This is a genomic window from Bacillus sp. Bwzl_19 (genome assembly GCF_054900515.1).
Genome location: NZ_CM142729.1, coordinates 1,166,864 through 1,223,518, shown reverse-complemented (window position 1 = coordinate 1,223,518; position 56,655 = coordinate 1,166,864). Strand labels below are relative to the sequence as shown.

Annotated in this window: 66 protein-coding genes, 1 tRNA gene and 1 riboswitch (2 of these 68 only partly in view); of the genes, 15 read left to right on the top strand and 52 right to left on the bottom strand. The window is 38.9% G+C overall.

The genetic code is table 11. The annotated features are described in order from the left end of the window. Positions 1-877 carry the 5' portion of an AimR family lysis-lysogeny pheromone receptor gene (locus ACW5MY_RS06450; protein ID WP_462061753.1) on the bottom strand. 299 nt of this gene lie to the left of the window's left edge, so 877 of the gene's 1,176 nt are visible here — the first part of the coding sequence; the start codon lies at positions 875-877; the stop codon falls past the left edge of the window. Positions 878-998: 121 nt separating this feature from the next. Between ACW5MY_RS06450 and ACW5MY_RS06445 the strand changes: the two genes are divergently transcribed. Then, entirely contained in the window at positions 999-1,214 is a 216-nt protein-coding gene (locus ACW5MY_RS06445) for a helix-turn-helix domain-containing protein (RefSeq protein ID WP_017695571.1), read from the top strand. Positions 1,215-1,531: 317 nt separating this feature from the next. Here the strand turns inward: ACW5MY_RS06445 and ACW5MY_RS06440 are convergent, their stop codons facing one another. Further along, entirely contained in the window at positions 1,532-1,870 is a 339-nt protein-coding gene (locus ACW5MY_RS06440) for a hypothetical protein (RefSeq protein ID WP_462061751.1), read from the bottom strand. 597 nt (positions 1,871-2,467) lie between these two features. Here ACW5MY_RS06440 and ACW5MY_RS06435 point away from each other — a divergent pair. Next, positions 2,468-2,695, top strand: coding sequence for a helix-turn-helix domain-containing protein (locus ACW5MY_RS06435; protein ID WP_161621195.1), 228 nt, complete (start codon positions 2,468-2,470; stop codon positions 2,693-2,695). Between the two features lie 502 nt (positions 2,696-3,197). On the opposite strand, the gene ACW5MY_RS06430 is transcribed toward ACW5MY_RS06435, so the two are convergent. The 4 genes from ACW5MY_RS06430 to ACW5MY_RS06415 all read right to left on the bottom strand — a co-directional run bounded on the left by ACW5MY_RS06430 (position 3,198) and on the right by ACW5MY_RS06415 (position 8,531). Then, positions 3,198-3,932 carry a helix-turn-helix domain-containing protein gene (locus ACW5MY_RS06430; protein WP_462061749.1) on the bottom strand — a complete coding sequence of 245 codons (735 nt, stop codon included), beginning with the start codon at positions 3,930-3,932 and terminating at the stop codon, positions 3,198-3,200. 159 nt (positions 3,933-4,091) lie between these two features. After that, positions 4,092-5,141, bottom strand: coding sequence for a tyrosine-type recombinase/integrase (locus tag ACW5MY_RS06425; protein WP_326969671.1), 1,050 nt, complete (start codon positions 5,139-5,141; stop codon positions 4,092-4,094). Between the two features lie 2,668 nt (positions 5,142-7,809). After that, positions 7,810-8,205: a hypothetical protein gene (locus ACW5MY_RS06420; RefSeq protein WP_088030496.1), complete on the bottom strand. Its 396-nt coding sequence runs from the start codon at positions 8,203-8,205 to the stop codon at positions 7,810-7,812. A 14-nt stretch (positions 8,206-8,219) separates the two neighbouring features. Further along, on the bottom strand, positions 8,220-8,531 hold the full coding sequence (locus tag ACW5MY_RS06415; RefSeq protein WP_017417547.1) for a hypothetical protein: 312 nt from the start codon (positions 8,529-8,531) through the stop codon (positions 8,220-8,222). A gap of 184 nt (positions 8,532-8,715) precedes the next feature. Between ACW5MY_RS06415 and ACW5MY_RS06410 the strand changes: the two genes are divergently transcribed. After that, on the top strand, positions 8,716-8,940 hold the full coding sequence (locus ACW5MY_RS06410) for a helix-turn-helix domain-containing protein (protein ID WP_017417546.1): 225 nt from the start codon (positions 8,716-8,718) through the stop codon (positions 8,938-8,940). A 125-nt stretch (positions 8,941-9,065) separates the two neighbouring features. Further along, a complete protein-coding gene (locus ACW5MY_RS06405; RefSeq protein WP_014417471.1) occupies positions 9,066-9,368 on the top strand; it encodes a hypothetical protein in 303 nt (100 codons plus the stop codon). A gap of 55 nt (positions 9,369-9,423) precedes the next feature. Here ACW5MY_RS06405 and ACW5MY_RS06400 read toward each other — a convergent pair whose 3' ends face one another. After that, on the bottom strand, positions 9,424-9,729 hold the full coding sequence (locus ACW5MY_RS06400; RefSeq protein ID WP_017417545.1) for a hypothetical protein: 306 nt from the start codon (positions 9,727-9,729) through the stop codon (positions 9,424-9,426). Positions 9,730-9,742: 13 nt separating this feature from the next. Further along, complete coding sequence (locus tag ACW5MY_RS06395) at positions 9,743-11,158, bottom strand: hypothetical protein (RefSeq protein ID WP_013353313.1); 1,416 nt, start codon at positions 11,156-11,158, stop codon at positions 9,743-9,745. Positions 11,159-11,208: 50 nt separating this feature from the next. Here ACW5MY_RS06395 and ACW5MY_RS06390 point away from each other — a divergent pair, with 50 nt between their 5' ends. Then, positions 11,209-11,574, top strand: coding sequence for a DUF1433 domain-containing protein (locus tag ACW5MY_RS06390; protein ID WP_110085160.1), 366 nt, complete (start codon positions 11,209-11,211; stop codon positions 11,572-11,574). 94 nt (positions 11,575-11,668) lie between these two features. Here ACW5MY_RS06390 and ACW5MY_RS06385 read toward each other — a convergent pair whose 3' ends face one another. From ACW5MY_RS06385 to ACW5MY_RS06335, 11 genes are all read right to left on the bottom strand, one after another. Continuing rightward, positions 11,669-12,400, bottom strand: a complete 732-nt coding sequence (locus tag ACW5MY_RS06385; RefSeq protein WP_462061748.1) for a hypothetical protein — start codon at positions 12,398-12,400, stop codon at positions 11,669-11,671. Positions 12,401-12,715: 315 nt separating this feature from the next. Then, complete coding sequence (locus tag ACW5MY_RS06380; RefSeq protein ID WP_025649603.1) at positions 12,716-13,168, bottom strand: putative toxin-antitoxin system toxin component, PIN family; 453 nt, start codon at positions 13,166-13,168, stop codon at positions 12,716-12,718. Continuing rightward, positions 13,158-13,304, bottom strand: coding sequence for a hypothetical protein (locus tag ACW5MY_RS06375; protein ID WP_154019386.1), 147 nt, complete (start codon positions 13,302-13,304; stop codon positions 13,158-13,160). Before ACW5MY_RS06375 ends, ACW5MY_RS06380 begins: the two co-directional genes overlap by 11 nt. A gap of 463 nt (positions 13,305-13,767) precedes the next feature. Next, the gene (locus ACW5MY_RS06370) at positions 13,768-20,646 is read right to left on the bottom strand and encodes a phage tail tape measure protein (protein ID WP_462061747.1); all 6,879 of its coding nucleotides are present in this window, start codon (positions 20,644-20,646) and stop codon (positions 13,768-13,770) included. Positions 20,647-20,723: 77 nt separating this feature from the next. Next, complete coding sequence (locus ACW5MY_RS06365) at positions 20,724-21,062, bottom strand: hypothetical protein (protein WP_462061746.1); 339 nt, start codon at positions 21,060-21,062, stop codon at positions 20,724-20,726. 6 nt (positions 21,063-21,068) lie between these two features. Then, positions 21,069-21,383 (bottom strand): phage head-tail connector protein, encoded by a 315-nt coding sequence (locus ACW5MY_RS06360; RefSeq protein ID WP_053574396.1) that lies wholly within the window; start codon positions 21,381-21,383, stop codon positions 21,069-21,071. A gap of 1 nt (position 21,384) precedes the next feature. After that, positions 21,385-21,525: a hypothetical protein gene (locus ACW5MY_RS06355; protein ID WP_162885921.1), complete on the bottom strand. Its 141-nt coding sequence runs from the start codon at positions 21,523-21,525 to the stop codon at positions 21,385-21,387. 65 nt (positions 21,526-21,590) lie between these two features. Then, complete coding sequence (locus tag ACW5MY_RS06350; RefSeq protein ID WP_462061745.1) at positions 21,591-22,481, bottom strand: phage major capsid protein; 891 nt, start codon at positions 22,479-22,481, stop codon at positions 21,591-21,593. A gap of 45 nt (positions 22,482-22,526) precedes the next feature. Continuing rightward, on the bottom strand, positions 22,527-23,111 hold the full coding sequence (locus ACW5MY_RS06345; protein WP_071347051.1) for a DUF4355 domain-containing protein: 585 nt from the start codon (positions 23,109-23,111) through the stop codon (positions 22,527-22,529). Positions 23,112-23,189: 78 nt separating this feature from the next. Continuing rightward, positions 23,190-24,560 carry a phage portal protein gene (locus ACW5MY_RS06340; RefSeq protein WP_081354709.1) on the bottom strand — a complete coding sequence of 457 codons (1,371 nt, stop codon included), beginning with the start codon at positions 24,558-24,560 and terminating at the stop codon, positions 23,190-23,192. 13 nt (positions 24,561-24,573) lie between these two features. Continuing rightward, positions 24,574-26,178 carry a hypothetical protein gene (locus ACW5MY_RS06335; protein ID WP_462061744.1) on the bottom strand — a complete coding sequence of 535 codons (1,605 nt, stop codon included), beginning with the start codon at positions 26,176-26,178 and terminating at the stop codon, positions 24,574-24,576. Positions 26,179-26,700: 522 nt separating this feature from the next. Here ACW5MY_RS06335 and ACW5MY_RS06330 point away from each other — a divergent pair. Then, the gene (locus tag ACW5MY_RS06330; RefSeq protein WP_462061742.1) at positions 26,701-27,339 is read left to right on the top strand and encodes a recombinase family protein; all 639 of its coding nucleotides are present in this window, start codon (positions 26,701-26,703) and stop codon (positions 27,337-27,339) included. A gap of 18 nt (positions 27,340-27,357) precedes the next feature. Here ACW5MY_RS06330 and ACW5MY_RS06325 read toward each other — a convergent pair whose 3' ends face one another. From ACW5MY_RS06325 to ACW5MY_RS06210, 24 genes are all read right to left on the bottom strand, one after another. Then, positions 27,358-27,849: a phBC6A51 family helix-turn-helix protein gene (locus ACW5MY_RS06325; protein ID WP_462061740.1), complete on the bottom strand. Its 492-nt coding sequence runs from the start codon at positions 27,847-27,849 to the stop codon at positions 27,358-27,360. Further along, complete coding sequence (locus ACW5MY_RS06320) at positions 27,791-28,225, bottom strand: hypothetical protein (RefSeq protein WP_462061739.1); 435 nt, start codon at positions 28,223-28,225, stop codon at positions 27,791-27,793. Before ACW5MY_RS06320 ends, ACW5MY_RS06325 begins: the two co-directional genes overlap by 59 nt. Positions 28,226-28,310: 85 nt before the next feature. Further along, a complete protein-coding gene (locus ACW5MY_RS06315; protein WP_462061738.1) occupies positions 28,311-28,523 on the bottom strand; it encodes a helix-turn-helix transcriptional regulator in 213 nt (70 codons plus the stop codon). Positions 28,524-28,759: 236 nt separating this feature from the next. Continuing rightward, positions 28,760-28,909 carry a hypothetical protein gene (locus ACW5MY_RS06310; RefSeq protein WP_017417543.1) on the bottom strand — a complete coding sequence of 50 codons (150 nt, stop codon included), beginning with the start codon at positions 28,907-28,909 and terminating at the stop codon, positions 28,760-28,762. Positions 28,910-29,107: 198 nt separating this feature from the next. Then, positions 29,108-29,581, bottom strand: coding sequence for a hypothetical protein (locus ACW5MY_RS06305; RefSeq protein ID WP_276123514.1), 474 nt, complete (start codon positions 29,579-29,581; stop codon positions 29,108-29,110). After that, positions 29,578-29,748 carry an XkdX family protein gene (locus ACW5MY_RS06300; RefSeq protein WP_053574406.1) on the bottom strand — a complete coding sequence of 57 codons (171 nt, stop codon included), beginning with the start codon at positions 29,746-29,748 and terminating at the stop codon, positions 29,578-29,580. The genes ACW5MY_RS06305 and ACW5MY_RS06300 overlap by 4 nt, the downstream gene beginning before the upstream one ends. Next, complete coding sequence (locus tag ACW5MY_RS06295) at positions 29,749-30,132, bottom strand: hypothetical protein (RefSeq protein ID WP_462061737.1); 384 nt, start codon at positions 30,130-30,132, stop codon at positions 29,749-29,751. Then, complete coding sequence (locus tag ACW5MY_RS06290) at positions 30,129-31,091, bottom strand: hypothetical protein (protein WP_462061735.1); 963 nt, start codon at positions 31,089-31,091, stop codon at positions 30,129-30,131. Before ACW5MY_RS06290 ends, ACW5MY_RS06295 begins: the two co-directional genes overlap by 4 nt. A gap of 31 nt (positions 31,092-31,122) precedes the next feature. After that, a complete protein-coding gene (locus tag ACW5MY_RS06285) occupies positions 31,123-31,350 on the bottom strand; it encodes a hypothetical protein (RefSeq protein WP_071347060.1) in 228 nt (75 codons plus the stop codon). Further along, positions 31,350-31,931 carry a hypothetical protein gene (locus ACW5MY_RS06280; protein WP_462061902.1) on the bottom strand — a complete coding sequence of 194 codons (582 nt, stop codon included), beginning with the start codon at positions 31,929-31,931 and terminating at the stop codon, positions 31,350-31,352. Before ACW5MY_RS06280 ends, ACW5MY_RS06285 begins: the two co-directional genes overlap by 1 nt. A 14-nt stretch (positions 31,932-31,945) precedes the next feature. Further along, positions 31,946-32,731 (bottom strand): hypothetical protein, encoded by a 786-nt coding sequence (locus ACW5MY_RS06275; RefSeq protein WP_286280998.1) that lies wholly within the window; start codon positions 32,729-32,731, stop codon positions 31,946-31,948. Positions 32,732-32,759: 28 nt separating this feature from the next. Further along, the gene (locus tag ACW5MY_RS06270; protein WP_462061733.1) at positions 32,760-33,473 is read right to left on the bottom strand and encodes a hypothetical protein; all 714 of its coding nucleotides are present in this window, start codon (positions 33,471-33,473) and stop codon (positions 32,760-32,762) included. After that, positions 33,473-33,949, bottom strand: a complete 477-nt coding sequence (locus ACW5MY_RS06265) for a hypothetical protein (RefSeq protein ID WP_017417539.1) — start codon at positions 33,947-33,949, stop codon at positions 33,473-33,475. Before ACW5MY_RS06265 ends, ACW5MY_RS06270 begins: the two co-directional genes overlap by 1 nt. A gap of 27 nt (positions 33,950-33,976) precedes the next feature. Continuing rightward, complete coding sequence (locus tag ACW5MY_RS06260; RefSeq protein WP_014417454.1) at positions 33,977-34,123, bottom strand: hypothetical protein; 147 nt, start codon at positions 34,121-34,123, stop codon at positions 33,977-33,979. Positions 34,124-34,536: 413 nt separating this feature from the next. Continuing rightward, complete coding sequence (locus ACW5MY_RS06255) at positions 34,537-34,755, bottom strand: helix-turn-helix domain-containing protein (protein WP_014417453.1); 219 nt, start codon at positions 34,753-34,755, stop codon at positions 34,537-34,539. Positions 34,756-35,082: 327 nt separating this feature from the next. Further along, positions 35,083-37,986 (bottom strand): hypothetical protein, encoded by a 2,904-nt coding sequence (locus ACW5MY_RS06250; protein WP_025649596.1) that lies wholly within the window; start codon positions 37,984-37,986, stop codon positions 35,083-35,085. A gap of 316 nt (positions 37,987-38,302) precedes the next feature. Beyond that, positions 38,303-39,358 carry a hypothetical protein gene (locus ACW5MY_RS06245; RefSeq protein ID WP_017417536.1) on the bottom strand — a complete coding sequence of 352 codons (1,056 nt, stop codon included), beginning with the start codon at positions 39,356-39,358 and terminating at the stop codon, positions 38,303-38,305. 9 nt (positions 39,359-39,367) lie between these two features. Then, positions 39,368-39,880 (bottom strand): hypothetical protein, encoded by a 513-nt coding sequence (locus ACW5MY_RS06240; RefSeq protein ID WP_017417535.1) that lies wholly within the window; start codon positions 39,878-39,880, stop codon positions 39,368-39,370. Beyond that, positions 39,877-40,410, bottom strand: coding sequence for a hypothetical protein (locus ACW5MY_RS06235; RefSeq protein ID WP_223255053.1), 534 nt, complete (start codon positions 40,408-40,410; stop codon positions 39,877-39,879). The genes ACW5MY_RS06240 and ACW5MY_RS06235 overlap by 4 nt, the downstream gene beginning before the upstream one ends. A gap of 8 nt (positions 40,411-40,418) precedes the next feature. Further along, entirely contained in the window at positions 40,419-40,601 is a 183-nt protein-coding gene (locus tag ACW5MY_RS06230) for a hypothetical protein (RefSeq protein WP_017417533.1), read from the bottom strand. A 1-nt stretch (position 40,602) separates the two neighbouring features. Continuing rightward, complete coding sequence (locus ACW5MY_RS06225; RefSeq protein ID WP_017417532.1) at positions 40,603-41,520, bottom strand: hypothetical protein; 918 nt, start codon at positions 41,518-41,520, stop codon at positions 40,603-40,605. Between the two features lie 100 nt (positions 41,521-41,620). Continuing rightward, positions 41,621-41,755 (bottom strand): lysogeny pheromone AimP family peptide, encoded by a 135-nt coding sequence (locus tag ACW5MY_RS06220; RefSeq protein ID WP_017417531.1) that lies wholly within the window; start codon positions 41,753-41,755, stop codon positions 41,621-41,623. 36 nt (positions 41,756-41,791) lie between these two features. Further along, positions 41,792-42,754: an AimR family lysis-lysogeny pheromone receptor gene (locus ACW5MY_RS06215; protein ID WP_017417530.1), complete on the bottom strand. Its 963-nt coding sequence runs from the start codon at positions 42,752-42,754 to the stop codon at positions 41,792-41,794. Between the two features lie 189 nt (positions 42,755-42,943). Further along, a complete protein-coding gene (locus ACW5MY_RS06210; protein WP_017417529.1) occupies positions 42,944-43,168 on the bottom strand; it encodes a helix-turn-helix domain-containing protein in 225 nt (74 codons plus the stop codon). A gap of 202 nt (positions 43,169-43,370) precedes the next feature. Here ACW5MY_RS06210 and ACW5MY_RS06205 point away from each other — a divergent pair, with 202 nt between their 5' ends. Next, positions 43,371-44,033, top strand: a complete 663-nt coding sequence (locus ACW5MY_RS06205; RefSeq protein ID WP_017417528.1) for a helix-turn-helix domain-containing protein — start codon at positions 43,371-43,373, stop codon at positions 44,031-44,033. Between the two features lie 21 nt (positions 44,034-44,054). Continuing rightward, positions 44,055-45,185 carry a site-specific integrase gene (locus ACW5MY_RS06200; RefSeq protein WP_017417527.1) on the top strand — a complete coding sequence of 377 codons (1,131 nt, stop codon included), beginning with the start codon at positions 44,055-44,057 and terminating at the stop codon, positions 45,183-45,185. A gap of 68 nt (positions 45,186-45,253) precedes the next feature. Here ACW5MY_RS06200 and ACW5MY_RS06195 read toward each other — a convergent pair. From ACW5MY_RS06195 to ACW5MY_RS06185, 3 genes are all read right to left on the bottom strand, one after another. Further along, a tRNA-Val gene (locus tag ACW5MY_RS06195) sits at positions 45,254-45,326 on the bottom strand. A 138-nt stretch (positions 45,327-45,464) separates the two neighbouring features. Then, entirely contained in the window at positions 45,465-46,640 is a 1,176-nt protein-coding gene (gene metC / locus ACW5MY_RS06190; protein ID WP_013351871.1) for a cystathionine beta-lyase, read from the bottom strand. Then, on the bottom strand, positions 46,633-47,754 hold the full coding sequence (locus ACW5MY_RS06185; RefSeq protein ID WP_014470603.1) for a methionine biosynthesis PLP-dependent protein: 1,122 nt from the start codon (positions 47,752-47,754) through the stop codon (positions 46,633-46,635). Before ACW5MY_RS06185 ends, metC begins: the two co-directional genes overlap by 8 nt. Positions 47,755-47,823: 69 nt before the next feature. Continuing rightward, positions 47,824-47,949: riboswitch (SAM riboswitch) on the bottom strand. Between the two features lie 174 nt (positions 47,950-48,123). Here ACW5MY_RS06185 and ACW5MY_RS06180 point away from each other — a divergent pair. The 6 genes from ACW5MY_RS06180 (at position 48,124) to ACW5MY_RS06155 (ending at position 51,667) form a co-directional block, all read left to right on the top strand. Further along, positions 48,124-48,846 carry an esterase family protein gene (locus tag ACW5MY_RS06180; RefSeq protein WP_013351869.1) on the top strand — a complete coding sequence of 241 codons (723 nt, stop codon included), beginning with the start codon at positions 48,124-48,126 and terminating at the stop codon, positions 48,844-48,846. Between the two features lie 25 nt (positions 48,847-48,871). Then, a complete protein-coding gene (locus ACW5MY_RS06175) occupies positions 48,872-49,387 on the top strand; it encodes a YjcG family protein (RefSeq protein ID WP_013351868.1) in 516 nt (171 codons plus the stop codon). Between the two features lie 4 nt (positions 49,388-49,391). Next, positions 49,392-49,823: a GNAT family N-acetyltransferase gene (locus ACW5MY_RS06170; protein WP_013351867.1), complete on the top strand. Its 432-nt coding sequence runs from the start codon at positions 49,392-49,394 to the stop codon at positions 49,821-49,823. A gap of 157 nt (positions 49,824-49,980) precedes the next feature. After that, the gene (locus ACW5MY_RS06165) at positions 49,981-50,214 is read left to right on the top strand and encodes an AbrB/MazE/SpoVT family DNA-binding domain-containing protein (protein WP_013351866.1); all 234 of its coding nucleotides are present in this window, start codon (positions 49,981-49,983) and stop codon (positions 50,212-50,214) included. Beyond that, positions 50,215-50,952 (top strand): ABC transporter ATP-binding protein, encoded by a 738-nt coding sequence (locus tag ACW5MY_RS06160; protein ID WP_013351865.1) that lies wholly within the window; start codon positions 50,215-50,217, stop codon positions 50,950-50,952. It abuts the gene before it with no gap. Further along, positions 50,945-51,667, top strand: a complete 723-nt coding sequence (locus ACW5MY_RS06155; protein WP_289394293.1) for an ABC transporter permease — start codon at positions 50,945-50,947, stop codon at positions 51,665-51,667. The genes ACW5MY_RS06160 and ACW5MY_RS06155 overlap by 8 nt, the downstream gene beginning before the upstream one ends. A gap of 36 nt (positions 51,668-51,703) precedes the next feature. On the opposite strand, the gene bla is transcribed toward ACW5MY_RS06155, so the two are convergent. After that, a complete protein-coding gene (gene bla, locus ACW5MY_RS06150) occupies positions 51,704-52,396 on the bottom strand; it encodes a subclass B1 metallo-beta-lactamase (protein ID WP_373419503.1) in 693 nt (230 codons plus the stop codon). Between the two features lie 125 nt (positions 52,397-52,521). Further along, positions 52,522-52,776, bottom strand: a complete 255-nt coding sequence (locus tag ACW5MY_RS06145; protein WP_013351862.1) for a hypothetical protein — start codon at positions 52,774-52,776, stop codon at positions 52,522-52,524. Positions 52,777-52,896: 120 nt separating this feature from the next. Here ACW5MY_RS06145 and ACW5MY_RS06140 point away from each other — a divergent pair, with 120 nt between their 5' ends. Beyond that, complete coding sequence (locus ACW5MY_RS06140) at positions 52,897-55,182, top strand: ATP-dependent helicase (protein ID WP_013351861.1); 2,286 nt, start codon at positions 52,897-52,899, stop codon at positions 55,180-55,182. 67 nt (positions 55,183-55,249) lie between these two features. Here ACW5MY_RS06140 and spoVIF read toward each other — a convergent pair whose 3' ends face one another. The 4 genes from spoVIF to ACW5MY_RS06120 form a co-directional block, all read right to left on the bottom strand. Continuing rightward, entirely contained in the window at positions 55,250-55,504 is a 255-nt protein-coding gene (gene spoVIF / locus ACW5MY_RS06135) for a sporulation-specific transcription regulator SpoVIF (protein ID WP_013351860.1), read from the bottom strand. Between the two features lie 166 nt (positions 55,505-55,670). Beyond that, a complete protein-coding gene (locus ACW5MY_RS06130; protein WP_007610678.1) occupies positions 55,671-55,832 on the bottom strand; it encodes a YjcZ family sporulation protein in 162 nt (53 codons plus the stop codon). 91 nt (positions 55,833-55,923) lie between these two features. After that, on the bottom strand, positions 55,924-56,121 hold the full coding sequence (locus tag ACW5MY_RS06125) for a hypothetical protein (RefSeq protein ID WP_013351859.1): 198 nt from the start codon (positions 56,119-56,121) through the stop codon (positions 55,924-55,926). Between the two features lie 288 nt (positions 56,122-56,409). Beyond that, a protein-coding gene (locus ACW5MY_RS06120) for a DUF1360 domain-containing protein (protein WP_013351858.1) crosses the window boundary here: on the bottom strand, positions 56,410-56,655 show its 3' portion. Its footprint extends 111 nt past the window's final position; only the last 246 of its 357 coding nucleotides appear in the window; its start codon lies beyond the right edge, outside the window; it ends in the stop codon at positions 56,410-56,412.

Here is a 56,655-nt window from a genome sequence, read left to right as displayed (position 1 = left end):
CCACACCTTTAATGGACGCCCCTTCTTTTACTTCATAGTACAGGCGTGCTAGTTCTAAGTGCATTCTGGATTCTTCAATCAAATCAGAACGTTCTATCTCCTTCATCAGTTCGTAACTACGTTCTAAACTCTTTAAACAAACCTCCTTATCTCTACCCAAGTACGTCATCCCAATACAATAATAACCATCCGACATAGTTTTGCTGCTGATATTACTGTAAAGTAGAATTTTCGCAAATTTGCGTGAAGCTTCAAAATTATTAAAATGCAAGTGGACCGGCATTAACACTTCCGCCAACCGGTATATATAGCATTGTCTGAAAAAAGCACTTCTGTCTTGACCTACGTTTTGTATTTCTTTTTCGATTACATTTGCCATCTGAAGAATGCCTAGAAAGTCCTTTTGGTAGTAGAGTAAATAACATTTGTAGATATCCACTATAATCGCGAGGTTTTTATCCTTCGAAATTCGAACCTGTTTAAGCAAATCGTACAAGTCTAAGAAAGCAATCTCCTTTTTCATAAATTTATAAATTAAGCTGTAAATCCCATAGTACGCACTCAATGAATCGTCGCCTTCTGCATTGTCTAACAAGTCACCTAAAAGTGCGATATCTCTTTTTATTGCTGCGTATTCAAAGGCGTGTTTTATACCTTCAGTGGTGGTAAGTAAGTGACACCATTTAGTCATTTTTTCATGATAATCCGCACCATTACAGACTTGGGCGATTTTGAGCATAGTTATAAAGCCTATAGTTCCACGATTTTTTATTTCATAAATACTACGCGCAGAAACTCCAGCCCTATGGGCAACCTCTTTGTAACTTAAATCGCTGTCCTCAATCAAGTTCAAAATTTCATCAGATAAACTTTTCAACCTTTTCCCCTTCTTCCTCGAAATGATTGTACATCCAGAAACGAATAGAAAAACTGACGGCAATAGTTTATAATTTCCTTCGTAAAGCCCGATATAAAGCTTTTGCGGAGGTGCTTAAAAGGTGAAGTATAAGCCGGGTAGGTGTTTACTTCGCGACCGGCTGCATGAGCGAGGGCTTACGCAGACGCAACTTGCGGATAAGAGTGGGTACGATAAGAGTCATGTTTCCAAGTACGTTCTAGGAAAGCAAGAAATGACACTGAGTACCGCTAAAACCTTCGCCGTAATCATCGGATGTTCAATCGATGATCTGTACGAATGGGTACCGCAAGATTAAACGGTCGCTGACGGGATTTTAAGCATCGCCCGTCAACCGCACAGTGGCCGATGTAAGCCACCTCGAAACAAAAGCGTACAAGTGTTCTTGTCTTGTTCTATATATTACCTGACTATTACGAATATTTCAGTCGATTTATGTCGAAAGTCACAAAAATTTTAGAGGTAATTGTTTACAAATTTGTCGAAACTACTTGAAGAGTCTTCCGATAGCCTTTCCGGCCGCCCTCCGGACGATTCTTTCGCCGATCTTCCCGCGTTTGACTGCGTTGATATCACCAAGAATTCGCGCGATTAGGTAGAGTGTACTACGTAGATTCACGATGCCACCGCCTTCTTCTGCGCTTTCCTTTTGGCAACCGCGAGCATGAATTCAAGAACCGACATACTTGCGAGCTTTTCGATCGGTACATCAGCGAGCCAACCATCGTCGTATATATCGTGTAAGACTCGGTCATTGTCTCCGATTTCCCACGCGCCAGGATTGCCGGCCATTTCGTAAAGCATAATACCGCAGCCTTCTTCGTAACCAACCGCCATGTTCCCGCCTACGTGAACGAGTTGTTTATCCTTCCGCAAGTCCTTCCCTTCTCCTGCGAAATTATATATAACGTACTCAGCCGGAATAAGGCTGTTTTTATTGATAACGTTTGTCATAACGGATCATCCTTTCGTTTAGGGACGTCCGACGACTTCGCTGCCGCCGAACGCCGATTTGTTTTTCATCGGGACAACAACTTCCACACGATTAAACCGCAATATACGACCGCTGTACCAAGTCCGATGAAGTCTAAAACAGAAAGTGCTGCAAAATTCATGTTCGCGATCCAGAAGCAAAGGGCAACGATTAGAAAAATTTCGATTGTATTAATCTTTTTCATATGTGGTATAATTGATTGAACAGCCGGGGCTTTCGCCCCGTCTTGGTTACTTGCGACGTTTCTTCTTGGAGGGAGAGCGTCGCTTTTTGCTTTTCGTCTCTTTTCGCATCTTGTTAAGTTCTAGCAAGAGTTTGAAAATGGTTAGCCATGATGCGGCGATAACGGAAAGCTTTGTTATCAGTTCAATCAATCTTCTGTCCTCCTTTCTGTGTTTTGAAGGGCTGTTGTTCCGTCCTTCTGATACTATAATACACTTTTGTGTAGTTTAGGTCAACACATTTATGTATTTTTTATACACTTTTTTGTATTATTTTTATTCACATGTGATATACTAGGTGTATAAACTCACAGATAGTGCTTTGGAGGTATTAGAATGACTAAAAAATCCCTTAATCTAAAACCAAACTATAAACCATTAGAAATGACTTTATTAAAGAAGGACATAACGAAGAAACAACTAAAAGATGACCTACGTATTTCCCCAACGATCATGGCGAAGTTTTCAGCCGGTGAATTTGTTTCGCTGACTACAATCGCTCATATTTGCGAATACTTAGACTGTCCGATCGAAGAGGTAGTCCAGTTCGAACGCCGTGACTGACCTAGCCTCCACACAACACCTCTCTATTGGCATAGGGAGGTGTTTTTAATGGCAAACATAAAATGTGCAGCTTGCGGATTCGAAGAAGGCGAGCGAAACTTTGTCCCAATTGCGGCAGATAAGGACTACGTTTTTCTTGTGAAAAGTAGAGGGTTGATCTTATCGCAAACTGCGACAACACTGTTAAAGAATTGCTAGAGGATCTTCCCGTCTCCTTAACGTACGAAATTGCACGCCCCTCCATCGTATCGATCTCGTCACAATTTGTGACGACCTATTTTCGCAAATTGAATTTCGTAGGTTCAAAAGCGTGACATTATTTCGATCGTAACAAATTGTTACCAACGGCCACACGTCATCCAACGCACGCCAGTTGTCGCAATTTGCGCCAACTACGAGTCCAACCCCCGTTCATCACATTTTGTGATAATCAAACGCCTTCCTAAACCGGCGTATATGTAATCGTCGAAACAGCGATACACGATGAAACTCCGTTTACCGGTTAGGAATGCGTCAGCTCTTCGAATCGCGCAGCATACAACCGGTCGAGCATCCGGTCCAGCACGCCATTATAATAGCCGGCAAGATTGCGTATAGCCTTCCGTTTAGTTGCGATAAACGTTTGACGTACGGCTTCTAGTCCGATTTCTTGAAGTGTATCGGCAGCATAAACGCCTTTTAAATACGACGTATGCGCGAGATAGATACCGTAAAGTTTGTTCGTTAATTTGCTATCACTGACAAACGTATTGACTGCCGATTTAAACGCAGCATACGTATTACGTAGTAACTTATTTTCGCTTTGAGAAATGACAGCTTCGTCTTTCCGTTTCGGTACTTCCGCCTTTGTCCCCGTTGGCTTGTCCGCGTCTTGGCGGGGTAACACGGACGGAGTAACATCGGCTTTAACCGCCGGCAGGATAACATACATATTGGCGCCGTTGCCGCCGGATACTGGCCGATATTTTATTTCTTTGCGGATAATGCCGAGATTGATTAGTCGTTTAATGGAGCGAATAACGGTTACGCGGTGCTTGCCGATTAGTTCCGCAATAGTTGCGAGCTTCAGATACGCCACGCCCGGCGTTTTTACGGCATGACGAGACAACACCTTTAGAACCTCGATTGCGGCAGGCGTTAGATCGGATTTATTGCGGTATATGTGCGTGCGGATGGCGCCGTTAAGCTCGTCCACTGAACGGAACGACGCCATTTTAGAGGCTTCTTTCGTGTACATACGGCTTTCTCCTCGTTAAGAGACACCGTTCCGTCGGAAAAATGAGCGCGCTTAAATAAACGTAGACAAGTACGCTTTTTTCCGATATAATAGACGTAGGCTAGGACGTTCTATCTATCGGATTTATATCCGCTGGATGGCGTTCTTTTTTTTTTGTTTTTAGGATCTTTTTATTTTTCGTGGCATAGCTTGAGCTTTGATAATGTAATTCATCACTGTATGTTTGGCATGCGCCTTCGCCACCGATTTATCAGCCACGTGTGTATATCTCTGAATCATTCGCAAATCTAAATGACCGAGTAGCTTTTGAAGCATTCGGCTATCTCCTCCATTCTCCAAAAATATCGTCGCAGCAGTATGTCTAAATAAATGCGGATGCACCTTCTTTTTCACATTAGCTTTTGCTGCAAAATCAACTAATCTCTTTCTAAAATGATTTCTATCAAGACGAGCTCCGTAGTTAGTCAGAAAAACATAATCACTTTTAAAATCTAATTCATTTTCTGCAATTAACTCTTGAACTAACCGACATGTAGTAGGGAGTAAAGGTATATATCTTGTCTTTCTATTTTTCGCAATAGATGATCGAATCGTTAATATATGAGATTTAAAATCAAAATCTCGCTTTTCAACATGTGTTATTTCACCAATTCGCATCATTCCGTCTAACAATACGTTCATCAATACATAATCACGAAAATCTGCAAAGTTTTTCTTATCAGGGGCTTTCAAAAGGCGTTGTAGCTCGTCCGGTTGTAAAATAATGATAGGCTCCTCTATTTCTTGTACGTTCTTAACTCCGTACATTATGTTATTGTCAATAAGCCCTTCGCTCTCTAAGGTGTTATACATCACTCGCAGCGTTTTTAAGCGCGTATTTATCGTGCTATCTGATAGACCTCGCTTCTTTTCCTCATCTGATATATAAACGTTCCCCTTAAATTGCACCCAATCATTGCGCATATAGTTTATGTAGTGTCGTATTGTATCTCGATCAATAACCGTAGGAGAACGAGGTATATCGAACTCATCAAGAAACGTAGTGAAAGATTTATAATTATCGCGATACTGTTGTAACGTTCCTTTCGCTTTTCCTTCGGCTGTCTTTATCGTGATGAACGTTTGAAATAATCCGTCCAAGTCACCGAGATCACGAAGTTTACGCCTGCGTGTTCGTTTAATCGGTTTCCCTTTCCGAATATTATCCATAAAAAAAGAACGCCTCCTATTCCGGTTTATAGAATAAGAAACGTCCAAACACGGTAACGGTCCACCGCTACCCTGCGCCTTAATACGCCTAAGTCATCGACTAAGTCAACGCAATAAAAACGGCTAGAAACGTTGATATAACGCCTCTAACCGCCGTGGATGATTCCGACTGGGCTCGAACCAGCGACCTCTACCCTGTCAAGGACGAGACACGTATTCTGAATAATCTTTAACAATCCTAAAAAATCGCCTAAACCCTTGTCATATCAAGCTTCATGGGATTTAGTTTCCTGATTGATATTTGTTGTTTCTAAGTAGTTTAAAATGTTTGTGTGACTCCGTGGTGACACAAAAAGACCCGCAGCACAATGTGTTATGGAGTAACAAAACAGGACTCCATCCATGCCCTCAGAATTATAGGAGTGTACATCAACATACCTTCACCTTGAGGGTATGTAAAAGAAATCGTTAAATCCAACTTTGGATTAAAGCATTGACCCAAATCAAATTGAGTTAGGTTTGAAAGAGAGCGCAATTTTGCGACGGCATATCTGACTGGGCAAAACATCTATCCAGCTTCTGACGTCGTGAAATGCGACTCCAGCCCGCTATTTCATATGTTAGAGATACTGGCAGGTCTTCAAGTAAATTTCGTTCATCCACATTATGGACAATCAAATTATGCCTTTGAATCAATTGTGACAAATTGTCACAATCAAGAATTGACGATGGTGACACAAAACACGACTTCGAAAATTTAGGTATCGCTCACTGGTCACACTCTGCATTTTTGCAGACTGAACAATTCGTTCGCCCAGCTCCTATTATTAAGCGGAAGTTTCCGCCCATTGTTGGTGACAATTTGTCACAATCAAAAGATATGATTTGCTCCTCTGAAATTCCGATACGTACCGGAAATCTAGAACTCAATTTTGAGTTTTCTAAAATATGTCAGAACCCAGAAGTGGTGTTTGATATCCTGAGAGCGCAACTTTGCGCTTTCTAAAATTTGGTGAATCTAAAATTGAATGCTCGTGAATTTGAATCTAACGAACGCAATTTTGCGTTTAGTAAAATGTTTAGAGTGCGTAAGGATTGTTTACGCATATCCTTTGGCCTGAGTGCGATACTATCGCCTTCAGCTTTGACCTGATGTCCTTATTGAAGACATCTGCTTTTCATCTTCATTTACACTTAGCCCTGATCTCTTCAATTGTGATATCAGCTGTTCTCTGCTCATGTCATCATAATATTGTTTAATTTTCTTTCTGATGTTCTCTTTATTCAATTTTATCACTCCTTTAATACAGGTCGTTGTTTAGGGTTATTCCCCAATTCTGGGGAAACAATGGTTCAGGCTGAACTATCGTTTATGGCTTCATTTAAGTATATAGATAATAACCATATATACTTAACCAAAGGGTTAAGGGTCTGGTTCATTATGAACTACACCTTGCCAGGTTCACAACGAACCTCACAAACGCCCCTTGTACTCATTCAGCAGCGTTCTTCTTTTCGCTTGGTTGTAGATCATATCGTACCGTATTCTCGCCTGTCTTCGTTGGGATATTGTTAACCTCTTATCTCCCATCATCTTGTGAAACATTTCTAAGTCCTCGTGCTCCTTCTTGGTTACAGTCACTTTCAATCGCTTTAACCTCCATTCATCATCAAAATTTTTGTTATTTGTCTTGACTTTTCTTTTGATTTTTTGCTTGATTGGTTGAGACTGTGGACAACGGCTGGTCATGTTGTCTGCCTGAATTTGCTTGTAAAAAAATAAACAAACTCAGGCAGGCGACTGAAACTTGATTGTATATCCACTTGTGGTATCCGTGTGTTCACCCTATTTGCCGTTGGTTATTCCCCAAACAAGCCTACTGTGTCAAGTGTCCCTAACAGGTTCAACGAACGCAAAATTACGTTCGTATACTTATGGCTTGTCCTGCATCGTCAGAAACGATACACCCATCCTTCGTCAGCACTTAATGGCAGCTTTCGCCTTTCAGATGCATGTGTAAATAGGGAAACACAGAATGCATCCTATCCTCATTTATTGCGTCGGCTGAGTCACTACCCTGTCAAGTTTTACGTGTGTTAGCGCATTCCACGGCAGTCTGATCCTTAAAAAAGGCATCACTAAAGACAACACCTTAATTCAGGAGTATAGACTGACTGTATTCAGTTAAATTGAGATTATAGGGACAGGGACTTTAACTCCCCGTCCTCACTGTCTATTTAATCGTCTGCTTTCCACACCGTGAAGATATCGACATACTCACTCTTACAGAAAGCAAGCTCACTGACTTCAGATACCATACATTCAATCACATCAACGGTAGGACATTTCTTGATAATCCACTCTATGATTGAATAAAGATGATCTTTGTAATTGCATGTAAACCTTTCTTTTAGCAATTTATTTCGCCTATCATATGCTTTAAATTCATAAGTGGTATATGTGTTTTTCATTTCAGTTATCCCCTTGATTAAATTGTTATGTTTAAATACAATGGAATGGCATAGTACTTGCTATCAGATTAGGAGAGTGTGCCAGCACTCTCCTAATCACCCAAACCACGCTATACCCAATATACTTAACGCTGGTACCACTACGATCAATCCCCCAAATACAACCTGACAGAACCGATCATTATGTAAATCCGTCTTACTCATCTTCATCTACTTCTACCACAGTTGCTTTTTCATCTATGTAAAACACATTGTCTGTTATAGTTGGGATAACTGTTTTACCTCCCCCCATATCCAACATGATATGAGGGAAATTAACACCCATCTCTCCTGCTTCTACTAACGCTGCTATTCCGTCTTTCCGATCATCCGCATCAAGTTCAACACAAACCGGTATTGTCATATCTGTGAAGATTCTGAGACGCTTTTTAGGCTTTCCATCGTCGTATGTTTCAATGAAGTTGTTTTCTTCTTCGAACATCTTCCCTCTGAAGTAATTGAAATGATTCGTCATTTCCTCGATACGCTCTTCGTTTGTGATTGCTCCTAAGCTTGCTACATTAGTTCCTACAGTGTGACGGTTAATTTGCATTGTCGTTATCCCCTTTAGTAAGTTTTGTTTTTATCAAGAATCTGATAGCCTTCCGGTGTAACAAGCTCCCTATTGTCAATGAGAGCATCCCATAATCGTGTGCTGAGCAACTTATCAATTACTGCATTTGTTAAGCTTCTGAGGTTTTTGTATTTGATGTCTTCGGCCAAGAAAACTGAATGGATGCTGTCGTATTTCCCATCCTTCCTTTTAAGAACTTGATACAAATGTACTTGACCATCTTCGCCAGAAACGGCGAAATGCTTGTAAAACAACATTGCTGGAAAGTCACCCAAATCACTTCTACGGATAATTATGTGTTTCATTTTTTCACCTTCAGTTTATTAATTTGATTATTTGTTTCTTTTATTAATTTATTGTTTTGTTTCTAAACATAGTATAGTTCTATTAAAAAACAAAGTCAAGCGTTTATTGAAGAAAATGTTCTAAAAATAAACAGATTGACAAATAATATGTTATAATTAAGAAAATGGACGTTTGAGGTGCTTTATGAAATTAAGACCAAGTTATAAACCAATGGAGATTACTCTTATCAAAAAGGATTTAAAAAAAGTTGACCTTAGAAGCCATGTAGACGTTTCATCTGCAACTTTGGCTAAAATGTCTAAAGGTGAGCCTGTGTCCCTTTCAGCAATAATAAAGATTTGTGAATATCTTGAGTGTGACTTACACGATGTTGTTGAATTAATTGAGGTTGAAGATACAGAGTCTTAAGCAAAAGTATTGCTTTTATTTTTTTCAAATTCGTTAAACAAAACCATTGAAATATTCGATTGTCCATAATGTGGACAATCAAAAGTATTGCGATTGCTGTTATACTGTACGGAGAGGTGAACGGGATGGAAAACAACATGCTTCAAGCGATATTAGATGAGATTAAGAAAATTGATAACAAAATTGATGGCGTGGCTTCTGATTTGAAGTCATTTAAAAAAGAGATGCACGAATTTAAAGAGGAAATGAATGAATTCAGAGAAGATACAAAGAAGGAATTCAATCAGATTAATGTTAAGTTAGACCGCCTTGAAGAGAACCAGCCAAAAGATATTACGGCTCACCTTAAACACATACAGAACGTAGATAATAAAACAGAGCTATTGAATAAGCGATTATTTGATGTTGAAAGTCGATTGAAAAACTGATTGCCACAAATGACAATAAAAAAGCCCCTCACAATTTGTGAAGGGGTTATTTTAACTATTTAGTCTTAATACTTCTCAGAAAAGCACTTCTGTTCTCAGTGGCATTGGTAAGCATTGTTGCATTTTCATTAAGCCTTTGTACTAATGCTTCTTTAGCTTTACCTTCAAATGAAGAGAGTAAAGCAATATACACTTCAGCTATAACCTGTTGTGCTGAAGAAAAGTCTGATGCGTTTTTTATGTCTTCTTTTAGGCTCTGACAATGAGATTTTAAACTTGAACCCACAATTTTTTTTAATTCCTCATTCTGTTGTAACCGTCTGTAAAACTCATCTGCATCCATATTAACTCCATATGGCAATTTAAATCCCCCCTTACAACCGTAACCAGCTTGCTAATTCATCATCCTTATCTTTTAGATCTTCAGCCATTTTAACAATGAACTCACTAATATCCTCTAAATCTCTAATTAAATAATGAAGAGAAGCCTCAGTCTGATAATGTTCTTCTGAGTCATAAAATGTTGCCCCATCTTTCACATAAGGTGCGTGAAACAATACAGCTTTATCAACATCGCTTGGATCTAGATCCTTAAATTCTCCTAATCTCTTTCCGCAAATAGATTTTACGTCATAAACCATTTTGCTGTGATCATGAGGGAATCGTTCAATTGCTTGTTTCTTTGTTTTTAAGTCTTCGATAGCTGCCTGTAATCGTTTAGCCAGTTCTTTTGCATACTTAGCATCCACTTTAATGGTTTGCCCATTCATACCTGAATAAGATGAGAACGATTCGATATTCTGGTTATAAACACCGTTGCTGCCATCGACACTCTGGATATTACCATTCTTATCAAATTTAAAGTTAGCGTCAATCATACTATGAGTATCAGGATTTTTAGCGAATGCTTGGCCATAGAATGAAGTAATAAGACTTCCTAAAATACCAGTAATGCCCAAAGATGTATTGAGCCGGTTAGCGCGATCTTGACGTGCGATGCTTGGGTCTTTCGTGTATATAGTTGTTCCGTTGTGTCTGTCGTATTCTAAAAACCAACCTGAACCCACCATATCATCAGGATTAATGATTGCTTTATGATACAAATCAAATTCGCCATTTCTGATTTTCTTTTGTGTTTCATCATCATGCAGCTTAACAATGGAAGGATTGTTAAAAGCTACACTGTAAACGCTATTGTTTACACCAGCGTATTCCGCATCTGCCCCTCCAAGTGAGTGACCTGTTGTCGAAATCACTGTGTTAGTGCCAGCATACTTTTTCACTTCATTGGCAACGAGCTTATCACCTTGATCAAATTGAGATGTCTTAGTGACAATTTTGTATTCTCCACTCTTAATCATCATTGCTTGTTCCATACTGCCGTTATACTTGGCAATAGCTTTAGAGTTTTCAGATGCATCTTTTTTCATTATGTATTGGACTTTCTTTTTCGGGTCTTTGCCCATTACTACGTTGCCGCCATCTGCACTTATAACGTCAGCTTTGATTTGTTCCTGGTTTGTCCCTTGAAAACCTACGACAACATTCTCAGGCTCTTTTGGTTTAACCCATTTACCTTCTTTTTTCTTGGCTTGAACAAAGACGTATACATCTAGCCCTGTATCTGGATCTTTTTTGATTTTATCTACATAAAATGCTTTATTAGATGTGGTCTCAATAGGATCTTTATTTACATAACTTTCTTTTAGACTCTTATCATCATACGTATATTGACTCAGGAAATAGTATTCTTTATCTGTTAAATTAGGTATGTCAGTCTTTGTATTCATGTACAATACCCCTTCCTTCATGTAAAATGTAAGACAGAAAGGATGGTTTTATGAAAAAATACATAATTATCCTTATAGCTCTGGTTATTATAACACTTGGAGGGATATTTATGAAGGAACAACACGACAAAAAAATGGAAGCCCAAGAAACTCAGCAAAAGGAAGAGTTGTACTCTTTGGCTAAAAAAAGAATGAAGGATTTTATTGAAACAAACTATAAAGATATCCAGTCAATTGATTACACCAATGATTATGAAATAAATCCAATGGGTGGTATTTCAATAAATGGCTATTTAAACGGAAACAAAGACAAAAAAATTTGGGGTATATACGATAAGGCAAATGATGAAGTTGGAGTATTCAAAGTAAATGCTACCCGAAAACCGGAATGCGAAGATAAAGTATGCGAGTATTAAATAAACCCCTTCACAGTTATTTGTGAGGGGTTTATTTAGTTTAGGCTCAAATGTCCGAAAGAAAAAGCCCTATCCGGTTAAGGATAGAGCTGTTTTATTCTTGTATTGTTGTTAATACTCCATTGTCGAAATATAGGTATCTGGTGCCGTAAACCCATTGTTCGTTTATTCCTGATGCTGTCGTTGTCTTATTAATAGACATAGGTCTTCCCCAATCTTTAAGTTGAATAACTTCCTGCTTAGTCATGCCAATAGCAATTTTCTTTTCCTGATATTCTTCATCTTCAGACTGTTCATCATCATTTTCGCTGTATGTAACTTCTCTTCTTTGGAAACCAGTTGATTCAGGATTATTGTCTACACGATCTTTTATTAGTAAAGTGTTTTCTTCAGGGTTGTTTAATAGATCATAAGCAACTTCATAACTGACTGCTTTATCATTTTTAGCCGGCAAAATATAGATACGACTGATTGAGCAAACCTTGTCTTTCCCACAGTCTATTTTATTCAAGTTGGAGTTTTTCTGCGTAATTTCCATTACTTCACCCACTGTAAGTAACTTTTCTTTATCCGATAACTGGGTGAAAGATGGCTTGGCTGCTAAAACTAAGTCATATACTTTATCATTAGATTTATCGGTTTTAGACATCCACACCTGATTAAAGTTTTTCTTAACTCCCTTATCATTTCCCACTTTCTCAGCAATTGTGTCTAAATTACTGGTGTCCAATCTGTTTATGTACATCGGAATTGTTATAGCTAGAATAATACCAACTACCACAACACTAAGTGTTGATATTAGAAGTATGATCTTCTTTTTTGACAAATTAACCTCCCCTTCCCATCTTTACTTATTATCGGTTATTTCACTCGCTATTCCAACAAAAAAAAGACGTATCCAATAAGGATACGCCTGTTTATTGTACATGCCTATATGCTTCCCAGATGTAAGCCTGTTATAAACCCAAGTTCGTTTAATAATTCTGTATGTTAAATTACCAGGGAGGCTTGTCATTACATTTCAACTATAACTTCATACCATAACTGCATACTTATAGGTGGATCACACTTAGCAGTTTCATAAAACACAAAAAGACCATCGATCCAGTTCGGTAGTCTTCTTCTGTGTTATGTAGAACTTTCAAGAGATAATCTGCTCATCATTATTATTAGTATATTCACCGGGTGTGCAACAAATAAAAGGGACATGCTTCAAATCTAACATTCCGCTTTTTTTATCTAAAGTTACTAAATGTGACGCATCAGCAGCATACGCAGCTATTACGAACATTTGGTCTTCAGGATCTTTTACTCTTGGAACTTTAACTCTCATAAACTTAGTGTTCACAGATTTGCCCAGTTGGAACATTGCAGTTATATTATCCAACACTTCTTTAGTTTCTTCTTCCGATAGAGAAAAGTCATTACACTTCTTTTTTAAAATATACATTAATTCACCAATAATTTCTCTCGAAAAAACAAGCCTTGCATCGTTATGCTCAAGGCTTGCAAAAAATATTTCGCTATCATTTCCTTCAGCACCAAATATACTCTCTATAAAAACGCATGTATCTGCTACAATTTTATCTCCCATTCTTCGCATCTTCGATAGATCTCACTACTTGTTGGTAAGAAATTCGATTTTCCTTCATCTTATTTTGCATAATACGCCTAATGTTCTTCATTGCCTCAGATTGAGTTTTAGGAATTGTCATATGATTAATAGCCATATTCTCATCCTCCTTTTTCCGATCCATCTAAACACCTCACAAAAATGATTGCTTATTATACAATCACATTGTGCGTTCGGTGAATGTACAATAAGTGTAATACAATCAGGCATCATAAACAAGTTTTTTCCACTTCTCAGTACCCTTTTCCCCTATTTTTGCTATCTTATGCTTGTTTTATGCAGTTAATGCTCCAAAAAGCTCTTAAACCCTCACTTATAAGTGGCAAAAGTATGGCTTGACAAAAAAGGGTGTACTTCCCACTCGAAAAATGAACTGGAAGTACACCACTGTTACCCAATATTAAAATTAAGTCCTTTTTTTCGGACTATTTGTGATTTACTTGAACACCATATTCGCTGTCTCTTTTGCATTGCTGACTTCTGTAATTGAAAATTCGAGCTTTACATAATTTTTAACAGTTGCGTTTCCTGCTTTATATAGAGCCAGCATGTATACTGGCTCATGAGTTGTTGAAATTTAACCCCTTGTTTTTGAGGCCATTTGTAAATTGCTTGTACATTAAATCAACAGCTTTCTGAGGATTCCCAGTTTCTTTAATGGTTACTGTAAAGTTAAAGTCATTGTTTACTGTAGAAGTCTCTGTTTTGTTGCTAACAAGAGAATCTGGAACGTTTGTTTTAACGTTCGCACTTAAACTTGGTATTCCAAACTTACCACCAGCAAACGAAACATCACTAAGGAAATCTTTATACTTACTTAAATCAGGCTTTGCAGAAGGGGCACCATTTAAATCTTTTTCCGACAATTCACGTACAGTGTCTACTGCTTTAAGCATGTTTTTGGTGTCTGACTCATTTAAGATGAGTTCTCCGCTATCCACTACTGCGAGAGCACCCGCCGCTGGTAGCTTACCTACATGCCCTCCAGTTTTAAACCTAGCAACCTTTTGACCGGTGGTATTGCCTTTGACAACGGTATTTAAGGCATTAGAAGCTTCTTTAAGCTTGTCAATCAGGTTATTAGAAATACTCTTACCGATGGACTCCATATTGCTGTTAATGAATTTAGAGAATTCATTAAGCTGCTTGGAGATGTCAGTGATTTTACCGTTCATGAGTTTGTCTTCAATTTTCTTGAATTCTCTCTCATCATTTGTCAGGTTATCATACTTGTCATTTATGGCATCCTGATCTTTTTCAAGTTGGTCTTGAAGTGCTTCCTTACGTTTCGTATTGCTACGATCTTTAAGAAATTCATCTAATGCTTCTTGCTGTTCTTGTAGCTGCTTTTCTAAGTCTTTAACCTGCGATTTAGCTTCATCTGAATCATCAAGGGATAATTTACTGATCTTTTCTTTGGTTTCCTGAATAGCCTGATTCTTTTCTTTGAGTTCTTTTTGGTATTTAGCTTCATCATCAGTTTTATCAATCTCGTCAATCAAGTCTTGAGTAGCTTTTTGATGCGCTTTTAATTCAATATCACGCATCTTTTCGTACATCTCTTTGTAGATGGAGACAACTTCATCAGCAAGGGATTTATAGATGTCCTTGATCGACTTCTTGGTGTTATAAAGCTCCAGATTAAAATCTTTCTGCTTATCTTTCCAATTTTCGATCTCATTCGTAATCTGCTCTTGTATTTCCGGAAATCCCTTTGCTGCTTTTTTCTGTTCCTCTAATTGCTTGATGTATTTTTTGGCCTCAGCCTGTTGTTGCTGTACTAATTTGACTTGCTGACTATAATATTTGACCTTATCCTTGTCTTTTTCAGTCATTGATATTTTATTGTCAACGTCTTTGATCTTGGATTCAGTCTTGTTTGATGATTTTTGTATTGACTTTAAAGTTTCATCTACTTTAGATTGAACTATTTGTCCTTGCAATTCCCTTACTTGCTCTTGAAAGTTGATAAGGTCTATTTTAGCTTGCTTCAGCTCTTCTTTAAGTTGAGCTTTTTGGGCAGAATTCAAATTTTTATTGGCTGAAATTTCTTTTTGTATCCATGAAACCTTTTGACTCTGAATCTTTTGCTGTTCAGTCATTGCTTTTTTCTGTTCTGCAGTATACTTTCTAAACTGTTTACTGTCTGACAGATAATGACTTGCTAAGGCTTGGTTCTTGGCAATTGCTAAATCAAAATCACCAATACGCTTATCAAACTCATCAAGCTTTGACTGCACAATTTCGTATTGAAGCTCTTCTATTTGTTCTCCAACAGAACTGATATCACCTTGGAGGGAGAGGAGGTCGGATTTAGCTTGCGCTATTGCTTGCTGTCGTTCTGCTTCAGCTTGAGATGCATCTGAAATAGATGTACCGACACCTTTTAAATACTTCTCAGGGTCAATTGTCTTTCCGTTTTCCTCAATTTGAAGATGAAGGTGATTTCCAGTTGAATTACCCGTACTGCCAACTTTACCGATGGTCTGGCCAGCTTTAACAGTTTGACCGGCTTTAACAGAAGGGGTATCAAGCATATGCATATACTTAGCAACTTTTCCATCATCCTGCTGAATGACAACCCAGTTACCGGCAGTTTTACTATAACCAGCAATTTGGACTTTACCACTTTGCAAAGACTTAATTGCAGTACCGGCTTTTGCGGCAAAGTCTGTCCCTTTATGTGGAGTTGATCGGTAAGCGCCATCTTGTGCACCATACTTAGAACTTATTCTAAAAGCGCTGTTCTTCGTGTAGTAGCCTGCAATGGAGGAATTAGCAGAAGTCATTGACTTGGTGTAGTTTGACATGATCTTCTGAACATAATTCTGAGTTTCCTTGAAAGGAGGGACGCCGCCGTATTTGATTACATTACCAGGCCCTGCGTTATAAGCAGCAAGTGCTTTCTCAACATTGCCACCAAATTTGCTTAGTTGTTGGGCTAAATATTTCGTGCCACCCATAATGCTCTGATAAGGATCATAAACATTGTTTACACCTAAGCTTTTGGCAGTGGAAGGCATCAACTGCATTAATCCGGCTGCGCCTGCTCCAGAACGAGCTCTTGCATTGAAACCAGATTCTTGCTGGATTACAGCTGCAATTAGAGCTGGATCAACACCGTATTTGCTTGCGGCAGAATTAATGTAGCTGGAGTATTTACCGGAGTAAGACCCGCCACCGGAAGAATAAGAACCACCAGAAGATGAACCAGAGGAAAGGGAAGAGGTTACGATACCATACTGAGGAACATTACCGGATTTTATTTGATCCTTGAGGAGTTTGGCTTGCTCCTGCATAAGCTTTTTCTTTTGCTGGAGTTCTTTGATTTCTTTCTTTAGGTTATTTCTGTATTTTTGAGACCATTTTGCATAGTCGTTTAACTTCTTGTTTTGTTCGTCAATTACAGATGATACCTTTTCTAAAGCCTCTTTATACTTATCAGTTACATAAGTAGATGTTTTGGTTTCTTCATTAGCTTTCTCTTGCTCGTCTGTCCATTTTTCAAGGGAAGTTCCAGATTCAATTAACGCTTGTTTATTTGTTTCCTGAGTAGATGCAGCTTCTTCTGATGCTGAGATATAAGCCTGGATAGCTGATCTTACACTATCCATCTGGGATCTTTCACTATCCGAGTATCCACCAGGTTGTAACATTTGTTTTTCGATCTTATGTAATTCTTTCTTCGCATCAGCTACATTATTAATTGATTTAACTTCAAGTTGAGACAGTTCAGCTTCAGATATGTCGAGCTTACGCTCTCTTCGTAGCTTTCTAAGGCTGTCAATCCTTAACGTATCAGCGTTTAAGGTCTTAATAGCGTTGTTAACCTCGGTTTTCATTAGGTGATTGCTATATCGAACCATGTCATCATACGCATCAAGTTTAACTTTTCGCTGACGAATTACTTCATCTCGGTTAACCTTTATAACACCATTTTCATAACTTATTGCTTTGGCTAATTCTTTATCTTTTTGGATTAGAGCATTAGCTTCATTGGCAGAAATGCTCTTTCCTTCAGCCATCTTTTCTAAAAGCTCATTTAAAGGCGCAACTTGTTCTTTGGTGTTATTAAAAACATCTCCATTAAGGATATCTTGAACAGAGCCAAATTTTATTCCTTCTGAGAGTTCTTTAATAAGATCCTTAATCTGATTGATATCATTTGCATCAAGCGCTTTTTTTAGCTTTTGACTAAAATCTTCAGCTTCATTACCTGCCTCAGCAAGTGTTTCACCTAAATCACCAACTTCTGATTTAACAGAAGAAACGGCTTTGTCGCCATCTTTAATGTTCTTTTGTGCCTTATCAAAGCTCAACTTAAAGACATCAATTGATGAACCAGAGTCAGCATAGGTCTCTAAAAGGGTTTGCAGGTCTTTTTTTGCGTTATCAAATGCTTTTTCATCATTTGAATTCAACGCTGATTGCATTTTCTCTTGGAGTTTACCCAGTGCTGAAGAGAATTTCTCAAGATCCTCAGGATTCAAGTCATCTTTTAGAGTGAGCTTATCAACAATGTCAGTGAGACTTGCCTTTAACGTATTACTAATATCAATTTTACTGTAAGCTTCGGCAATGGATAGTACGCTGTCCCTAACTTTTGCATTACCGCTAGAGATATCCTTTTGTACCCGATTTATATTCAGCTGTGCTTTATCAGCTTCCAACTTATAATCATTTTCATCTGAAAAAGGACTTTCAAGGAAAGACCAGAAATTCTTGCCTTTTGAATATTCCTTGGCCATCTTCTCATACTGCTTCAGTTCTTCCTTAGACTTTTCGATTCCTTTTGAAGCGTCTTCGAACGTCTTTTTAGCACCGTCTTTTGTCTCTGTCTTTTTGAGCTCAAGATATTCTTTGGTATTCTTAATAGCCTCTTCTAAAGCCTTATTACTCTTTAGAATTGCATTACCTTGAGAATCATACCCTTTAATTAAAGCCGGAAACGATTGTGCTAATTGTTGTGTAACCTGAAGGTATTCCTGTTCTTCATCAGATGTAAGGGTTCTTGAATCTTTAGCTTTCTGAAGCTCTTTATACTGTTTAATCAGTTTGTCTGTCGAGTCTTTGTTGGTTGTAATAGCTTCAATGTTGGTTTGCTGATTTTGTTCAAAGTCTTCTTTTGCTTTCTTTGCATCAGCGAATGCTGTAATTATTTTTTCTAAAGCAAAACCAATACCAGCAAAGGCAACGCCTACTACTGTAGATGCCAACATACCTCTCCAGGCAACAGTAAATGACCTTGTAGCAATTGTAGCTCTTGTCATTCCCGCTTCTATCCCAATTGCTGCTCTTTGGGCTTCAGTTAAAGAATTCGCCCCAAAAATCATTGCTGTTTGAAGCAAACGCATATTCTTATTAAAGCCAACTACAGCAAAGTTTGCTGTCATAAATGCAATTGGAAGGAATCCGATACCCTTTACAGCTGAAGTGACAGCTTTCAGAAGATCCCCAACTACAGATACAGCATTAATTAAACCATCACTAATAAATGCATCTCCTGAAGCTACAGCTAATTCAGTGAACTTATTTTGAAGCTTATTTAATCTTGCCTGTAAACTATCTGCGTATTTTTGCTGTTCGCTCCAAGCACTCCCTGTGGAATTAGCCGCAGTGGTGGCTGCGTTTTGTGATATGGAAAAGTTGTTCATTAAGGCATTAAATCGAGATAATTGATGGATGTTTGCAACGCCAATAGAGGTGTTTTGTTTTTGGGCATCTGTTAACGTATCCCATTTGGCTGCTACCTCATTAATCAACTCACTTGCTGACTTAGCTTCTCCACCTGCAGTCTTTACAGAAATTCCGATCTGGTCTAAAGCTTTAATTGAGCTCTGGTTATTCCCAATACGTGCGAAAATCGTCTTTAATGAGTTACCAACGATGTTTCCTGATTCACGGGTTGTACTTGCGATGGCCGTGGTGTATCCGATTAGATCATTTAGTTCAACACCGAAAGTTGAAGCTGTTGAACCTGCTTTTCTAATACTGTTAGCCAGATCCATTGTAGTTACAGCATAGTTGTTATCGACTTCATTAAGCTTATCTGCGATTGAGATAGAATCGTTGGCGGCGATATTGAAATTCAGCATTGCGGCAGTTAATGTATTTACAGTGTCATCTGGGGTCAAATCGGAGACGTTCTGAAGGACTTGTGCAGTTTTTGTTAAAGTGGAGAGTTCACTTTCATCAAAACCCATACGTCCAAAATCACCAGTCATTTGAAGAATATCTGAGATTTTATTTGATAGGGAATCCCCTAATTCAATGGACGTTTGAAGAAGCTCATTAAATTTGTAGTCTGGTGCATCCATTACACGACGAATGTTTGTCATGAGCGTATCAATTTCAACAACCTGAGAAACTATTGATTTAAGAGCAGTAACCCCACCAAATAAAGCAGAACCGGCTAGCATGTAAGCAGGCATTCCTGTAAAAGCTTGCTTTAATTTCTCACCAAAACTAGATACTTGTCTTGAAGATGAGCTTGCATTAGATTGAATCTCTCTAAACTGCATACTAAGACTTTGCATCTGTCTAGTAATATTTGGTGTCTTTACATTGAGCTGATTCACAGAATTAATATAGTTTTGCAATGCTCTGGAGTTCTCAGGACTGATAGATGTTCCATACCTATCCGTCAAAGATTTAACATTTAATTTAGCTTGTCTCTGATACAGGCTTAATTGATGTTCTAACTCTTTAGTTCTAGCTTTTAATGCTGCAGAGTCATCCAAGCGTTTCATTCTGTTAGCGATCTGATCTATTTGAGAGGTTGTTCTTGCGGCGTTAATTGAACTGGATAGTCTATTGAGGACTGTTGAGGATAGTTGGCCTTTTTGTCTAAGCTGCTCTAATTTTTGGTTTAGTTTATCTATTGCCTTTTGTTGCTGGTCAAAGTTTTCTGTGGTTTTAACAGCTAAAGTTGCCCCGTGTCTATCTGTGCTATGGGTAACATCTTTAAACTCATCTCTATATTTAGTCACTGTTCCAGTGACACGACCAGTTGCATCTTGTTTCGTTACTTTCTTTTGAGCTTGGCCAAGACGCTCCATTTGCTGTACGAGCTTACTTGCTGCTTTTGATTCCCGTTCCAAACTCTTTGTTGAGTTGTCTATGATTGTCCGAGTTTTCTCATGGATTTCACCACTCCGCTTATACTGCTGTGTAAGCCTAGTGATAGAACCATCTGCATTTTTAGTCTCAGTAATATTTTCTTTGACTGTCTGATTAAGGTGTTTTAACGCCTCTTCACTTTGCTTAAAAGCATTTGAAAACCTCTCAAGCGTTCTAAGAACTTTGTCGTCAAAGCTTACTTTGAGATTCAATGGATTGATTTTATTTTGAAGTGTGGATATATCTTTATTTAATTGCTGAACTGTCTTAGTTGATGTGTCAGCCACAGGAGTTAATACAATTTTTAAATTTTGAGACACTTGTTCTTTCACTTCCTTAGTAATTTTTCTACAAATAAAAAAAAGAAGTGCCTCAAAATTTAAAGCACTTCGTTTGTTTACTTAGTGGACTTGTGTGCGCCTATATAGTTAACGAACACCTCATAATGTCTTCCCCAGTCTCTGGGTGGGTAAAGAACTTCATACTCTTTGCCTTTATGAACGACTTTAACACCTTTATCTAATTTTTCATTAGGCGGGCAGAAAATCATATTGGTTATGTCAGTTATTCTTCCTACCGCAGTTGGAGAACTAATTGATTCAACATAAGGCTGAAAAGAACATTTGTATGGAACTAGTGTTTCTTGATCTTCATATATGTCTGTTCCCCAATCAGTCTTTTTACCTGTCTTCACCCTTTTAACCTGAATTAAATAATATAGATCATTGAACTTCAATGTGAGTCACCCTCCAGCAGTGATGTAAGGGGTTTTAAAGCTATCCAATTCAAGCTTAATATCATCAGGGAGTTTGTCGTAATAGCTTTCTGAAATACCCCCTCTTGTTTCCGCTTTTGTAGCCTCAACACCCTTTAACCTATACTTAAAGACAGCTATATCCTCAATGACACCTAGCAAATTATCTGGAATATCATTTTCATTAATCTCACAGTAATTAATTACAAAACGCCGAGCTTTCTTTAAATAAAGTTCCAAAAGAGCATCTTCAGAGTCATCAGCAATATCTAAAAACAACTTCAAATTAGCCAATTGATCCATTCTATTCACCTGATTTCTCAGTTTTCTTCTGCTTCTTTACTGTTTTTTTCTTTTCCTTATAGCCTTGTTCCTTATAAATTAATTTAAAGGCCTTTTCTGTCAATTTCACTTCATTACCATTTGGATCAATGTAACCCTTCATATTAAGCACCTCATATTTTATTTAGATTTTTTATAAAAAAAAGAGAGAGGATAACCTCTCTCCGATTAATCTTGTTTATCAACCTTAGGAATGATTGCTGCAAAAGCATCTTCCTTAATAGGTAAGAAGCCAAGTCTCATAGTTGCCTTAATTGCAATCATATCGTTTTCTGCAAGTGAAAGAGGTTTACCATCGCCCATTACATGACCTTGTAGTGTAGCTTCCTTCAGGATTTCATATTTCAATCCTTCTCGAATACCAACCAATGAGTAATCAAAGTTACCTAAGATTAGATCAGCCTTTGTTTTGTCAAATCCACCATTTGAAGAAAACTCAACAGGGAATCCGTACAATTCATTTTGTGATACACCAGAAACATAAATTTGATTTCCGTTTGTGTCTCTTAGAGTACGTAGAGTATTTTTAATACCTCGATGCCCTGCAAATCCAGTTACATCTAATCCTGCATCTTCAACAAGAGCCATAGCATTTGAAACGTCAATATCAAATGTGCCGCCGGTTCCGTTTGCAATAAGATTTCCAGAAGTCTCAGCAGAGCCAAACAAGCTTTTCTTGAACGGAGAGTTGATACCAAAAAGACCCGCTCCATCAATAGTAGTGTAAAATGCTTTTTCAATTTCTGTTCGCAGTTCTGAGAAAACGTTGATAGTGGTGTCATTTAATTTCTCTTTAGTTACTGGAATGATTACACCGATCTTTTTAGCTTCAAGTTCAGGATGGATATATCTCACTTCGGATGTATTAATCCGTTCAGATTCTCCTACCCAGTATGCTCCAGGCCCATCAACCAAAACAGGAATTTTCTTTTTATCGGATTCCATAGGCTGAACCTTAGATAATTTGAGTAATGTCGAACCCTTGGTAATGCCTTTGATGATTTCTTTTTGAATTTGTGTGGGTACAAAACCTTCTAATTGATCTTTTAAAAATGCCATTTATAATTTCCACCTTTATTCTTTATTTTATTATTTCTAATAGTTTTATATTCTTGATTGATTCTCATAAATAGCTGCCATAAAGTCTGAAGAGGATCCAGCTTTGTTGTTATTTACAGAAGCAGGAGGAGTATAGCTGCTATTCTTCAATCGGTCTTCAACCTGTTCTTGAATATACGGCTTCATAGACTCTTCAAATTTTGTTAAGTTTCCTAGAGTTACCTCTTCATTATCAGAAACAAGCAAATCAATTAAGTCTGCAGGAATCTTTTTATCTGATGCTGTTTTTAGTGCAATGGATTTCATTTTCTCAATTCTTGCATTGCGTTCAAATTCTTCATTTTTGAGTTCAAGTTCCCGAATTCTTTTTTGTTCAGGAGTTTCATCTGGATACCGCTTCTTAATTTCCTCTTCAAGCTTCTGAGGAAATGTGCTTTCCATCCATGAGTTTAAACTTGTGGAGAAGAATCTATCTTTTTGCGACTGCATCCACTTTTTAGCATCTTCATCTGTTTCAACGAACTGTTTAACACCATCAAGTGTTACAGGCTGCAACCCTTGAAGATATTGTTTTACTTCGTCATTATCTTGTTGTTCTTCAAAAAACTGTTTAACATCTTCTAAATTCATTTCAAATCACTCCATTCGCCCTTTCTAGTGTCATTGACCCTAAAAAGTGCATATTTTTACATAAGAAAAAGGCTCTATTTATAGAGAGCCTGTAGCCTTGCTTATCTCTAATGATTTAAGTTTTCTTTGGTGCTCAATCTCTTGTTCTCTTGCATATTCTTGTTCCTGTCTTCTCTTCTGCATCTCTACAGCGGGGTTTTCAACATATGGTATTTGGGCTAGTATCGTTTCCCATGAACATACTTCAGATAATTTGCTTAATGAATCAGCTAAAGCAGTAATATCAGAAGGGATGTTCATTGTTAATTTAAGCTTAACCTTGCGATGATCGTATTCCTCGCCTTTTTGGATCTTGATAAACTTAAAGAAGTTCTTTAACCTCTTCTTAATTGCTGTTTCCAGCATCGCTTGTTTAAGGGAACATTTATTTTCCAAGGAGATTAATCTTGATCTGAGGGCTGCAGAAGATAAATTAGATTGAAGCTTTTCATTTGTGTCTACATGACTGGCCAGCTTGTACATTTTCTCTTCAAGCTCTTTCAGCAAATTTTGTACAAATTTATCATCAATCTTCTTAATAAGATAATCAACACTTGCTTGTGTAGGCACTTGAAGAATACCCGTTTTCTTAAACTTCGCTGCGTCTTCATCAGTGATTTTTGCTCCGGTTATTTTCAAGAAAGCCTGTCTGAAATCAGATACCTCATTCACCAAATCAGATAAAGTGTTATTATAGGCATCATTTTCTGATTTGATATCATCTAACATACTTGTTCTTTCGTGATTTGCGGAGGTCACTTCAATTGGAGGTGTATCGAAGATATGTGTACGCTGCCCCACATAAATTAGATTATCGCTTCCATCAACATCAAAGTGTAAGATTGAATTACTTATGTAAACATCTACTTTTTCGTTATCAGAAAACAAATCATTTTTGTATATATGCAATGCTAAAATAACGTCTTTCTCAACATCGCCTTCTTCGATTACAAAGCAGTTCATTGGCGTTAATACAGCACACTTAAATTCATTGTCTCTGGTTGTATATTGGATTTCATATGCTTCACCAAACTTAGTTGCTTCTAGCATAAGTTTTTGATCGTGAATTTTAGACCAATGAGAGAAGTTATAATCAATCACATCAATCAATTGACTATTTCCATCTAAACTAATATAGGTCACTGGGTTCCCCAAAGCATACGCAATTTCGTCATGAATAAATTTTTTAAAGAAATTCACGACTACTTTCATATTACTTCTACTCTCATTCATAGCGTAGTTCCTCATTATGCTATGATGTCCATTGTAGTATTCTTCGTATGTTTTATAAGTCTCCTGGTTTTCTCTAAGCTTTCTAAGACACTTCATTAACAAAGTTTCTAATTCAGGAGTTATTTGAATTTGTCCATTTCTTTTTCGCTTTAAAACTGTATCAACGATGTTTCTCAATTACTCACCTCCTTTAAAATAATGCTGACCTATCTAAAAAGTTAATGTATTGTACTTCTTGTAGCTCATCAATAAGCCTGTCAAACTCAGCTGTAATATCAGGAGCATCATCAAAACGTGTAAACTTTTCACCTTCATAAGTCATTATCTGATCAGTAAACTCTTTATCCTCTTGAGGAAATACAATAAAACCACTGTCTACCTTTCCACCAATGGCTCTAATCTTAGCTTCTTTGTTTTTCGTTTGATGTTCATTAATGATTTGAATGTCTCTTGCTGTTAGTGTACGGTCTTTATTAATTTCTCTTTGAATATCACGTACATCTGCGCCGCTAAACACGTTCTTCTCAATCCATAAATGCGTGATATCTGGGTATTCTTTCAATAAGGATATCACCTTTGCAATATAGTCATCGTATTCAAGTCTCTCAATACACGCTTTCCTAACCCATCTAAAGTTATTAGGAGTCTTAGAACCGACAATAAAAGCAGAATAATCGTGACTATCCTGTACCTCAACGGCTGGATCACAACAAAGTATTGTTTTTATGAAATTGTCTTTTTCCTTTTCAATTTCTTTTCTAGGTAATGTCTTGATATCATGGAAAGCTTTCTGCCCTAGCTTAGACGCATCATTCATCATTTCTTGTTTAAATGCTGAAGGATTAGGATAATACTTTCCAACGGCAAGATCGTAACAATCATACTTATCTTCCCAAAGCACTGGGAATTTCATCTCTTCTTCATGCTCTAAGTAGAACTTTTTAGCCTCCTCTTCTGCATTGGGATTGGTGGCGTCATATCGAATTTTCTTCAATTCAGCCCATTTGCCACTATTGAATAATTCATCAATATCGTCAACAAGGACGGCTTTCTTCACGATCCGTTTATACTGGCTATCTTTTAATATTCTTGAGATAAGACAGTCCCTATGCAGAATTGTACCGAGCATAATAAACTTTGTTGCCATCTTGACCTTCTTGCCATCCCTGTAAACAGGATCATCTCCAGCATATTCAGCATCTTGTGTCCATGTATTGTATTTCTTATCTCTTGCTTCTTGAGTAATAACATCAGCTGCTGACTGATAATCATCGCCAATAATGCATGTAGGGCGCACTCCATTGTGTTTCAATCCACGAATAGATGTCCCAGAACTGATAGCTTGGATTTTGCAACCGTTTGAGAAATACATTTTCAACTTAATTGAACGTGTGAGCATATGTCCAAATGTATTGATTATGTAGGGGTTCTCAACAAATGCCTTTCGAGTATCATTGATAAATTCAACCGCATCATCCTCTTTCTTCCCAGCTACAAGCGTAAAGTAGGATATACCGTATGCTGCTAAATATGTTGATAAGGCAAAGTTAACAGTTGTTGTCTTAGAGCTACCACGAGGCATACAAAGGGAAAGCTTATCGAATTCATCTTTAATGAACATATCATCAAGCGTATTCCATATTTCAAAATGGAAGTCACCAAGTTTACGAGCTGTATTAGTGGGTTTTGCTTGGAAAGTATCCTGTAGGTAATATAGACAAAAGAATTCAAAACTACGAGCCCCAAGTGAATGAGCTACTCCATTTTTACCGAAGAGATTCTTCTCCTTCATCATTCTGTTTGTCCTCATTACTGCTTCATCATGAGTTGAACCATTTTTCAAGTAATCTCTATAAAGATACTCTCTAAGCAAATTCCTGTTTTCTCTTGTGTTGATTAAATCGGATATCCGAATCACCTCCGAGTTTTAAAATTCTAATAAAAATTGTGTGGGTTGCTATCGGATGAGAGGGTGTTCAATCATTTAGAATGCCCCCTATTATTGATAACTAGCTTCCTTTCTAGTGCGTTTTAAACACATTTAGCCCTATAGGTATCAGATTACGCATCAATGCTTATTTAGCCTGTAAATGCCTTTTAGAGAGGATTCTATTCTGGTGGTTTTATACTCACAAAATGACTTACTTATACCATAACCATAGTTTGTAAAGGCATACGTTTATAAACGCTGTCTATCTCAGCAACATCACGTTTAAAAAGGTTTTGTTTCATTTTTATAAACGTTTATAAAATATAATAGACCTTTACAAACTAAAGTGGTATAATAAAGGTACAATAAATGAGAGGATGACAAGTGATGACTTCTAAAATGTTTGGTTACATAAGAGTAAGTTCAAAGGATCAAAACGAAAGCAGGCAGATCACCAATATGCTTAAAGAAGGCATTTCTGAACGTGATCTATTCATTGATAAACAAAGTGGTAAAGACTTCGAAAGACCTGCATATAAAACACTCAAGCAAGTTGTAAGAACAGGTGATACTGTTGTGTTTGATTCGATCACTCGTATGGGTCGTAACATGAAAGAGACTCAAAAAGAATACGATTGGTTCATTGATAATGGCATTAAGCTTAAATTCATTAAAGAACCAATGATCAACTCAACTGAAGATCAAGACGATATTCTTAAAGAAGCTATACAGAAGATTGTATTGACTATCCTTACAGCCTTTGCAGAGAAGGAAAGGGAGGATATAAGAGAGAGACAAGCAGAAGGAATCAAAGATGCCAAAGAAAAAGGAAAGCACTTAGGACGACCAAAAAAGGGATTTAACACATTAACAAAAGAGCAACGATCCACCCTTGAATCAGGTTACTCTAAATGGAAAAGCAAAGAGATTACAGGTGTTCAATTCGCTAAAGACTTACAGCTTACTAAGAATACTTTCTATAAAGTGATAAAAGAATATGAAGCACAGCTGACCCTAGCCAATTAATAAAAGCTTAGGGTCTTTTTATTGGTCTTCAGATAGCTTTGAAGCCGTCCACTCTTCTTCTTCCTTATCCAATACATCTGTTGATACATTGTCATTGCTTCGATCATCTTTGATATTTAAAATATTCTCTGGATTACCCTCAGTGTATGCAAGTAATAACTGTGTAGCCTTCACCCTTGCATTATCATTTGTGGATGATTCGCTGATCTTTTTTAAATTTTCAAAGAAGGCTTTTGTGTCTCGACTTACTTCACGTCTAACTGAAAGTTTTTTGTAATGTAAAAGTCTGTCGTACTCCTGCGAGTATTCTTCTTCCTTTTCCCAGTTATACAGAGTCGGTCTTGTCACTCCTACTTCCTTAGCAATCTCAGTCCTATTCAACTTTCCTTCCACTAATAATTCAATCGCTTTTAACTTTCTTTCATCAAGCATAATAGATTTTACACCTACTTTATTTTTTACATTTCTCTTGTGATAAAAACGCTTTAAGATCGCACTTGCATTTGGCATACACAACCCCAGATTCAATTTGATGTAATCCTTCAGGTTCTCCACACCTTTTACAGCAAGCCAGTTCATCTTCTACAAAATCGTTCTTATATACTTCTAACGCCTTCTCTGTAAAATACCTTTTAAATGTTGCCAGTTTAGTCTCACCTTCAGTAAAGTCTAGTTCTTCAGCATCAACTAGGGTATTCGCTTGATTTTTACTGACCACTTCTTGTGTGTCTGGATTAAGGAAATAAATAGCGTGCTTAACTCCATATAGAACTCTTTCTTCTTTATTGGAATCAATCATAGTATATGGTTCATACCCGCATACTCTAAGATACATGTCCACTTCTAAAGTTGTTTTAATTCGACCTATTTTTTTAGCTGTACTCATTTTTAAATTCCTCCGTTGTATGTTGTTTTATTTATTTGTCTCGCTTCATAACACAAATAAAAAAGCACCCGTTGCTGCGGATGCCTTACCTTTTCCTTTTATAACTTTCAATATCTTCTCTTAAAAATAAACGATCTCGACTTGTTGTTTTAATGGGTACTAATGTTTTATGATCGACCAACTGTTTTAAATTTTGACGACTACAACCGATTATATCAAGCGCTTCAGACGTAGTTAAAATTTCTTTTGCTATAAAATCCTTCAAGTCATCAACGCTGTCAAAAACAATCTTAGTCATTTCGATGATTCCTCCACCTAAGAATAATGTTTATTATTGTGAGTATCAACCAGATTAACGCTAATACCATTGTTAGTATATCTAAGGTGCTGAGATGAGCATAATCAAAATTCGAAAACAGCATAATGAACAGAATGAAAAAGACTACCGTTAAACCGTCATTCAATTTTTTCATGTGTTTTGAGTATGGAATGAAAAGTGTTATAATAAGAGAAGGGGAATAAATCCCCTCTAGCTTATGAGCGACGTTTCTTCTTGGCGGGAGAACGTCGTTTTTTGTTTTTGCTTGCCTTCAAGTCCTTGATGTTCTTGATCATGGTTGTTATTCCTGCTAGGATTGCAACCACCCAAGCCAAGTCCCGAAGGATAAGCTCTAACTTTTCCATACTCATTTCCCCTCCTTTCTTAACTTAATTATAACACTTATATTGACTATAGTAAAGATAATTTATTTTATTTTTATCCTTATTTTTCACTTTTTTCTAGCATGAAAGGGGGGTGCTAATATATCCTGCATGTTGTTTTCTGTCCTTGTTTAGACATTTATAGTCGCTCGCGAATCGACTTTGTTTAAATCTGAATGGTCATTTTTCTTCTAGTTCAGCTACTGTATTAATAATCATCTGTTCAAACTCTTCAGACTTAGCAGATCCTAATTTTTCAAAATTGGATCGAAGTCTATTAGCTATGATGTTTATTTTTTCAAGTGATTCTATAGGAAATTTATTAAAGATTGGATAAAGAAGGTCAGTGTTCATTAACTCGTAATAAAACTCAAACTGTTTCTTAGTATCATCAGGAATATCCAAGTCACTGAACTCCTTCACGACATTAAAACTTAACCAATCATTCATGCTGATCTTACTCGAATCAATACCTTGCTCTTCAGCTTCTAATAGGGCTTTCACAAAATTCTCAAACATCTTTTGTAACTTGAACATACCAAACTGAGGATAGATGTATACATGATACTCATCATTGATCTGAACCTTTTGTTTCTTATCAACACTTTTTGATAGTGTCTTTACACCTGATACACTTAATTTTTTCGATGTCATTTAATTTCTCCTTTGCTTTCATTGTTTTCGTAAGGCTTCCCTACAATTTCTTCGTACTGTTCGGGGGTAATCCAGTCTATTTCAACATACGTCCTAATATCGGCGTCCGTATAACACTTCCAGTCATAGAACTGCTTAATATCTGCAAATTCGGGGTATGAAGCCATTTACTTACCTTCCTTCAAGTCAGTAATATCTTTTTGTAGTTGTGAGATTAATAGAGCTGTATCAGCTTCTCTTTGGCGTCGTTGAGCATTTTCCTTTTCAGCAGCAGCCACTTGTAACGATAATTTAGCATTCTGCATTTTCAAAAGGTCAACCGGTAAAGGTACCTGCCCATTTTCAATTTGTTTTTCTAGTTCCTCTTTTTCTTCCTCCGTTGCGGCTTCTGTCCATAACTTATCTGATGGATGATACATCGCCTTTATAAAAGAAGGCGGCTGAACGTCTGTGCAGTACTCAGGGATTGTATAGTTTCCTTCTTCATCCGGTTCAATAATAACGGGTTTGGTTAGAATGAAATTTTCATCATACTCATAAACCTGAATCATGTTATGTCTCCTTCTTGAAAGCCCACGACTACGTCCAGATAGTAGCCACCGCCCATCTTGTTTGAGTCAGCTGGGTCAGGGTATTTTATTTTCAAATCACCATTATCGTAAATTATCAGATTGGCTGTTCCACCTGTTCCGCTAAGTGGCACTGATTTTACAGCACCGCCAAATGGTACTAATTCTGCAGGTATTGAGCCGAACACAATTTCTGGTTCAGTTCTAACATGACCTCTTAAAACTAACAGCGCTCCCCATTTTGCGTAAATGGGCGTTCGTGTGCCTACTGTAGCTCCATTCTTTAGCATTATGTTGGCATATTTGACGGCTCCATTCCATCTATCTTTCTCATTCTTAGTCACATGAATATCTGTATTATTTGTATGTGTATCAAAGTCACTTTTAGCAGCTTGCTTTACATTGTCTACATTCCCAAGCCCAACCTGTTCAGCAGTTACCTTGTGAGGATTTGAGGTATCTGAGGTGTGTTTGTCAAAATCCGCTTTCTTTGCTTGCACTTCGTTAGTTACGGCTGATAACCCTATTTGTGCTTTTGTTACACCATGTGGGTTGTCTTTATCTTCTAAATGGGCATCAAAATCAGTTTTTGCTGCTTGCTGAATGTTATCGACCCTAGACAAGCCAACTTGGCTTTTAGTAACTGAATGGGGATTTTCTTTATCATTCAAATGAATGTTAAAGTCCTCTTTGGTGGCCTGTTCTTCATTGATTAGGTTTGATAAACCGACTTGTTCTTTTGTGACATGATGGGGATTCTCAGTGTTCAGAGTGTGCATTTTTAAATCGAAATTCTGCTTCTCCATGAAATCATCAACTTTGTCATTCAAGCGTTTCTCATGATTTGACATATGTGCTTCAGTTCTGAAAAATTGATCTTTAAGATTATTAATTTGTATATTGTTTTGTTTAAGCTGGCCTATAAATTGTGAATTAGACATTGATTATTTCTCCTAAATAAAGAAGACCTTATTAAAGGTCTTCCGTCCAAATATCGTCCCAAATGTCTTTCCAGGCTGGAGAATTATCAGAAGCTACTGAAAGTGATTCATATGGATGCTCTTCGTCAAAATCCTCTTCAAAGAGCTTTTCAAAATCACTCAGGCTTATGTAATAATTGTCCTCCTCTGAAAGCAGTAAATACGCATCTTCAATACCATCAACCTTTTTAAACTTTCCGCATACATCATTAAAAGTCATTATTCCATCCCCCAAACAATCAATTTAAAACCAGTAATATCAACAGTTCCAGATGCCTTAACTGTCAATAGCACCTTTGGACAAACGAAGGGCAACTGTTTTTGGATTGGATAGTTTGAAACAAATGCAGCATTACTGATTAAAGTTGTGCTGTCACTTGCTGATGTTGATGAATAAAAAGGAATACTCTTCGGCACAGAATAAGCACTGACTGTAACTTTGCTATTTGCGCTGTCAGTCTGTGTTGTGTACAGAGCAACGCCATAAGCTCTAAACACTCCTAAACTCTCGACAAGATCAAGTGTATATGACTTTGTTGCACCAACTGCCACAGTATCATTATCTGTTAAGACAGATTCCTCATATGACTTTTGGATCTGAGTTTTAATAGGAACTGTGTTTCTCACAAGAACTGGAATAGATGATTTGTTTGCAACATTAACATCAAGAGGCTGATCAGTTTTAAGATCAACCTCTAATGGAATAGTTGAATGTTCAATTGATACAGGCGTTATAGGGTTGCCAGTACCATCATCTTTTGCAGAGGTAAGCGTAGTTCCATCTTTATTTAAGAAAGGAATCTTCAACGCCTCCCTTATGCACTTGCGCCGCCAAGATCAACGCTTTGCTTTGGAGACTCAGTAGGTTTTTCACCTTTCGATCCGTCTGCTTTACGTTTAACCCGAATGAAACGCCCAAGAGAATTATCAACTGCAAGCGCTGTGAATTTGATTTCAGGTGTAATTGCGTTGCCGGCTTCAAAGTTTAGCTCTGCTTCACCAGAAGGAGAGATTTTATCGAACTGAATATAAAGGTCACTATGAATTGTTTCAGTTTCTGGATCGTACTCTAAAGTGTGATATTCCATCTCATAAGCTTCAGAGAATGTATCAGCCTTAATTTCAACAATTTCGCCTTCAGCATCAATTTTATATCGTGCTTTAACTTTCGCACCCTCTTTTGCAAAAGTTGTAGGGAGTTGAGCTTCTGTGGATTCAGTTTCCATAAGATAAGACTCTCCTTCGCTATTCTCGAAAGAAACTGTATCAACTGGAGTCTTGCTAAGAGTTACTTTTCCATCTGACTCAACAGTAAGCGTCTCATCCTCCCATACTTGCACCGTTCCATTTTCAACCTTGACTCCTTGCTGCATGGCCAACCAATCCAAGCTAAAGAAAGCATTTTTGATTGTTCCTGTAATATTCTTGTCGGACTTAATTTGATAAAGGTTTTGGTTTCCCCATCCGCCTTTTAAATAGTCTTCCTGGATACTTTGAGACAGGCTAGTTGTTTGTGCTTCAGCAGTTGCAATAACTTTCCCGTCAGATTTTCTTTTCATAACAACGTTACATACATCATGAATTACTGTCTTTTTACTCATTAATCGTATTCCACCTTAAAATTTAATTTTAGTCAGAGAAAAGTTTCTCTAGTTTTCTTGCTTCATTGTCAGTTATGTAATGTTTCTCTTCTTCAAACAGATCAATATGTTGACTCCAAGAACCAATGTTTTTGGCAGCTTCCGGGCTTACAGTAGAGAGTACAATCGCAGCAGAGCTATTTAAAAAAGCAGCGCCTCTGAAAAAATGAGAGTGAAGTTGGGGAAGCGTTAATTCAAGAACTTCAGCGGATGAATACCCAGTAAATTGAACAACACAACTAACAATATCCGAGAAATCATAATTGTTCTCAGACTGTTTTAACGCTCTACTTTTCTTGTTGAATTTTTCAAGTTCAGAGTTTTTGCTAACCTTTTTTTCTTTTAAACAATGCATATCAAGAATTAACTTACGGATATCGTGAAAATTCTTCTCGTCTACAGTTTGGAACGCATCAGGGTTATTAAACACCTTCGCAAACACTCTTTGGTAAGAGGCTCTTAACTGATCCATCACATTAACTATGTCCAACAAAGTTGAAGCGTTAAAATCATTGATCAAGCTATCCAATTGACCAAATTTATTGTTTTCTTGAAATTCAGCTATTATTTCAGATTTTGATTTAACCATTTGAGAGAGATCATTTACGAACTGAGGATAATCTTTAAGTCTAATGAAGTGGCACTCTCCTATATCTGTTGAAATAGGAGTACCTAAAATAAAGAAGTCCTTTGGATATTCCATTATTGTGGAGCTCCAAAGGAAAAGATGAGTTTATAACCGAGGTATCCATCAGGGGGATTAGCTATCAACATTCTATTGATATTAGCAACCTTACCCACACCAGCAACATTTTTATCGTAAACAATATCAATTAGCCGGTCTATGATCTTGAGACTTCTAGGATCATTGTCTTCAAAATGATCAATATGGGTGTATACGTCAATCATTACATCCTGGGAAGTAATACGCTTATTGTGTGTAGTATAGCCGTTACCAAAGTACATGCAGATCCGACATTGAGGATCATCTTCTTTTAAATCGTTAGATTTAGGAGCTCTAACAATAATTCCTTTGAGGATGTCATCAAAATCATCTCTTTGCTGCACATCTATATTAGCTGGATTACTCAACTCTTTATAATAAGCAAGATTCATTAACTCACTGTCTCTTGAAACGAGCTTGAAAATGCCTATTAAGTCATTTGCTAATTTGCTCATATCATCACCTCCTTCCTAAATGTTTAATTAAAATCTATAAAGAGGCTTACCATTGGCCATCTCTTTTATTTTTTCATTCGCTTTTCTTAATACTTCTGGATCAATATTTTTAACCAACTCTTGAAACTTCTCATTTGGCTCGCCCCATCTTGGTTGTTCTTTTTTATTTTCCATTACCGAGCACCTTCTCTAACATCAAAATCGCTTTACTAGCTCTATACCATCCTTCGCCTTGACAGTAGCATTCCATATCCCATGTATTCTCAAAAAACAAATCGCATTTCTTACAGTAATATCCTGACTTGAGGATTTTCGTATCAGTAACCTTATTTTCTTTCATTTTATTATTCCTCCAATTGTTTTTTCTCATTTAAACACGATTACGGGGGCACTGAGGATGCCCCGCACATAGTCATGTCAAAAGGAGAAACCCCGAACCAAAATGGCTCGGAATAAGAATAAAAATAAAATCAAAGGAGTAAAACTAATGAAACCCCGAAACCATTTATTTAACGTCGCTGGAGTCGGCTTGTACATCTCTTCAACATTGTTTCCGCAATGCTGTTTAATGTAGTAACGACAAAGAATTAGATCACTTTGATTACTCTACGCTTTCCGTTTTCATACTCAGGCTTAGAGTAGACAAAGTCTTTCATTCTTTGAATAAGCTCAGGTGACATATCTGAATCATAATTCAAAAAGGAGCTGATTTTTGACTGAGCACAACCGCATTCTTTCGCAATTTCCGTTTGAGTTAACCTTCTTTTGCGAATATCTAGCCATAGCTTATGTCTATCAATTTCCACTTATAGTCCTCCTTCCATCAATAAATTTTTATTTGAAATAATTATCTAAAATAAGGGGGGCTGATCATAGTGATCAGCATTCTTTGATTATTTAGGAGGAATAACCAAAAGACTATAGATGTCCAAAGTTGAATTAAACAATGTTTGGGTCGAAATTGCATAGTATGGATTTTTGTGATAAATTATAATAACGGAACCGTATAAATAATTATCCATAAATCAATACTTCTTTTTTCTTCCCTAGAAGAAGATTATAGATATCACTATACAACTGGAAAAACCCTTGTATATCAAGGGCTTATCCATCTTCATTTATTTTCTTGTAATTTAAGCGTGACATTTTTTATTTTTACGTTCTTTTCGTTTTCTCAGCTTATTTAACTCTCTTTCCCTATCCTTTTGACACTTATCACACCTAGTTCCCTTTTCGATTTCCCGCTCACAATCAACACATTTAATAGCTCTGCGAATGTTCTTTTTCAAATTCCTTACAATGTTATACCCAAAACAATTGTATAGTGTATCCTTATGCTTAGAGCATTTAGTATTGAATAGATACTCCACCAATATATCTGTTATGTAACTGCTGTCTCTAATACTCAGCAAGGTTTCTCTGATCTCTTTTGTTACATGCCATTCTGCTTCTTGACGAGAAACATTTTGTTTTTTCTGTTGTTTGGCCTTCCAGTGCTTATTACGATCAAGCATTGTATAGACTGTCACAATCATTGTATCTTCAACCTTTTTTTTGCTATAATCTTTGAGTAATTCATCTTTTATTTGCAGGAGAATTCCCTTTGTACCTAATTCCTGTTGCTGCTTCGAATACAACTTGTAGAGTTCATTAAATCGTGTCAATACCTCTTGATCAAGCCCAAGAGTAGCATTCTCATTCTTCAGTTTTGTGTAATCAAATTCTCCCGCCAGCCTCTTAAAGTTCACCCTGTTATTCGGTATTTTTTCACCCAACCGATTAACTACAGAATCATTTCTTGATCTGACGTTCTTTCTTTTCTTGTCTTTTGCGTAAATAAAGAAGTGAGGAACTTTCCTGTTATAAGTCCCTTTCAGGAAACCATTAATTCTTTGACTAACATGTTCAGGACGGGTTGGTTTGTATAAGGTCTTGGCATAATCAATCTCAAAGTTATTTTCCATTGTAAGCCATTTGATCACGTCTAAATCAACCTTATCACTATTCCACACCTTGGTTATGTTATTGCTATATTCACCAATATTTACCTCGAAAGCCAGTTCCAAGCTTTTATAGATGTTCTCGTTATTGATTTCTTGGTTTTCTGCTGTCTTCATTTCATAATAAAGAGGAACGATATCATCATTTTTCATATTTCTTTCTGCTATCTCAACAAAAGTGCTGTCGCTAACTAAAAGTGCTTTATCTCCGTCCACATCAAACTGCAGAAGTCTTGACAAGGCATCTTTAGTGGACGTATACACGCCTTTCGTAATGAACCAGTCTTTAAGATCATCATTTAACTTGTTGATCCTAATGCCATGCTCCCTAGATAGATGAGGAGGCCTCAACACATCTAATTTTTGCTGATTATTAAAAAGCTTACAACTAACCTCTCCGTCATTTAGCAAAACCTTTGGATCAGAATCACCGCAAAACCAATAACCGCAAGCAGCATACAAATCTGGAATAATAAAAGTATAATGAGAGCCTTCTAGCAGAATTTTTCCTGCTTTTGCTTCCTTCACCAAACGCTTTTTATTCTTCTTAATAATCTCCTTTGAATGGTTATCATTAAGCAACTCAGGATAAATCAAATGAGCTTTCTGAAAGTTATTTTTATGGGCATTGCTTTCAACGGCTCCAATAACCTCAAGCATTGATTCTTTATCTTTGTAAAGCGTTTGGATCCTCTTCACTGTGTTTTCTGAAAGCTTATCTAATTCTTCATCTGTCGTGTCGGTTAGTGTCTGGATCATTTGATAATTAAGTTCACTGTTTTTAAATTCATCCTCTTCTTCATTCAGCTTGGCTGCCTGACACTCATACTTCTTAAATTTGGATTTGTAATCATCCCATGAATCATAATGTTTCCAGAGCTTAAACTGACTCTTCGTTAGGATAATTTTAATACCGTCTTTAACAATATCCCATTCCTTGCCGTATATATCTTTAATTTTGGTCTTCCGGCATAATTTAGAATACTCATCAAATGGAAATGGGACTAACATTCCTTTCATAAAAGGGGCTCTAAACATGAATGCACTCTCCGAAAGCTCAGGGAGAATCATTCCACAGCCATCCGTATGATTTATTGGAATAGACTTGTACTCTCTTTTAATTTCGTATGTTTCATCGTTTATGTAATCAACCTCAGTGGACACATCCGTCTCAAAATCATTTACAACTATACACTCATCAATATTAAACCCTTCCCATAATGTACTGGCGCTATTTGATAAGGCAAGGTAAGCGATCCATTTGTTAATGCTCATGCCGCCCTTAGAATTAATTACCTCTTCACTAAGCCCACACATCAGAGTGTTTTTCTTCTTCAGATACGTCTTTTCTTTGATGAATACACCCTTCTTTTGTCTAATTTGTCCTGCTGATGAAGCATAGTAAACGTATTTTTCATTATTAAAATAATAACCATTCTGAACCAAGCTTCTAAAAACGTTATGGTAAAAGGATTCAACTATCATAATCTCCTCAGTGATCTGATCGTAGTCCAATCCAAGTGTTCTAATTAGCACTGAATCAAATAAAGAAATAACCCTTTGTGATCTAACTTCTCCATCTTTTGTTTTAAGCGAATCACCTCTAAGGGTTCTTGTCCCTTTGAAACTTTGTTGCTCTTCAATTAATTCATCTTTCTTTTCGTTAATCCAACAGTTAGTAATTTTTTTAAGACGGTTGATTTTCGCTTTGTTGTATTTGCAGGCCATTAGCTCATCAATATCATTCGAAAGCCTGGACTCACTTTCACCTTTTTTCTTGATATATGTAATTAGCGATTGTTCCAATTCCTTAAAGCTTCTTTCTTCCTCAAAGAGCTTACCAGTTAGATTTAAATGAATATCGGATACATTTGAATCATTCATTTTTGCCACTTTTTTAGCCAACTTCTGCAAAAACTTTTTATAAAGGCGAAGTTGAAGCAAATCTTGATTTAATTTTTCTTCTTTATCATTATAAAAAGCAGATGAATCTAAAGAGTACACGAACACTGATTTAGTTAAATTTTCATTTTTCAATAAGTAATCCTCCAATTGTTTATTCCGAAGAATGATTAACTTGTTAATCATGATGAGAAGATGGACAAAGTTTACTTTGTACATCTAGGCTCTTCTTAATTTCAAATGATCAAAGAACACTTGGGGGATGCTTTAGGTTAATAATCCCTCGCTACGCTCCAAATTATTAACCTTACAGCCAACCATCCCCCAAACCCCCTTCAGACTGGTGTTTCACACTCTTTTTTCTATGTAATACTTAAACTCAAAAATTTGACGGTTTAATGTTCCTATTGTGTTTCTTGTTTATACTATAGGAAGTTTAAACCGTTACTTTTTATAGACCACTTGGCAAAGACTGCGCTATATCATAGGATAGATCATCTTGGGCTTCCATCTGTTCAATTTCATCGCTTATACTCTCAGCGTCCTCATTTATAAGGAGGTCAATTAGCTTTTTGAAGTCACGAATGTAATTTTCACTGATTCTATAATTGTTTTCTCTAAATATTGAATACGACTTTTTGTGTCTACCTTCCGCATTTTTCAATAACTTTGAACAAGCTGTATGATTCAGTTTCTCCTTATAGTCAACCCGCTCAATTTCTTTCAACAGAAAACCAATGAGCTCCTCACACTCATTTTCAATGTATTTATCATTTGCGGTGATGTCATAAGCAGCAAAGTAATATTTGAGATTGCTACATTCTTTTAATAGAGTCTCCGATCTCCGTTTAAATTCATTCCAGTGCCTTGATACACGCACATGACTTAATTCTTTATAACCAAGCTCATCAAGCACTTTTTTCTCGCATGCCATAATCATTTTCTTCTCGGCCGAGGACGCTTTACGTGGTCTGAATTTCCCCTTTTCACAAACCTTAGTAATAACGTCATACATGATTAGCCTTTTCTCAACTAACTTGTTTAGGGCTTGTACAACCGCTTTCTTGAAGCTATTATTGCTACTATCGTAAAAATCTTTCACAATTTCTGTATCCGTGTTTGCATATCTAGCTAGAGACTTTCTTTTTTCAAAGCAATACTTATAATTTTGATTAACCAAGCTCACTGATTTTATTAATCGTCCTTTACTTATAGACATGTTTCCATTCTTGCTTTGGGCAAGCATATCCAATATAAGGAGCTGTAACAGTTCACTATAAACAGTGTTATTCCCCTGCCGTTTCATTTTTTGAAGAGGCTGCTCAAAGACTTCCTCTATAATTATGGAATGACCAACTTTGCTATATGTACAGTACCGTTCTAGTTCTTTAAACTGCGCTTTTCGACTATCCCCTGAACGTTTTACTTCTAGCCCAAGTTCTCTGCAAAGCACTTTATAATTCTTGAACGTTTTTCCTGATGTTAAAACCTCAATTTTTATAAGCATTCTCTCCTTTTAAATTAAATTCAAGTATTCTGACGGCTTACTGTTTTCAATAGCTGTAACAATCGGCGCTCTGTTTTCATTTGTTTCAAGTTTGCACCACAGTTGCTCCCCACTCTCCACATTCCTACCGTTAAACTTCGATATATCAGCGTAAGCTTCCGGACAATATGAAGAAGATAGCTTGATTAAACCGGTATCAAATCGTTCTGTAACAGTCATTTGATGAAAACCGTTAGATGAGAATTTATCCAGGTTCTCAAGCATTATTCTTATGTCATTTTTTAAATTTTCCGTTGATTTTCTGTATGTAACTTTCTTGCAAACACCATCACGCAATATGTAAGGCAGCCCAATAACCACTGAATCATATGGTTGAGGACTAATAACCTCTGCTATGTGACCATTCGTGCTAAGTATTGCATTATGTTTTTGGTTATAATAAAGCGACTTATCTTCTCTGATCCGTTTAAATCCGTTTGCTGATGCTGCTAAGTCGATACGCACACTTCTTCTTGCTGTCATCTATTACTCTCCTTTTTGAATATTAGAGTAATCTCATTGCCAATTAGATTTTGAAAAACACTAATAAATTTTCTTATCCCTTCACCCTCATATCCCTTTCTCACTGGAATATAAAATACATGCTCATCAATTTCTCTACTCTCCAAGTATGGCGACTCTTCTAGGATATTGTTCCATAGTTCATTCTTAATAGCCTTAACTCTTTCCCAGTAGTCATTTGTAATTGTTTCTTCTACATATTCCATGACTATACAGTCATCAATTATGTAATCCACAGTATAGCCAGAAACTTTTTTCATATGTTCGTAGTATTGTCCATCAAGCATTCCACTGATAACAATGTCTAATACAGTTCTGTTTTCACCTTTAATCAATTGTTTTAAGTCTTCAATTTCTCGTTTCAATACAACCTTTTTTCGTTCGAGTTCGAGTGCATTTCTTGGCTCTAATTCATATACCTCATCAATTTGTTTTTGCAAAACCTTGAGGGAACATTGTTTTTCTTCAAGGTGTTTCTTATGCGAATTCATCAGAGCGCTCATCTCTCCCCTTTATTGTCAGGATGATTAGAGATCAACCGTTTTACTTCGGTGATTTGTTCCTTTAATTCCTCACGTCTCAGAACTAGAATGTCATGGTCTACTAGTTTTTCTTCAACAGCTTTTAAATTTATTTCAGCCTCTTTAAGCTCATCCTGTAGATCAAAAATATCTTCCGTCACATTAAACCACCTCAATAATATTATTTTTATTCGTAATTTTTCTCATTTCTTTGCACCAGGATTCCACATGCCCGATTACAGAATCAAGATTGTTCATTATAATTTGATTGTCACTCATATTCCTAATGGCCTTTGCATACTTTACAGGCGCTAAACTACCTTTTAGTAGTTTTTCAATCTCCCAAACCATTTCAGAAAGCTCTGAAGTGGCCTCAACTTGTCTCCCTAGATCATCCTGTTCTCTTGTTACGGCCTTTAATTTGTTTGTTAGCTCCTCGTATTCTTTTACTTTCACATCACTGCTTTCAAGTTGTTGCTCTAAGATCATTTTTTGTTTTGATAAGTTTTCATATTTTTTATTTTTGTACTCTAATTCTTTTTTTAATGTGTCTATTTGTTTGTAGTCAGTGTTATCAATGACTTTTTCAACAACTGTCCTGTTCTTCTTTTCTTGGCTTAATTCATAACTAAGATTCTTATTATCCTCTTCAGCTTTCCTCAACTTAGCTTCAAGCTCTTTGTATTCCTTTAATGTCTTGACTTCACCTTTTAGGACTGCTTCCTTAGCTTGTTTCTTTGACTCTGTTGATTCTGATGAAGGTTTAGCTATTTCATATGTTAGAGAAACAGGTAGGTCTTCTATTAATTCTTGATTGTGACAATTTGTCACAATCAATTCATATCGTTGTATTAACCTATTAACTGCCTTTCTATTAATTCCTATAGACATACACCATTCCTCAAAACACCCGTACCCATTCATAGCGAGCATTTCTTGCGCTTCCTTCAGCTCTCTTCCTAGCTCGGTATAAGCCTTGCCTACAATCTCACGCATGTTGAATTCTTTCTGTTTCAGAAATTCAGCTGTTGATTGATCGACTAAATCATATTTGAACTCTGTTGATAATTCGTTTGTCATAACATTTCTCCTTTTATTCACTTATTTTATTTTTATCCTAAAAATATGTAATGAGAAGGAGTGAACGAATCGCTCACCCCTTCAAATGGATATGTAATGCTTACGCACCACGTCCAAAACCTGCTACATGGAATGTTCCTTCCCCTGATGCGCTATGAATAGTTGTTTGTTGACCTGCAACGAAACCAACAGCCAATGAAGCTACGATAGTAAGACCGATAAATACTTTTTTCATATAGTTTTCACCTCCTTTCAAGTGATATCGCGCGATTTAAAGGGCAAGTAAATCCAAAATCTGCTCGTCCTCACCCATTTCCCTTAATTTATCCAAAGGTAAGCGTACGCTGTATAGATCGCCGGACAGCTTAAAGTGTTTTATAGACTCATAAAAGAATCTCTTATCTTCATAAGCTAGTCCTTTTAGATAAAAATGAATGCCAAAGTCATTATGAATATTCGGTTGCTGCTCTAAGTTCTCCAATATTTCTTTAGCCTGTTGCAAGTTGTTTTTTTTGATGTGATAATGTGCAATTTCTTGGATATCTGTAACTTCATTTGAATCAGGGTTTAGCCAAAAGTTCTCTTGATTCCAATGGTTTTCCAAGAAACAAAGGCTTCTAGTTAGCTGTAATTTTGCCAAGGGGTTATTCTCAGTATGTTTTAAACCGGCCAGGTAATATTCTTTTGCTTTTTCATAATCATCAAGCAAATAAGTGTTACCCAAAGTTAGATAGCTATAAGCGACAAGCCTATCAATATTCGTTACATTAATGCCGTATGAGCAATAAAAACGAGCTTGAGTCATTTTATTCTGACTGAATGCTGAAGCGCCCAACAAAGCCATCAGACGGTTATAAAAGGAGCTTTTAATCTGTTCATTGTTTTCAATAAAATCAAGATCAACAACTGTCGACATTTCTGCAAGATTTGAGTATTCAGCCATTCTAAGGTAGTAATACAACGGAATTATGTAAGTGAATACACGCATTTCTTGAGACTTGGGATCAAGCTTCCCAATTGCTTTAAGCGCCTGATGTGCGTTTATTTCGCCTCTGTCTTGCTTACGTTTGATCTGATACATTGCTGCCCATTCACGTTCAATCGAACAGCTACTGTTGATTAATTGATCAATTAATGCGTCAGTTTGTTCATACTGTTCATTAATATCTGACATTTCAAGACGTACCTTTGCATCTACTTCTGGTTTCTTAGCTTCTCTCTCTTTTGCTATCATCCGAATAACCCCCTGTAGTGTGTCACTAATTCAGAGCAACAGACAGTGGCGATGTCACCACTAACCCGAATCTGAATATAGGATCTCTTTTAGTTCACACAGAACATATGATCTCATTATAGTTCATCCTCCAGTTTTATGGAACAAGTTATGTATTGCGATTATGTATTGCGGTGTTGCTGTTATGTCCTATTGAGCGATTTGTTGCTCACCGTACCACCATTTTTTGAAACCTTCTGTTGGTACTTTGATTCTGTTTTTCCCTACCCGCACTGCGTGAAATTTCCCACTCTTACAAAGGGCATATGCTGTATCTCTTCCAGCCCCAGTAATTTTGCGAATATCTTGAACATCAAGCGCAACCTTTTTGAAGATTTCTTCCAGTTGCTCTTGGTTTAGTTCCTCTTGGTTCATCCGTCCACCTCTCTTCTGTTTCCTGTTTAACCCTTTCCTTTTCGGGTTAATCCAATCATAAACCACACTCATTAATATTTCAATACTTTTCATGAAAGTTTTTTATTTTTATTAAAGTTTTATCGTAATCCATAAGAAAATAATAAATATATTCTTTTTATTCACCATATGTTATGATTATTTTTGAGGTGACATTATAATCATGGATAATAATATTAAGATTGATGAAGAAAACAAGTTAGGATCAGTGGTCAAATACTATAGGAAGAAAAAGAAGATCAATTCTCAAGAGCTATCAAAATCGTTAGGTAAGTCCGGAGCGTACATTAGTCAAATTGAAAATGGACACAACAAGAATCCGGATTACAACACATTATTAGAACTATTTAGAAAGCTCGGAATCGCAGAAGAGAATTTAGAAATGTACTTAGAAGCTCTTGGTTTTAAGTCTCCTGAAAAAATAGCAGCTGAAAAGGCAGCAGAAGAAGCCTGGATCGAACGGGAAATTGAGTTAATGAATGATCCTGAGTACCAAAAACACTTACTTGAACAAGCTGAAGCTATACGAATCCAAGAGCAACATGCAAGCTATGATGAAATGATAAATAAAAAAATAAATGAGATTAAAAACGACCTTGATTGGTACTATACGATAAATCCTAGTGAATTCGGCACAGTCATCGAAAATCTTCATAAGCTGATGTTATCAATGGGAGATTCCCCTGATAACTTCCGATTTCTAGTTTCTTTATTCCGTAAAGATATAACAAAGTTCAATAAAGACGCTAAGGAACATGTTATCAGTGCATTAAAAGAAGGTTACGAAAAAAGCAATACCGGGTGGGGAGAGCGCCCTAGCTGGTAAAAATAAAAAGGAGAACGATTAATGGCATCAGTAAAAAAAGATAAGAGAAACGGCAATTGGTACTATGTGTTTGATATAGGGAAAGACGAGAACGGCAGACGGAAGCAGCGTAAACGAAGTGGGTTCAAGTTAAAGAAAGATGCAGAAGAAGCATTAAGAGAAGATCTCCAGTTATATCACTCTGGGGATCTTCTTAAAGATAATGATTCAACCTTCAAGGAATTGGTTGAGTATTGGCTTAACATCAAAACTCCAGATGTAAGCAACCAAACTCTAAAGGTTTATCATTATAATTTGAAAAATCATATACTCCCCGCCTTTGGAAGCATGAAACTAAGCGATATAACAACTCAAAAGGTACAAGCATTTATAACAAGGTTAGTTAATGCCGGCTTATCAGCTGCCACAATAAAGAAGATATATCACGTACTCAACAATGTAATGAAAACAGCTGTCCAAGATGAGTTTATTAAAAAGAACCCAGTTGAAAAAGTTAGGAAGCCATCAGTTAAGCGTAAAGAAGTTGAAGTTTGGTCAGCGGAACAGATGTCTTTATTCCTGGATCACACTAAAAACAGTCGTTACTATATCGCATTTTGGTTAGCGATTTCTTTCGGGCTTAGACAAGGTGAAATTTTAGGTTTACGTTTTAAGGATATAGACTTCAATAATGGTGTTTTGAGAATTGTTCAAACATTAGAACACTCTGGCGGCCAAACAAAATACGGTGGAAAATCATCGACAAGCACACGCACCATCGACTTATCAGAACATGATATCCATATACTGAAGAAACAACGAAGCCGTGTACTGAAAGAGAAGAACTTATGCGGAGGGCTCTATACAGACCGAGATTTAGTTGTATGTACAGATACAGGGAATGCAATCAATCCAAGAAACCTTTTAAGACAGTTCAAAGCTTATTTAAAGCAGCTTGATTTACCTGATATCCCATTCCATAACCTTAGACACTCTCATGCATCCTTACTGTTAACAAAGTTTCATCCTAAAGTTGTTCAAGAAAGGTTAGGACATAAAGATATCCAGGTTACACTTAACACCTATTCACATTTAATGCCAAACATGCAGAAGGATGCTTCCACATTTATCAGTGGCATCTTACAAGGCAAACAAAAAGAGGAATCACATTAAATTGTGACTCCTCTTTTTTGTGACTCCAGTGTGACACGAGTAAGTGTCCAACACGCTGAAACCCTTGATGATTCCGACTGGGCTCGAACCAGCGACCTCTACCCTGTCAAGGTAGCGCTCTCCCAGCTGAGCTACGGAATCATGATATGTATGTGTTGCTGGGTATGTTGTTGTCTCTCTGACATTTATAATTATATATCCTGGTTATCCGTTCGTCAACACTTTTTTTATCAAAAATAAAAAAAGGGCGCCGCGCAAATTTGGCGTCACCCTTTTCGTTTATGATCTCACTCCGGCGGGGGCGATTTTTTTCAGCGCCTGCTCGAAATCGCGTTCCAAATCTTCGGCGTTTTCGACTCCGACGCTCAGGCGCAGGAGGCCGTCTGTGATGCCGCGTTTCTCCCTCTCTGCTTTCGGCATGGCGGCATGCGACATGGCAGCAGGGTATGAGAGAATGGATTCGACGGCGCCGAGGCTGACGGCGAATACAGGAAGCGATACGTTTTCGACCAGCTTTTTGACGGCTTCTTTGCTTTCCAGTTCAAAGGACAGAACGGCGCCCGCTCCGCTCGCTTGCCGTTTATGAGTGTCGGCTCCCGGGTGTCCGGCAAGCCCCGGATAGTAAACGTTTTTGACGGCGGGATGCCCGTGAAAGTAGGCAGCCAGCCGTTCAGCCGTCCGGCTCGCTTTTTCCAGTCTTACCTGTAATGTTTTTAATCCTCTCAATACGAGCCAGCAGTCCTGAACGCCAAGCACCGCTCCAAACGAGTTTTGCAGCTTATACAGCTGATTGCCGAGCTCTTCATCCTTTACGGCGGCAAGCCCTGACAGGACGTCACTGTGCCCGCTTAAAAATTTCGTCGCGCTGTGAAGCACGATGTCTACGCCGAGGTCAAGCGGACGCTGCAGCGCAGGCGTCATAAATGTATTGTCAAGGTATGTCAGACAGCCGTGATCCTTTGCCAGTTGGACGACGGCCTTAATATCCGTTATGCCGAGCGTCGGATTTGACGGTGTTTCCATATAGATGGCTTTCGTATTCGGCCGGATGGCGCAGGCGACCGCTTCTGTGTCCGTCATATCGACAAAGGTGTGTTCGATTCCGAAGCGGGACAGCACCTCAGTCACCATTCGGAATGTTCCGCCGTAAACATCCTCCGTGACGAGCACATGGTCGCCTTGGGATAAGAGCAGAAATGCCGTCGAAATCGCAGCCATTCCGGAGCTGAAAGCAAAACCTCTCGTTCCGCCTTCAAGACCCGCAATTGTTTCTTCAAGCGCTGTTCTTGTCGGTGTGCCGGAACGGCTGTAATCATATGTCCCGAACTCCTCAAATGATGACTGATGGAATGTGGAAGCATGCTGGATCGGCACGCTGACGGCTCCGGTGGCTGCGTCTGTTTTAAATGGATTGTGCACAAGCTTGGTTTCCAGCGTCCAATTGTGATTACTCATGCGACACGGCCCCCTCTCTTACTTGCTGTAATGCCTGCTTTACATCCCGCTTCAAATCTTCTGCATATTCAATTCCCACTGAAAATCTCAGCAGACGGTTGCAGACGCCGTTTGCGATGCGGATATCTTCCGGAATGTCCATGTGCGTCTGTGTCGCGGGGTATGTAATAAAGCTTTCCACCCCTCCGAGACTTTCTGCAAAACAGATCGTTTTCAGCGCCTTTAAAAACGGATTGACCCATTCCTCTTTTTGCAGCCGGAAAGACAGCATTCCGCCTTTTCCGGGATATAACACATCGGCGATTTCCTCTTCTTTTTCTAAAAATTCCGCAAGTTCACGGGCGTTTTCTTCATGACGGCGCATCCTGAGTCCGAGTGTTTTCATCCCTCTCATTAAAAGCCACGAATCGAACGGCGGGAGAACGGCGCCGATCGCATTTTGGTGATTAAACATGACGTCGCCGAGCTCTTCATCCTTTACGACAGCCAGACCGGCAAGGAGATCATTGTGCCCGGCTAAATATTTTGTGGCGCTGTGAATGACGATGTCGGCTCCCAGTTCAAGCGGACGCTGGAGCACCGGGGTGTAAAACGTATTATCCACAATCAAAAGCAGGCCGGCTTCTTTCGTAATCCGAGCGATTTTTTCTATGTCCGCCTCCTGCATTAACGGATTTGTCGGCGTTTCAACAAATACAGCTTTCGTGTTTTCCGTTATTTTGGAGCGTAAACAGTCTTCATCACTGAAATCATCATAAATAAAGCTTAACCCGTATTTTCTCCACTCATTTTCAAACAAACGGTAAGTGCCTCCGTATAAATCGGAGGATACAATCAATTCATCCCCGCTTTTAAATAAAGCCATAATGGTTTGAATGGCTGCCATTCCCGAGCTGAAAGCAAAGCCTCTCGCACCGTTCTCCAACACGGCGATGGCGTCTTCAACGAGCTGGCGAGTCGGGTTTTTCGTGCGCACGTAATCAAAGCCTGTAGATTCTCCTATTCCTCTATGGCGGTAAGCGGTGGACAGATAAATCGGCGGACTGACCGTTCCCGTTGCTTCTTCGCTTCTATTTCCGATTTGGGCTAATTTTGTTTCAACATGCTGCATCATCAGCAGGCACCATCCTTTTTCAAAAATAAAAAAGCTCCCTCTTCATAAGAAGAAGGAGCTTTTCTCTTCCTCTTATCTTCCAAGCATGTGAATCGCTTGCTGGATTTAGCACCTTGGCACTTTGCCTTCCTGCGGCAAAGCAAACCGGTTGCTGAGGTTTCAAAGGGCCAGTCCCTCCACCTCTCGTGATAAGAATATTGTTTTGTATTTTCTGATTGTTCTATATTAACTCACTATAAAATGAATTTCAACAACTTTTTGATTTTCTGAACTCTCTCAAGAAGTGCATCTGAAGAAAGAAATTTCTAATAATTCATGGTACAATAGGGAAAAACCATTAAGACAAGAAGCGGCCTGGAGGAATGCGAAGTGGCACCGAAAAACGGAATCATTCATGAGAAAAAACTTTTCTCCCGTGAGCTTGAAGAAGAAATGACCGTTCTGGTCTACCTGCCAAACACCTACTCCCCCCTGTATAAATATCATACGGTCATCGCCCAGGACGGCCATGATTACTTCAGATTAGGGAAAATCGGGCGGCAGGCGGAAGAGCTCATGTCAAAGGGGGAAATTGACCGCTGCATCATTATCGGCGTCCCCTATAAAAATGTGCGGGAGCGAAGAGACACATACCATCCCGAAGGCTCTAAGTTCGCCTCATATAAACGGTTTATCGCAAATGAGCTCGTTCCTTTTATCGACAAAGAATACCCGACTTATCAAGTCGGATACGGCCGCACGATGATCGGGGATTCCCTCGGCGGAACCGTTTCGCTCATGACGGCGATTGACTATCCGAACATGTTCGGAAACGTCATCATGCAGTCTCCGTATGTTGACGGGCACGTCCTGGATGCCGTCCGGGAGTCGGAGGATCTCAAACAGATTTCCGTTTATCATCAAATCGGAGAAAAAGAAACCGACGTTCACACAACGGACGGCCAGGTTCTTGATTTCACCGCGCCGAACGAAGAGCTCAAACAGCTGCTGGAAAGCAAACAGTCTGAATACACGTATGAAACCTTCGACGGGGATCATAAGTGGACTTACTGGCAGCCGCTCATAACGCCGGCGCTGAAAAAAATGCTGTAACCATTCATTTAAGGAGGGAACTTTCATGAAATACGGTATTGTTTTATTTCCATCAAAAAAATTACAGGATCTCGCAAATTCGTACCGGAAACGCTACGACCCGAGCTACGCGCTCATACCGCCGCACCTGACGGTAAGAGATCCGTTTGAAGCGACAGAACAGGAAATCGAGCAGGTCGTATCACAGCTGAGACAGACGGCGAAAGAGTCGCACCCGCTCGTTCTGAAAATCACAAAATACAGCTCGTTTTCTCCTGTAAATAATGTGATATACATGAAAGCGGAGCCGACGGAGGAATTAAAAACGCTGAGTGAGAAATGCTACTCAGGAGCATTATCCGGAGAGCCGGAATACAGCTTCGTTCCGCATGTCACAGTCGGCCAGAAGCTGTCGTCAGATGAACATTCCGACGTACTCGGGCAGCTGAAAATGCTGGACATTTCCCACGAAGAAGTCATCGACCGTTTTCACTTGCTCTACCAGCTGGATAACGGCTCATGGACTGTGTACGAAACATTTTTATTAGGCAAGGGAGAATAACTGTTTGGAAGCCATCATTGCAAAAACGGAAAAACAGCTGAACGACGCTTTTTTCGTCAGAAAAGAGGTCTTTGTTAAAGAGCAGCACGTTCCGGAAGAAGAAGAAATTGATCAATTCGAAGACACGTCAGAGCATATTGTCGTATATGACGGCGGCCAGCCGGTCGGAGCCGGCAGATGGCGCTTGAAAGACGGTCATGGAAAATTAGAGCGCATCTGCGTGATGAAAAGCCATCGCTCTCTCGGTGTAGGCGCCATCATTATGCGGGCGCTTGAAAAAGCGGCGGAAGCCAAGGGCGCCGACAGCTTTATCTTACATGCGCAGACACAGGCGGTTCCGTTTTACGAAAAACAAGGATACCGAGTCACGTCTGGCGAAGAATTTCTAGATGCGGGCATTCCCCATCTGGAAATGGTAAAGAAACAAAAACTATAAAATCAAAAACACTCCTGTTGATATGACAGGAGTGTTTTTTTATGAAAATTATACTTTTTCAAGAATTTTATTGAATTTTATGGAATTTAATTGTATGTTTAGTATGCGAAGTATTACAATTCATACAAAAAATACAATTCATATGGGATGTTTAAACATGACAGCACCAAAAGGGAAGCATATATTCGGGACTGTGAAAGTGGGCACAAAAGGACAGATTGTCATTCCTAAAGAAGCAAGAGACGTTTTTGATATAAAGCCCGGGGACTCACTGCTTATGCTCGGGGATGACCAGCAGGGCATCGCACTTGTTAAACAAGAACTCTTTTTCGAATTTGCAAAAGATATCTTAAACGCAAAGCAAATCAATACAGATGGCGAGGATGAGTAAATGCACGCGATTGAGCTGAAGCAATTAACTAAACATTATAAAGAAACCGCCGCTGTTGACCGACTTGAATTTTCAATTGAAAAAGGAGAATTTTTCGCTTTACTCGGAGAGAACGGAGCCGGAAAAACGACATTAATCCGGATGCTTTGCGGCCTCCTTTCTCCAGATGAAGGTGATGCATCAGTGCTTGGTCACAGCATTTTGACTGATTTGGATAAAATAAAACCGAAAATGAATATGTCTCCGCAGGAAACAGCCATCGCCCCTAATTTAACCGTACGGGAAAACTTAGAGTTTATAGCCGGAGTCTACGGAATTCCGAAAAAAGAAGGAAAAAAAAGAACGGATGAGATGCTCGAATTGTTTCAATTAAAAGAAAAAGAAAGAGAAAAAACAAAAACGTTATCAGGCGGAATGCAGCGCCGGCTCAGCATCGCAATGGGAATGATTACAAAACCGGATATTTATTTCTTAGATGAGCCGACATTAGGTCTGGACGTCCGTTCACGCCGCGAGTTGTGGAAAAATCTTGAGTCATTAAAGGGAGACATGACGATCATTTTAACGACACACTATCTAGAAGAAGCTGAAGCCCTGGCAGACCGTATTTGCATTTTAGAAAATGGGACATTAAAAGCACTGGGTACGGCTGAGGACCTGAAAAAGCAAACTCATTCAGCCACATTTGAAGATGCCTTTTTAGCGATTTGTGACGGGGAGGCGGGGCTTTATGCTTGATTTCGCCATACGCAACCGCAAAGAAATTTTTCGTGATCCCCTATCTATCATCCTTGGAATCGCTCTGCCTGTTATTCTATTGTTTCTGTTTACTACGATTGAGAAAAATGCGCCGCTTGACACTTTTAAAGTTCAGCATTTAGCACCCGGACTTATTGTTTTCGGTTTTGCTTTCCTCACGATGTTCTCTGCATTGCTGATCGCAAAAGACAAACAGACCGCCCTTCTGACCCGTTTGTTTGCTTCTCCTTTAAAAACAGCCGATTATGTCATCGGTTATGCTTTGCCAATGCTGCCTTTAGCCATATTACAAATCGTCATTTGTTTTATCGCAGCTGCTGCTGCCGGCTTATCCGCCGAATGGATCAATCTTCTCGCGGGTATCGCCGTGCTGCTGCCGATTGCGATGATGTCCGTTTTCTTCGGTTTATGTTTAGGAGCTGTGTTTACGGACAAACAAATTTCAGGTATCGGTACTATTTATATTACCCTTGTTCAATTTCTCGGCGGGGCTTGGATGGATGTCAGTCTGCTTGGTGAGACGTTCAAACATATAGCTTATGCCTTATCGTTTATTCACTCGATCGAACTGGCTCAGGAAGTCATATCCGGAGATTATTCTTCATTCCAACAGCATATTTGGCCGATAGGGGGATATGCCGTTTTGGCGCTTGCGCTTGCTTTCCTTAGTTTGATGAAAATCAGGAAGAGATAAAAAACCGGCACTCCGTAACGGGAGCGCCGGTCTTCTTTATTTATTTTCTTTCAGAAGGCTTATCGTATGCGGCAGCAGACGGCCATCCCCCGGGCTGCCATGCCCCGGGACGACAATGCTTATGTCTTGGTATCTTTTCATCACTTTCTGAACAGCGCGCGGCCACTGATCCGGATAAAAACCCGGAGTAGGCACGATTTCCTTTGTTTCTAAAGACTTGATTAAGCATCCGCCGAATAAGAGCTTATCCTGAGGCAGCCAGACGGTGATATTGTCTTCCGTATGCCCTTTTCCCGGATAAAACGTTTCCATTTCCATATCGCCAAATTGCAGCTTTGCCACGTTTTTTAAATCTCCGAGCGGCCGGGCATATCCCTGCTTTCGGGCGAAGTCGGCTGTCAGCTTCGTGCTGTGCACCTTTACACCGTATTTGTACAGGGTGTTCAGCCCGCCTATCCGATCATCATGGGCGTGTGTCACAATGGCATCGGTCATCCTTTTGCCGGGAAACTGCTGGTTTATTTGTGTCATTAATTGCTCTGTAAGACTGTCATTCCACGGAGTGTCGATCAACACGATTCCTTTGGAAGTATCAAGAAGCAATCCGTTCGCAGGGACGGGTCTCCCGTCTGCCATACCTGTGCTTGTATGCATCCAGACATGCGGCGCCAGCTGTGTGAGCGTGACACCTTTTAATTCGGAGCCCTCTGCCGCGTGTGCCGGTTTCATCCCGGCTGTAAAGAGGCCCAATAGAAACAGCCCTGCGATGAATAATGTAAATCTTCTCAATTAAATCATTCCTTTCTTCTTTCATATATACGACTCGAAAAAAGCCCGGATATTTCCGGGCTTTTTTACACGCATTGATTAATCAATCGGCCTTTTCCCATGATTTGCGGGAGGCGGGAAAGAGAGCGCTTACGTTTTTCCTCATTGACTTTCTTTGCTGCGGCTGCGGTGTTTTCCTGACGGCGCTCCACCTCTCTGTACACCCTGTCATTGGCGAGGGCGGCCGCTTTCGTAACGCCGGCGTAATCAGGCTTATAACCCGCTGACCGGTTTGCGTATTGAGTGTATTGCTGGTTTTGAATCCGTCCTGCATAAATCATATGTACCCCTCCCCTTCGCTTTTCATTTCCCTTAATCTTACTTTTTGAAACGCGGTTCTTTTGTTATGATATTCTTTGTCTATCAAATGGATGAACACCTTTTAATGGGAGGACCCCTTTTTGAAATGCGCCCGACTGAATAACCGAACGATACATTTACATACATATTCTAGAGAACATTACCAATTCCTTTTTGAAGAAGCCCAAAAAGGGAATATTTTTTGCGCACATTGTGACCAGCCTGTCTTGATGCGGCTTTCCATTTTAGAGCAGCCGGCGTTTTATCACCGGCAAAAGGGAGATTTCACCGCCTGTGAAAAAGCATGCGAGGCGAAGGAGCCAAAAGCGGAGAAAGAAAAAGAAGAGTATAAGGAAGCCGGCATGTTCCGCCTGCCGAAAGGAAAAGCCATTTCCGAGAGTTCGAAACCGATCGTCTCAGAATGGAAAAGCCCGAAAAAAGTGCCTGCCCCCGAGCCGTTTTCACCGACATCTGAGGCAGCTGATACATCGCTGTTTCCCGGTATCGGACTGAACCGTGAACAAATGCGGGCCGTCACAGAAACGGACGGGCCTTTGCTCGTGCTTGCCGGAGCTGGAAGCGGAAAAACAAGGGTGCTGACGGCACGCGCTGCCCATATGATTGAACATCTCGGCATTTCACCTGAGAACATGCTGCTTGTGACCTTTACGACAAAAGCCGTGGCCGAAATGAAAGAGCGGATGGCAAATGAGTACGGGCTGGCAGCCGGGAGAGTCTCCCGCCTCGTGACCGGAACATTCCACAGCTTTTTCTATAAAATACTCTATCATTATGATTCTTCAAAATGGAACGGCAGCCAGCTCTTAAAAATGGAGTGGCAAAGAGAGCAATATGTGAAAAAGGCGCTCTATGAAGAAAACTTGGATGAGAAAGAGTTTCCCGTCGACCAAGCGCTTCAGCTGATCGGCTGCTGGAAAAACACGTATCTCCCTCATGAGACAATTCCGCTTGCGGATGACTGGGAGAAAAAAGTATACAGGCTCTACGAACATTACGAACGGCAGAAGCGGGAAAAACGGCAATTTGATTTTGATGACATGGCTCAAGGCTGTTATGAACTGTTTCAAAGCCGGCCTGATATTCTCGCACAGTATCAAAACAGATTTTCTCATATTTTAATTGATGAGTTTCAAGATATTAATCCTGTACAGTACAAAATAATGCAATTGATTGCAAGCCCTGAGAATAACTTGTGCGGCGTGGGGGATGATGATCAATCCATTTATGCGTTCCGCGGCAGCAGCCCGTCTTTCATTCTCGATTTTCAGAAGGATTATCCGGCAGCAAAGACCATTTACTTAACGGCAAATTACCGCTCGCCGCATCCGATCGTCTCGAGTGCCCATGCCGTCGTAAAGAAAAATAAAAAACGGTATGAAAAAACACTTTCTGCCGTCAAAGACGGTGTTCATGCCCCCGTGATGTTTTTTCCTTACGATGAGGAAGAAGAAGCGACTATGATCGTTTCCGATATGAAAGAGAAAATTCAAAACGGCGCGAGCCCTGACGATTTTGCCGTTCTTTACCGGACGAACAGCGCCGGACGGGCCATTTATGAAAGACTGCATCAATCATCGATTCCTTATCATGCCGACCGCGGCGTACAGACGTTTTACAGCCGCCGAATCGTCCGGCAGATCCTCGCCTACTTATATGCGAGTCAGAACGAGGATGATACGGATGCAGTGAAAGATCTGCTGCCCGCCTTATTTTTAAAGCAATCCGCCCTGCAAACCTTAAAGGCGCTGTCCATCACAGAAGATTGCACGATGATTAAGGCGCTGACGAAACTGCCTGACCTGAAGCCGTTTCAAATCGGGAAGATCAAGCAGATCGTTCCGTTTTTCGCAAGCATCCGGACAATGAAACCCGTTGAAGCCATTACCTTCGCAGAAAGCAAAATGGGCTTTTCCGAGTATTTAAAAAAACGGGGAAACGAAGGGAATAAACTGGAAAAAGGCTCTGATGATCTCCGTGATGTCAAAGTGGCCGCCAAAAAATTCAAAACCATTCCGGATTTTCTTGCGCATGTCGATCATATGCGCGCCGCCGAGAATCTGAAAACCAATGAAAACGGCGTCGAACTGCTGACCATTCACCGCTCGAAAGGTCTTGAATTCAATACGGTCTATATTTTAGGCGCGGCTGACGGCTCGATCCCTCATGACTTTGCGCTTGAGACGGCGAGACAGGGCGATCCCGCTCCGCTCGAGGAAGAAAGACGGCTTCTGTACGTCGCAATGACAAGGGCCATGCAGCATTTATATGTATCATGTCCTGCGAACAGGCGGGGAAAAACAGCCCGCAGTTCAAGGTTTCTCGAGCCCCTTCTGCGGATGGACAGACGGAGCGCACTCAAGATATAAAGAACCCGGCAGATGACTGCCGGGCTTTTCTCATATAAAAAGGCCTTTCAATAAGGCCGGCTGACGCCTATTTATTGTTCATCATTTTAGAAATGGTGCCAAAATCAAGTTTCTCTTTTCCGCTTGTAATAGATTGAACGATTTTGTCTTCCAATTCTTTCGGTACACGCTTGTTAGCCAGCTGGGATACCTTCTGAATGACGCCTCTCACCGTGTTTTCATCTTTGAAATTGGCATTTTGCAGTGATCCGGCGAGATTCATAACATCCTTCATGCTGACGCCTGTTTTCTTCTCAATATTTTTGAAAAATTGATTATCCATGTTGTGCCTCCTTTTTGTGGAGTAATACGATATTGTATGAACAAAGCGTGGAACATGTGCCCGTAAGACAACGGAAAAATTCTGCACACCCGTTTTCATGCTCCTTCATACATCAGGCAAGCACGGGACTGAACGATCCCGCGCTTATCCTGGGTCTTGCTAAGGTTTAGCCGAAAAAGGATGCACCGACAATGATCAGAAGGATGAACAATACGACAACAAGAACAAATGTTGAGCCGTATCCGCCTCCGACATAGCCACCGCCGTATCCGCCGCAGCCGCCGTAACCGCCATAGCCGCCACCGAATCCGCCATATCCGAATCCCATATCTAAGCACCTCCTTTACTCTCTATACTCTATGTGAGCAGACATGTTTGGCTTGGATAAATGCATAGGGCCGGTGCGGATTTCATTTATTTTATTGAGAATGCTCATTTTTCTTCAGTTTTGCTTCGGTTTCAGCGGCAAACACATCTATCCATTTCTCAAAGCGCAATCCCGCTTCATCAAACTCAGACAGCTGCTTTTCAATAGAAAAGATATGTTTGTTATGTTCCCGCTGATTTTGATTGTGCCGGCGGTATCTTCCGTTTATTAACAATTCAAATATATTCATAACATCCCCCCTCCTATGATCTATGCGGAACAGGGTCCGGTGTTCAGCCAAAAAACAAAAAAACCGGAATCTCCGGTTTCTTTTAGAAAACGGCTATTTCGGTTTTTTCTTTTGGCCGCAGCCGCAGCCTTTCTTTTTAATTTTTTTTCCGTAAGGCTGATACTCAGTTGATTTGTATGGAGAGTTTTGAGAAGGTTTGCTTGATTGATTCATGGTGATCCTTCCTTTCCTTATGTCATATATGCCATTTTATGCAGAAAGTGACGGCAAGTTGCTGATGGAACCGCCTTATTCCTGAAGAAGACGTGACACCGCAGCTTCAATGATCCCTGCCGCGCCGGCTATGGCTAAAAGTAAAATCAGCCATTGCGCAGCCTGCGGCATCACAATCTGCGCCGCAATTAAAAAGGCGGCGCACCATACGCCCGTACACCAGTAGCAGCTGAGAAGTTCACCGATAAATGCCCTGATGCCTTTCCCTTTTATGACAATGTAGGTTTCTGTCGTACCGTCGGGTGCGGTTTCTGTTTTTTC

Excerpts from the sequence above, each read along its gene's own strand:
- ACW5MY_RS06440 (WP_462061751.1), bottom strand. The coding sequence starts at position 1,870 with ATGACAAACGTTATCAATAAAAACAGCCTTATTCCGGCTGAGTACGTT.
- ACW5MY_RS06435 (WP_161621195.1), top strand. The coding sequence starts at position 2,468 with ATGACTAAAAAATCCCTTAATCTAAAACCAAACTATAAACCATTAGAA.
- ACW5MY_RS06430 (WP_462061749.1), bottom strand. The coding sequence starts at position 3,932 with ATGTACACGAAAGAAGCCTCTAAAATGGCGTCGTTCCGTTCAGTGGAC.
- ACW5MY_RS06425 (WP_326969671.1), bottom strand. The coding sequence starts at position 5,141 with ATGGATAATATTCGGAAAGGGAAACCGATTAAACGAACACGCAGGCGT.
- ACW5MY_RS06420 (WP_088030496.1), bottom strand. The coding sequence starts at position 8,205 with ATGCAAATTAACCGTCACACTGTAGGAACTAATGTAGCAAGCTTAGGA.
- ACW5MY_RS06415 (WP_017417547.1), bottom strand. The coding sequence starts at position 8,531 with ATGAAACACATAATTATCCGTAGAAGTGATTTGGGTGACTTTCCAGCA.
- ACW5MY_RS06410 (WP_017417546.1), top strand. The coding sequence starts at position 8,716 with ATGAAATTAAGACCAAGTTATAAACCAATGGAGATTACTCTTATCAAA.
- ACW5MY_RS06405 (WP_014417471.1), top strand. The coding sequence starts at position 9,066 with ATGGAAAACAACATGCTTCAAGCGATATTAGATGAGATTAAGAAAATT.
- ACW5MY_RS06395 (WP_013353313.1), bottom strand. The coding sequence starts at position 11,158 with ATGAATACAAAGACTGACATACCTAATTTAACAGATAAAGAATACTAT.
- ACW5MY_RS06390 (WP_110085160.1), top strand. The coding sequence starts at position 11,209 with ATGAAAAAATACATAATTATCCTTATAGCTCTGGTTATTATAACACTT.
- ACW5MY_RS06380 (WP_025649603.1), bottom strand. The coding sequence starts at position 13,168 with ATGGGAGATAAAATTGTAGCAGATACATGCGTTTTTATAGAGAGTATA.
- ACW5MY_RS06375 (WP_154019386.1), bottom strand. The coding sequence starts at position 13,304 with ATGGCTATTAATCATATGACAATTCCTAAAACTCAATCTGAGGCAATG.
- ACW5MY_RS06360 (WP_053574396.1), bottom strand. The coding sequence starts at position 21,383 with ATGGATCAATTGGCTAATTTGAAGTTGTTTTTAGATATTGCTGATGAC.
- ACW5MY_RS06355 (WP_162885921.1), bottom strand. The coding sequence starts at position 21,525 with ATGAAGGGTTACATTGATCCAAATGGTAATGAAGTGAAATTGACAGAA.
- ACW5MY_RS06350 (WP_462061745.1), bottom strand. The coding sequence starts at position 22,481 with ATGGCATTTTTAAAAGATCAATTAGAAGGTTTTGTACCCACACAAATT.
- ACW5MY_RS06345 (WP_071347051.1), bottom strand. The coding sequence starts at position 23,111 with ATGAATTTAGAAGATGTTAAACAGTTTTTTGAAGAACAACAAGATAAT.
- ACW5MY_RS06335 (WP_462061744.1), bottom strand. The coding sequence starts at position 26,178 with ATGATGAAGGAGAAGAATCTCTTCGGTAAAAATGGAGTAGCTCATTCA.
- ACW5MY_RS06330 (WP_462061742.1), top strand. The coding sequence starts at position 26,701 with ATGACTTCTAAAATGTTTGGTTACATAAGAGTAAGTTCAAAGGATCAA.
- ACW5MY_RS06325 (WP_462061740.1), bottom strand. The coding sequence starts at position 27,849 with ATGCCAAATGCAAGTGCGATCTTAAAGCGTTTTTATCACAAGAGAAAT.
- ACW5MY_RS06320 (WP_462061739.1), bottom strand. The coding sequence starts at position 28,225 with ATGAGTACAGCTAAAAAAATAGGTCGAATTAAAACAACTTTAGAAGTG.
- ACW5MY_RS06315 (WP_462061738.1), bottom strand. The coding sequence starts at position 28,523 with ATGACTAAGATTGTTTTTGACAGCGTTGATGACTTGAAGGATTTTATA.
- ACW5MY_RS06310 (WP_017417543.1), bottom strand. The coding sequence starts at position 28,909 with ATGGAAAAGTTAGAGCTTATCCTTCGGGACTTGGCTTGGGTGGTTGCA.
- ACW5MY_RS06305 (WP_276123514.1), bottom strand. The coding sequence starts at position 29,581 with ATGACATCGAAAAAATTAAGTGTATCAGGTGTAAAGACACTATCAAAA.
- ACW5MY_RS06300 (WP_053574406.1), bottom strand. The coding sequence starts at position 29,748 with ATGGCTTCATACCCCGAATTTGCAGATATTAAGCAGTTCTATGACTGG.
- ACW5MY_RS06295 (WP_462061737.1), bottom strand. The coding sequence starts at position 30,132 with ATGATTCAGGTTTATGAGTATGATGAAAATTTCATTCTAACCAAACCC.
- ACW5MY_RS06290 (WP_462061735.1), bottom strand. The coding sequence starts at position 31,091 with ATGTCTAATTCACAATTTATAGGCCAGCTTAAACAAAACAATATACAA.
- ACW5MY_RS06285 (WP_071347060.1), bottom strand. The coding sequence starts at position 31,350 with ATGACTTTTAATGATGTATGCGGAAAGTTTAAAAAGGTTGATGGTATT.
- ACW5MY_RS06275 (WP_286280998.1), bottom strand. The coding sequence starts at position 32,731 with ATGAGTAAAAAGACAGTAATTCATGATGTATGTAACGTTGTTATGAAA.
- ACW5MY_RS06270 (WP_462061733.1), bottom strand. The coding sequence starts at position 33,473 with ATGGAATATCCAAAGGACTTCTTTATTTTAGGTACTCCTATTTCAACA.
- ACW5MY_RS06265 (WP_017417539.1), bottom strand. The coding sequence starts at position 33,949 with ATGAGCAAATTAGCAAATGACTTAATAGGCATTTTCAAGCTCGTTTCA.
- ACW5MY_RS06260 (WP_014417454.1), bottom strand. The coding sequence starts at position 34,123 with ATGGAAAATAAAAAAGAACAACCAAGATGGGGCGAGCCAAATGAGAAG.
- ACW5MY_RS06245 (WP_017417536.1), bottom strand. The coding sequence starts at position 39,358 with ATGCTTATAAAAATTGAGGTTTTAACATCAGGAAAAACGTTCAAGAAT.
- ACW5MY_RS06240 (WP_017417535.1), bottom strand. The coding sequence starts at position 39,880 with ATGACAGCAAGAAGAAGTGTGCGTATCGACTTAGCAGCATCAGCAAAC.
- ACW5MY_RS06235 (WP_223255053.1), bottom strand. The coding sequence starts at position 40,410 with ATGAATTCGCATAAGAAACACCTTGAAGAAAAACAATGTTCCCTCAAG.
- ACW5MY_RS06225 (WP_017417532.1), bottom strand. The coding sequence starts at position 41,520 with ATGACAAACGAATTATCAACAGAGTTCAAATATGATTTAGTCGATCAA.
- ACW5MY_RS06220 (WP_017417531.1), bottom strand. The coding sequence starts at position 41,755 with ATGAAAAAAGTATTTATCGGTCTTACTATCGTAGCTTCATTGGCTGTT.
- ACW5MY_RS06215 (WP_017417530.1), bottom strand. The coding sequence starts at position 42,754 with ATGATAGCAAAAGAGAGAGAAGCTAAGAAACCAGAAGTAGATGCAAAG.
- ACW5MY_RS06210 (WP_017417529.1), bottom strand. The coding sequence starts at position 43,168 with ATGAACCAAGAGGAACTAAACCAAGAGCAACTGGAAGAAATCTTCAAA.
- ACW5MY_RS06205 (WP_017417528.1), top strand. The coding sequence starts at position 43,371 with ATGGATAATAATATTAAGATTGATGAAGAAAACAAGTTAGGATCAGTG.
- ACW5MY_RS06200 (WP_017417527.1), top strand. The coding sequence starts at position 44,055 with ATGGCATCAGTAAAAAAAGATAAGAGAAACGGCAATTGGTACTATGTG.
- metC (WP_013351871.1), bottom strand. The coding sequence starts at position 46,640 with ATGAGTAATCACAATTGGACGCTGGAAACCAAGCTTGTGCACAATCCA.
- ACW5MY_RS06185 (WP_014470603.1), bottom strand. The coding sequence starts at position 47,754 with ATGATGCAGCATGTTGAAACAAAATTAGCCCAAATCGGAAATAGAAGC.
- ACW5MY_RS06175 (WP_013351868.1), top strand. The coding sequence starts at position 48,872 with ATGAAATACGGTATTGTTTTATTTCCATCAAAAAAATTACAGGATCTC.
- ACW5MY_RS06165 (WP_013351866.1), top strand. The coding sequence starts at position 49,981 with ATGACAGCACCAAAAGGGAAGCATATATTCGGGACTGTGAAAGTGGGC.
- ACW5MY_RS06160 (WP_013351865.1), top strand. The coding sequence starts at position 50,215 with ATGCACGCGATTGAGCTGAAGCAATTAACTAAACATTATAAAGAAACC.
- ACW5MY_RS06155 (WP_289394293.1), top strand. The coding sequence starts at position 50,945 with ATGCTTGATTTCGCCATACGCAACCGCAAAGAAATTTTTCGTGATCCC.
- bla (WP_373419503.1), bottom strand. The coding sequence starts at position 52,396 with ATGAAACCGGCACACGCGGCAGAGGGCTCCGAATTAAAAGGTGTCACG.
- ACW5MY_RS06145 (WP_013351862.1), bottom strand. The coding sequence starts at position 52,776 with ATGATTTATGCAGGACGGATTCAAAACCAGCAATACACTCAATACGCA.
- spoVIF (WP_013351860.1), bottom strand. The coding sequence starts at position 55,504 with ATGGATAATCAATTTTTCAAAAATATTGAGAAGAAAACAGGCGTCAGC.
- ACW5MY_RS06130 (WP_007610678.1), bottom strand. The coding sequence starts at position 55,832 with ATGGGATTCGGATATGGCGGATTCGGTGGCGGCTATGGCGGTTACGGC.
- ACW5MY_RS06125 (WP_013351859.1), bottom strand. The coding sequence starts at position 56,121 with ATGAATATATTTGAATTGTTAATAAACGGAAGATACCGCCGGCACAAT.